General features: G+C 31.0%; 59 protein-coding genes, 3 tRNA genes and 1 pseudogene (2 of these 63 cut by a window edge). 20 read left to right on the forward strand and 43 right to left on the reverse strand.

Translation table 11 applies throughout. From position 1 onward, the window contains the following. From BN1225_RS10230 to BN1225_RS14870, 12 genes are all read left to right on the forward strand, one after another. Positions 1-685, forward strand: partial view of a glycosyltransferase gene (locus tag BN1225_RS10230; protein ID WP_041139746.1) — the 3' portion only. The gene continues 251 nt to the left of window position 1, outside the view; the window shows 685 of its 936 coding nt (coding positions 252-936); its start codon lies beyond the left edge, outside the window; the stop codon is at positions 683-685. A 2-nt stretch (positions 686-687) separates the two neighbouring features. Beyond that, positions 688-1,782: a glycosyltransferase gene (locus BN1225_RS10235; protein ID WP_187117550.1), complete on the forward strand. Its 1,095-nt coding sequence runs from the start codon at positions 688-690 to the stop codon at positions 1,780-1,782. Continuing rightward, positions 1,769-2,830: a glycosyltransferase family 2 protein gene (locus BN1225_RS10240; protein WP_041139748.1), complete on the forward strand. Its 1,062-nt coding sequence runs from the start codon at positions 1,769-1,771 to the stop codon at positions 2,828-2,830. Before BN1225_RS10235 ends, BN1225_RS10240 begins: the two co-directional genes overlap by 14 nt. A gap of 4 nt (positions 2,831-2,834) precedes the next feature. Next, a complete protein-coding gene (locus BN1225_RS10245; protein WP_041139749.1) occupies positions 2,835-3,914 on the forward strand; it encodes a polysaccharide pyruvyl transferase family protein in 1,080 nt (359 codons plus the stop codon). Positions 3,915-3,916: 2 nt separating this feature from the next. Further along, positions 3,917-5,131 (forward strand): O-antigen ligase family protein, encoded by a 1,215-nt coding sequence (locus BN1225_RS10250; RefSeq protein ID WP_041139750.1) that lies wholly within the window; start codon positions 3,917-3,919, stop codon positions 5,129-5,131. Continuing rightward, positions 5,128-6,168, forward strand: coding sequence for an acyltransferase family protein (locus BN1225_RS10255; protein ID WP_041139751.1), 1,041 nt, complete (start codon positions 5,128-5,130; stop codon positions 6,166-6,168). The genes BN1225_RS10250 and BN1225_RS10255 overlap by 4 nt, the downstream gene beginning before the upstream one ends. Before the next feature lie 3 nt (positions 6,169-6,171). Continuing rightward, complete coding sequence (locus tag BN1225_RS10260) at positions 6,172-7,176, forward strand: acyltransferase family protein (protein WP_041139752.1); 1,005 nt, start codon at positions 6,172-6,174, stop codon at positions 7,174-7,176. 336 nt (positions 7,177-7,512) lie between these two features. Then, positions 7,513-8,574, forward strand: a complete 1,062-nt coding sequence (locus tag BN1225_RS10265) for a glycoside hydrolase family 88 protein (protein ID WP_041139753.1) — start codon at positions 7,513-7,515, stop codon at positions 8,572-8,574. Continuing rightward, the gene (locus BN1225_RS10270; RefSeq protein WP_052466557.1) at positions 8,564-10,078 is read left to right on the forward strand and encodes a lipopolysaccharide biosynthesis protein; all 1,515 of its coding nucleotides are present in this window, start codon (positions 8,564-8,566) and stop codon (positions 10,076-10,078) included. The genes BN1225_RS10265 and BN1225_RS10270 overlap by 11 nt, the downstream gene beginning before the upstream one ends. 392 nt (positions 10,079-10,470) lie before the next feature. After that, the gene (locus BN1225_RS14135) at positions 10,471-10,773 is read left to right on the forward strand and encodes a hypothetical protein (RefSeq protein WP_052466559.1); all 303 of its coding nucleotides are present in this window, start codon (positions 10,471-10,473) and stop codon (positions 10,771-10,773) included. A 1-nt stretch (position 10,774) separates the two neighbouring features. Beyond that, complete coding sequence (locus BN1225_RS14140; RefSeq protein ID WP_156133054.1) at positions 10,775-10,942, forward strand: hypothetical protein; 168 nt, start codon at positions 10,775-10,777, stop codon at positions 10,940-10,942. An 18-nt stretch (positions 10,943-10,960) separates the two neighbouring features. After that, positions 10,961-11,170: a transposase gene (locus BN1225_RS14870; RefSeq protein ID WP_187117551.1), complete on the forward strand. Its 210-nt coding sequence runs from the start codon at positions 10,961-10,963 to the stop codon at positions 11,168-11,170. A gap of 489 nt (positions 11,171-11,659) precedes the next feature. Here the strand turns inward: BN1225_RS14870 and BN1225_RS10280 are convergent, their stop codons facing one another. From BN1225_RS10280 to BN1225_RS14150, 7 genes and pseudogenes are all read right to left on the reverse strand, one after another. Next, positions 11,660-12,568: an IS3 family transposase gene (locus tag BN1225_RS10280; RefSeq protein WP_041139754.1), complete on the reverse strand. Its 909-nt coding sequence runs from the start codon at positions 12,566-12,568 to the stop codon at positions 11,660-11,662. A gap of 29 nt (positions 12,569-12,597) precedes the next feature. Continuing rightward, entirely contained in the window at positions 12,598-13,314 is a 717-nt protein-coding gene (locus BN1225_RS15125; protein WP_317621648.1) for a helix-turn-helix domain-containing protein, read from the reverse strand. Between the two features lie 6 nt (positions 13,315-13,320). Further along, a pseudogene (locus BN1225_RS14395) lies at positions 13,321-14,016 on the reverse strand (ATP-binding protein); the annotation flags it as partial. Then, positions 13,994-14,242 (reverse strand): hypothetical protein, encoded by a 249-nt coding sequence (locus BN1225_RS10295; protein WP_041139755.1) that lies wholly within the window; start codon positions 14,240-14,242, stop codon positions 13,994-13,996. The gene BN1225_RS10295 and the pseudogene BN1225_RS14395, both read right to left, overlap by 23 nt. A 246-nt stretch (positions 14,243-14,488) precedes the next feature. After that, entirely contained in the window at positions 14,489-14,947 is a 459-nt protein-coding gene (locus BN1225_RS10300; protein WP_187117552.1) for a hypothetical protein, read from the reverse strand. Then, positions 14,938-15,492, reverse strand: a complete 555-nt coding sequence (locus BN1225_RS10305; RefSeq protein WP_041139757.1) for a helix-turn-helix domain-containing protein — start codon at positions 15,490-15,492, stop codon at positions 14,938-14,940. Before BN1225_RS10305 ends, BN1225_RS10300 begins: the two co-directional genes overlap by 10 nt. Positions 15,493-16,070: 578 nt before the next feature. Beyond that, positions 16,071-17,126 (reverse strand): acyltransferase, encoded by a 1,056-nt coding sequence (locus BN1225_RS14150; RefSeq protein WP_052466562.1) that lies wholly within the window; start codon positions 17,124-17,126, stop codon positions 16,071-16,073. 351 nt (positions 17,127-17,477) lie between these two features. On the opposite strand from BN1225_RS14150, the gene BN1225_RS10315 reads away from it, so the two are divergent. Further along, positions 17,478-17,792 (forward strand): DDE-type integrase/transposase/recombinase, encoded by a 315-nt coding sequence (locus BN1225_RS10315; protein WP_187117553.1) that lies wholly within the window; start codon positions 17,478-17,480, stop codon positions 17,790-17,792. 287 nt (positions 17,793-18,079) lie between these two features. On the opposite strand, the gene BN1225_RS10320 is transcribed toward BN1225_RS10315, so the two are convergent. From BN1225_RS10320 to BN1225_RS10430, 24 genes are all read right to left on the reverse strand, one after another. Continuing rightward, on the reverse strand, positions 18,080-19,213 hold the full coding sequence (locus BN1225_RS10320) for a polysaccharide pyruvyl transferase family protein (protein ID WP_041139759.1): 1,134 nt from the start codon (positions 19,211-19,213) through the stop codon (positions 18,080-18,082). Between the two features lies 1 nt (position 19,214). Further along, the gene (locus tag BN1225_RS10325) at positions 19,215-20,426 is read right to left on the reverse strand and encodes a Coenzyme F420 hydrogenase/dehydrogenase, beta subunit C-terminal domain (protein ID WP_041139760.1); all 1,212 of its coding nucleotides are present in this window, start codon (positions 20,424-20,426) and stop codon (positions 19,215-19,217) included. A gap of 14 nt (positions 20,427-20,440) precedes the next feature. Then, entirely contained in the window at positions 20,441-21,679 is a 1,239-nt protein-coding gene (locus BN1225_RS10330; RefSeq protein WP_052466564.1) for an oligosaccharide flippase family protein, read from the reverse strand. Further along, positions 21,672-23,024 carry a hypothetical protein gene (locus BN1225_RS10335; RefSeq protein ID WP_041139761.1) on the reverse strand — a complete coding sequence of 451 codons (1,353 nt, stop codon included), beginning with the start codon at positions 23,022-23,024 and terminating at the stop codon, positions 21,672-21,674. Before BN1225_RS10335 ends, BN1225_RS10330 begins: the two co-directional genes overlap by 8 nt. A gap of 58 nt (positions 23,025-23,082) precedes the next feature. Beyond that, positions 23,083-24,147 (reverse strand): glycosyltransferase, encoded by a 1,065-nt coding sequence (locus BN1225_RS10340; RefSeq protein WP_041139762.1) that lies wholly within the window; start codon positions 24,145-24,147, stop codon positions 23,083-23,085. A 28-nt stretch (positions 24,148-24,175) separates the two neighbouring features. Continuing rightward, positions 24,176-24,739, reverse strand: a complete 564-nt coding sequence (locus tag BN1225_RS10345) for an acyltransferase (RefSeq protein WP_052466566.1) — start codon at positions 24,737-24,739, stop codon at positions 24,176-24,178. Next, on the reverse strand, positions 24,736-25,524 hold the full coding sequence (locus tag BN1225_RS10350) for a glycosyltransferase family 2 protein (protein ID WP_041139764.1): 789 nt from the start codon (positions 25,522-25,524) through the stop codon (positions 24,736-24,738). The genes BN1225_RS10345 and BN1225_RS10350 overlap by 4 nt, the downstream gene beginning before the upstream one ends. Beyond that, positions 25,517-26,350, reverse strand: a complete 834-nt coding sequence (locus tag BN1225_RS10355; protein WP_041139765.1) for an NAD-dependent epimerase/dehydratase family protein — start codon at positions 26,348-26,350, stop codon at positions 25,517-25,519. The genes BN1225_RS10350 and BN1225_RS10355 overlap by 8 nt, the downstream gene beginning before the upstream one ends. Before the next feature lie 13 nt (positions 26,351-26,363). Next, entirely contained in the window at positions 26,364-27,362 is a 999-nt protein-coding gene (locus tag BN1225_RS10360; RefSeq protein ID WP_041139766.1) for a WaaS/CpsH family glycosyltransferase, read from the reverse strand. A 428-nt stretch (positions 27,363-27,790) separates the two neighbouring features. Then, complete coding sequence (locus BN1225_RS10365) at positions 27,791-28,561, reverse strand: sugar transferase (RefSeq protein WP_082029345.1); 771 nt, start codon at positions 28,559-28,561, stop codon at positions 27,791-27,793. Next, complete coding sequence (locus BN1225_RS14785) at positions 28,551-28,721, reverse strand: hypothetical protein (RefSeq protein ID WP_156133055.1); 171 nt, start codon at positions 28,719-28,721, stop codon at positions 28,551-28,553. The genes BN1225_RS10365 and BN1225_RS14785 overlap by 11 nt, the downstream gene beginning before the upstream one ends. Positions 28,722-28,762: 41 nt before the next feature. After that, positions 28,763-29,275 carry an antiterminator LoaP gene (loaP, locus tag BN1225_RS10370; RefSeq protein ID WP_041139739.1) on the reverse strand — a complete coding sequence of 171 codons (513 nt, stop codon included), beginning with the start codon at positions 29,273-29,275 and terminating at the stop codon, positions 28,763-28,765. 437 nt (positions 29,276-29,712) lie between these two features. Next, entirely contained in the window at positions 29,713-30,141 is a 429-nt protein-coding gene (locus tag BN1225_RS10375) for a gamma-glutamylcyclotransferase family protein (protein WP_041139767.1), read from the reverse strand. After that, a complete protein-coding gene (gene pcp, locus BN1225_RS10380; protein WP_041139768.1) occupies positions 30,141-30,782 on the reverse strand; it encodes a pyroglutamyl-peptidase I in 642 nt (213 codons plus the stop codon). The genes BN1225_RS10375 and pcp overlap by 1 nt, the downstream gene beginning before the upstream one ends. Before the next feature lie 13 nt (positions 30,783-30,795). Continuing rightward, positions 30,796-31,725 (reverse strand): DUF979 domain-containing protein, encoded by a 930-nt coding sequence (locus BN1225_RS10385; protein ID WP_041139769.1) that lies wholly within the window; start codon positions 31,723-31,725, stop codon positions 30,796-30,798. Position 31,726: 1 nt separating this feature from the next. Next, a complete protein-coding gene (locus BN1225_RS10390) occupies positions 31,727-32,410 on the reverse strand; it encodes a DUF969 domain-containing protein (RefSeq protein WP_041139770.1) in 684 nt (227 codons plus the stop codon). A 118-nt stretch (positions 32,411-32,528) separates the two neighbouring features. Then, complete coding sequence (locus BN1225_RS10395) at positions 32,529-33,536, reverse strand: PTS sugar transporter subunit IIC (RefSeq protein WP_052466568.1); 1,008 nt, start codon at positions 33,534-33,536, stop codon at positions 32,529-32,531. A gap of 77 nt (positions 33,537-33,613) precedes the next feature. After that, positions 33,614-34,378: a tryptophan synthase subunit alpha gene (gene trpA / locus BN1225_RS10400; RefSeq protein ID WP_052466570.1), complete on the reverse strand. Its 765-nt coding sequence runs from the start codon at positions 34,376-34,378 to the stop codon at positions 33,614-33,616. After that, positions 34,371-35,555 carry a tryptophan synthase subunit beta gene (gene trpB / locus BN1225_RS10405; protein WP_041139771.1) on the reverse strand — a complete coding sequence of 395 codons (1,185 nt, stop codon included), beginning with the start codon at positions 35,553-35,555 and terminating at the stop codon, positions 34,371-34,373. The genes trpA and trpB overlap by 8 nt, the downstream gene beginning before the upstream one ends. Positions 35,556-36,073: 518 nt before the next feature. Beyond that, positions 36,074-37,441, reverse strand: a complete 1,368-nt coding sequence (locus BN1225_RS10410; RefSeq protein ID WP_041139772.1) for an MATE family efflux transporter — start codon at positions 37,439-37,441, stop codon at positions 36,074-36,076. Positions 37,442-37,502: 61 nt separating this feature from the next. After that, positions 37,503-37,578: transfer RNA gene (locus BN1225_RS10415), tRNA-Ala, on the reverse strand. A 15-nt stretch (positions 37,579-37,593) separates the two neighbouring features. After that, positions 37,594-37,670, reverse strand: a tRNA-Ile gene (locus tag BN1225_RS10420). Positions 37,671-37,712: 42 nt separating this feature from the next. Beyond that, positions 37,713-37,789: transfer RNA gene (locus BN1225_RS10425), tRNA-Ile, on the reverse strand. Between the two features lie 187 nt (positions 37,790-37,976). Further along, a complete protein-coding gene (locus BN1225_RS10430; RefSeq protein WP_052466572.1) occupies positions 37,977-38,687 on the reverse strand; it encodes an N-acetylmuramoyl-L-alanine amidase family protein in 711 nt (236 codons plus the stop codon). Positions 38,688-38,965: 278 nt separating this feature from the next. On the opposite strand from BN1225_RS10430, the gene BN1225_RS10435 reads away from it, so the two are divergent. From BN1225_RS10435 to BN1225_RS10470, 7 genes are all read left to right on the forward strand, one after another. Next, positions 38,966-39,670, forward strand: coding sequence for a LytR/AlgR family response regulator transcription factor (locus BN1225_RS10435; protein WP_041139773.1), 705 nt, complete (start codon positions 38,966-38,968; stop codon positions 39,668-39,670). Between the two features lie 240 nt (positions 39,671-39,910). Further along, a complete protein-coding gene (locus BN1225_RS10440; RefSeq protein WP_041139774.1) occupies positions 39,911-40,303 on the forward strand; it encodes a hypothetical protein in 393 nt (130 codons plus the stop codon). Positions 40,304-40,427: 124 nt separating this feature from the next. Beyond that, entirely contained in the window at positions 40,428-41,258 is an 831-nt protein-coding gene (locus BN1225_RS10445; RefSeq protein ID WP_041139775.1) for a hypothetical protein, read from the forward strand. A gap of 494 nt (positions 41,259-41,752) precedes the next feature. After that, positions 41,753-41,908: a hypothetical protein gene (locus BN1225_RS14790; RefSeq protein ID WP_156133056.1), complete on the forward strand. Its 156-nt coding sequence runs from the start codon at positions 41,753-41,755 to the stop codon at positions 41,906-41,908. Beyond that, positions 41,901-42,551, forward strand: a complete 651-nt coding sequence (locus BN1225_RS10455; RefSeq protein ID WP_041139777.1) for an ABC transporter ATP-binding protein — start codon at positions 41,901-41,903, stop codon at positions 42,549-42,551. Before BN1225_RS14790 ends, BN1225_RS10455 begins: the two co-directional genes overlap by 8 nt. Then, positions 42,529-43,398 carry a hypothetical protein gene (locus BN1225_RS10460; protein WP_041139778.1) on the forward strand — a complete coding sequence of 290 codons (870 nt, stop codon included), beginning with the start codon at positions 42,529-42,531 and terminating at the stop codon, positions 43,396-43,398. The genes BN1225_RS10455 and BN1225_RS10460 overlap by 23 nt, the downstream gene beginning before the upstream one ends. A gap of 653 nt (positions 43,399-44,051) precedes the next feature. Then, the gene (locus BN1225_RS10470; RefSeq protein WP_041139780.1) at positions 44,052-44,486 is read left to right on the forward strand and encodes a hypothetical protein; all 435 of its coding nucleotides are present in this window, start codon (positions 44,052-44,054) and stop codon (positions 44,484-44,486) included. Between the two features lie 141 nt (positions 44,487-44,627). Here BN1225_RS10470 and BN1225_RS10475 read toward each other — a convergent pair whose 3' ends face one another. The 12 genes from BN1225_RS10475 to BN1225_RS10530 form a co-directional block, all read right to left on the reverse strand. Next, entirely contained in the window at positions 44,628-45,425 is a 798-nt protein-coding gene (locus BN1225_RS10475) for an ABC transporter permease subunit (protein WP_041139781.1), read from the reverse strand. Continuing rightward, a complete protein-coding gene (locus BN1225_RS10480; RefSeq protein WP_041139782.1) occupies positions 45,425-46,306 on the reverse strand; it encodes an ABC transporter ATP-binding protein in 882 nt (293 codons plus the stop codon). Before BN1225_RS10480 ends, BN1225_RS10475 begins: the two co-directional genes overlap by 1 nt. Positions 46,307-46,608: 302 nt before the next feature. Next, positions 46,609-47,250 carry a TetR/AcrR family transcriptional regulator gene (locus tag BN1225_RS10485; protein ID WP_041139783.1) on the reverse strand — a complete coding sequence of 214 codons (642 nt, stop codon included), beginning with the start codon at positions 47,248-47,250 and terminating at the stop codon, positions 46,609-46,611. A 202-nt stretch (positions 47,251-47,452) separates the two neighbouring features. Then, on the reverse strand, positions 47,453-48,964 hold the full coding sequence (locus BN1225_RS14530) for a collagen-like protein (protein ID WP_052466574.1): 1,512 nt from the start codon (positions 48,962-48,964) through the stop codon (positions 47,453-47,455). A gap of 371 nt (positions 48,965-49,335) precedes the next feature. After that, positions 49,336-50,286 carry a collagen-like domain-containing protein gene (locus tag BN1225_RS15055; protein ID WP_147585209.1) on the reverse strand — a complete coding sequence of 317 codons (951 nt, stop codon included), beginning with the start codon at positions 50,284-50,286 and terminating at the stop codon, positions 49,336-49,338. A 134-nt stretch (positions 50,287-50,420) separates the two neighbouring features. Beyond that, the gene (locus tag BN1225_RS10500; RefSeq protein WP_041139784.1) at positions 50,421-51,503 is read right to left on the reverse strand and encodes a glycosyltransferase; all 1,083 of its coding nucleotides are present in this window, start codon (positions 51,501-51,503) and stop codon (positions 50,421-50,423) included. 152 nt (positions 51,504-51,655) lie between these two features. Continuing rightward, positions 51,656-52,228 (reverse strand): NUDIX hydrolase, encoded by a 573-nt coding sequence (locus tag BN1225_RS10505; RefSeq protein WP_041139785.1) that lies wholly within the window; start codon positions 52,226-52,228, stop codon positions 51,656-51,658. A gap of 28 nt (positions 52,229-52,256) precedes the next feature. After that, complete coding sequence (locus BN1225_RS10510) at positions 52,257-52,739, reverse strand: prepilin-type N-terminal cleavage/methylation domain-containing protein (protein WP_041139786.1); 483 nt, start codon at positions 52,737-52,739, stop codon at positions 52,257-52,259. Further along, a complete protein-coding gene (locus BN1225_RS10515; RefSeq protein ID WP_041139787.1) occupies positions 52,717-53,766 on the reverse strand; it encodes a type IV pilus twitching motility protein PilT in 1,050 nt (349 codons plus the stop codon). Before BN1225_RS10515 ends, BN1225_RS10510 begins: the two co-directional genes overlap by 23 nt. A gap of 17 nt (positions 53,767-53,783) precedes the next feature. Continuing rightward, positions 53,784-55,457 carry a GspE/PulE family protein gene (locus tag BN1225_RS10520; protein WP_041139788.1) on the reverse strand — a complete coding sequence of 558 codons (1,674 nt, stop codon included), beginning with the start codon at positions 55,455-55,457 and terminating at the stop codon, positions 53,784-53,786. Between the two features lie 18 nt (positions 55,458-55,475). Next, entirely contained in the window at positions 55,476-56,858 is a 1,383-nt protein-coding gene (locus BN1225_RS10525) for a prepilin-type N-terminal cleavage/methylation domain-containing protein (protein ID WP_041139789.1), read from the reverse strand. A gap of 18 nt (positions 56,859-56,876) precedes the next feature. Further along, positions 56,877-57,671, reverse strand: partial view of a prepilin-type N-terminal cleavage/methylation domain-containing protein gene (locus BN1225_RS10530; RefSeq protein WP_041139790.1) — the 3' portion only. 177 nt of this gene lie beyond the right edge of the window; the window shows 795 of its 972 coding nt (coding positions 178-972); its start codon lies off the right edge, out of view; the stop codon is at positions 56,877-56,879.

Below are 57,671 nucleotides of genomic sequence, written 5' to 3' on the forward strand. Positions count from 1 at the left end.
GGATATTATTTTTTTATCAGATCAAGATGATGTTTTCATACAAAATAAATTTCAAATAATGATAAAGTATTTTGAACAATATCCTGAATGTGTGGTATTAAACGCCAATTATTCTATGATAGATAAAGAATCAAAAAAAATTGAAAATTATAGAATTAAATCTCCAAAAAGAAGTAAGAAAATTGAAAAATTAAGCTTTCAATCTTATTTATATAATTCAAACTACCCTGGATTTTCAATAGCTTTTAAAAAAAATATTAAAAAAGAATTAGAATCTCTTAATTTAGATAATGTATATGGGCATGATATATTAATTAATCTAATTGGATTACAACAAAAAGGTTGTTATGCTATTCCTGATATTCTCAGTAAGTATAGAATACATACATCGAATACATCAGGTGTTGGTGAAGTGACCAATGATTTGTTGATTATCTCAAGAATCCAACAAAAAGAAAAAGAACTAAAAGAATACGTACAATTAAGAAGTTTTATAAGTAGTAATGGTCTATCACTAGATAAAAATATTATTTATAAAAGAGAAAAAATCTTAAGAAAAAGAATTCTGTATTTACAAAATAAGAATATTATATTTTTGTTAGGAATTCTTTTATTTTCTAGAACATATCCTAAAAGTACTATTTTAGGAGATATATTTTATATTATGAAAAGGGGGAGGGAATGATATTGAAATTATTATTTATATCTCAAAATGAAGCACCATTTAGAATGAAATGGATGGATGAGTTAGCAAAATACATGGATGTGAAAATTTATCATCTTAATGAATATGAAGAAAATATAAGTAATGAATATATTAGCTATCATACTTATAGAGCTCAAACTGAAGATATATCAACATCTATATTTAAAAAAAAGTTATATGATTATAAGAAAATACTAAAAGAAGATTATGATGTTCTATTACTTGACGGATATGGTTTTTTTGCCCAGCAATTATTAATTATATTTTTAAAAATAATAAAAAAAAAATATGGTTTATCTATAGATGGAGGTTTTATTCCAAAAAAAGAGAACATTCTTAAAAAGAAGATTAAAACTTTTTTTATCAAAGGTGCAACTTTCTATTTAAGTACTTCACAAGATACAGACAGCTATTTAAATTATTATGGTGTCAATAAAAATATAATTTATAGACATTATTTTTCTAATGTTAGCGATAATGATATAGAAAATTCCCCTCTATCTTTAGAAGAAAAATTAAAAATCAGAACGGATCTTGGTATAGAAAATGTTTTTACATTGATATCTGTAGGTCAATTGATTTATAGAAAAGGGTTTGATTGCCTAGTAGAAGCAATCAAAGGTATACATGGTGAATTTCAATTATTTATAATAGGTTCTGGTAATAACTCACATCTAAAAGATATGATGATAAAAAACAAGCATATACATCACATTGAATTTATTTCCAGAGATCAATTAGATCAATATTATAAAGCTAGTGATGTATTTATTTTGCCGACAAGAGAAGATGTATGGGGTCTTGTTGTAGGAGAAGCAATGGCAAAAGGATTGCCAATAATAGCAACAAATAAATGTCTAGCGGCAAAAGCAATGATAGAAAATGGAATGAATGGCTATATAGTTTGCCCAGAAAATATTGATGAAATGATGAATGCAATTATTAAAGTTATGAATGTAGATTTGAATAATATGGGAGCAAAGTCTATAGAAACAATAAAAAAATATAGTTTAGAATATTCTGCTAAATGTGATTATATGCTATTTAAGGAGTTGAAAAATAATGAATTATTATGATTTAACGATTATTGTCCCAATATATAATGCAGCACCATATTTAAACCAGTGTATAGATTCTTTATTAAATCAGCAAACTAATTTAAATTATTGTATTTTTTTAATAAATGATGGTAGTCTTGATCATTCATTAGATATTTGTAATACATATAAAAAGCAACATCAAAATATATATGTATTTAATAAAGAAAATAAAGGAACTTCTACAGCTAAAAATTTAGGTCTAGATAATGCTAATTCTAAATACATAATGTTTGTTGATAGTGATGATTATGTTGATGAAAAATATATTTCAAGTTTACTGAATGATAAAGAATATTATGATTTATATTGTGCTGGATATTCAATTGTTTATGAAAAACAAGGAACAATTATAAATAATTTAATTCCTAATTGTATAAAAAAAAATAAAGACACATCTAAATTATTGGAAATGTTTAAAAGTGAAGGTATTTTAAATGTTGATATATCAAAAATTTATTTATTGGAAATAATAAATAAACATCAAATCCGTTTTCCTACAGATATGTCAACAGGAGAAGATTTAGTCTTTAATTGCAATTATTTTTTACATATACATTCTTTTAAGACCCTTAAAGAATCTCATTATTATTATATTAGACGTGATATTGAATCATTAGTGAATTCATATAAACCAACTTTGTTTAAGATGGTCGAAAAATGCTTAGATTCCATCGATACTTTATATGAAAACAATACAAATAAGAACAATATTCGTTATTTAGCAAATATTCATTTTGATTACCGTTTTACAGAACTAACTAACTTATTTAGACGAAAATGTGATTTGTCAAACCGTGATAAGTTAGAAATTATAAAAGTAATCATAAGTAATGAAAAACTAAATAAGTATTTAGATATTTCAACTAGAAATGATAAATTATCAAATATATTCAAGTGGTCGATTAAACAAAACAACCCATTATTAACACTATTGATTTATAAAATATTATTTTTTTTAAGATATAGATTATCGCATTTATACTATTATTTAAGGAATAAATTAATTTTGATAGAAAAGGATTGATAAAATGAATTGTAAAATAGGAATTGTTACATTAGTAGGAAATTTTAATTATGGAAATAGATTGCAAAATTTTGCATTACAGGAAGCAATTAGTAATTTGGGATATACCGCACAGACATTAGGGGTAAAAAATCAAGAAAAAATATACAAAAAAACAATCAAAAAAATATTATTTTACTCTAGTGGTATTATAACAAAAAATGCAAGAATAAATAATTTTGCCAGATGTATAAAAATTGAGAAGTTTACTAATAAATATATTAATCAAAGTGAATATAGTTTACCAATAGAGAAGAATCGAGATATTGATAAACATTTTGATACTTTTATAGTCGGTAGTGATCAGGTTTGGAATCCTCACTACAATTTAAATAATAATTATTTTTTAAACTTCACCAATAAAAGAAAAATATCCTATGCAGCAAGTCTTGGAATTACAAATCTCCCTAAGAAATTTGAAAATAACTTAATACAAGCATTAGATTCTTTTTATGCTATTTCGGTCAGAGAGCAATCTGCTGTAAATATTTTGCAAAGTAAAATTAATAAAAAAATTAACTTTGTACTTGATCCAACTTTTTTATTAACAAAGAATCAGTGGGAAGAATATATTTCAACTTATCACCTAAAAAATATTGAAGAAAATTATATCTTATTATATTTTTTAGGTGATATTTCTGAAGAAATATGGAGAAAAATTAATGAATTGTCAATATTATATGATGCTAAAATAATAAACCTAATGGATTCACAAAATCAAAAATATTATGTTATTGATCCATTCGAGTTTCTTTTATATATAAAAAATTGCACTTTATTTTTTACTGATTCTTTTCATGGTACTGTCTTCTCTATTATATTAAATAAACAGTTTGTTGTTTGTGAAAGAAGCTTAGGAGCAGATGGAAATATGAATACTAGATTAGAGTCATTATTAGATAATTTCAAATTAAATAATCGAACTTTTACTATGCAAATTTCAATGAATTTATGGACTAATCAGAACTTTGATAAAGTCAATAAAATCTTATCAATATATAGAAGTGAGTCATTAAATTTTCTTAAACAAAGTTTGGAGGACTAAATGTGAGAATAAAATTAAAGGAAACAAATCTTTTATACGCTTTATTAATATTTATTACATTTTCTCCTTTCATCCATAGTACATATATTTTCATCTTTCTAGAATTCTTATGTATTTTTTGTTTTTATTTATTAAATAAAAAAATCTTTTTTTTAAAAACTAAATCTTGTTTGAGATTTTTTTATATTATCCCTCTTTTTATTATATTATTTTCACATTTTAATATATCTGCAATTGGACAAGGAATAAAAATTTTTTTAGCTATTGTAATAATTATGCAATTAAAAGATAAAAAATTATGCTATGAAATCAGCAAAAAATTCTTTTTAAAACTTGCTTTTATATTAATTGTTTCTATTTTGTTTGAAAAATTCTTTACTAATTTCTTTTTTGATATATTTAAACCGATATTTACATTACTAATTGGGGCTGAAGGGAGCGAGATGATTTACCAAAACGCCACCATTGTTGGAGTTTATTATGGTTTATTTCCTGATGCAGCAACTTCTTGTATTTTATTAATCATTCCACTAGCATTTATATTTAATAAAATTAAATTTAATTATAAAGATTGTATAATGGTATTTATGATTTTCATTTGTTTGATGATAACATCAAAAAGAGGACCATTTATTTTTGCTTTTTTTACATCATTATTTTTGTTTTGTCATGATGAAAATAATAAGTTTAATAAAAAAAGGCTATTGATTATATGTATAGGTTTATTATTTTTTATGGGAACTTTAATTTATATATTCCCCTATTTGGATAAGGATGTTGGTTTAGGAAGATTAATGAATACGGTATTAAATATATCTAATTCAGATATGAATATTACGAGTGGACGTTCTAATTTATCAAATTTTGCTTTGAATATTTTTTATGATCACAAATTATTGGGAGTTGGGTGGGGGCAATTCTCAAAACTTTATTTTCTATCTACGTATCGTAATGTTCTAAATGTCCATAATGTTTATATACAACTTTTGTGTGAAACAGGCATATTTGGTACAATATTTATCTTATCACCATTTCTAATATCACTTGTTTTATTAATGAAGGATACTACACTTATTTTATTTAAAAGAGGTGCATTATTTATTTTGATATTTAATTTATTTTATATGTTTAGTGGATGTCTTTTTGATATGCCATTATATTATTTCAGTTTGTTATTGTTTCTGTATTTTCCCATTGCAAGGAGTGAAACAGTATGATTTCAAAAAAATTAAGTAAAACACTATTATCTATAAATATAATCTTCGCTCTTATGATTGTTTATATGCATGCGACTAATATTAAAATATACGATTATAATACAAGTAGGTTTGGATCCTTATTTAATACATTTCAAATAATTATGTCAAAAGATATATTAGCAGTGTGCGTACCGGGTTTTTTTATTATTTCTGCCTACTTATTTTACATAAACTTAGAATTTAATACTATTAAAACAAAAATTTTCAAAAGAATAAAAACAATCTTTGTTCCTTATTTAATTTGGAATACAATAGCATTGTTATATTTTTTTATTATTTCAAACTTATTTAGTAATTTAATGAATATGAATAAAATTGAACTAACATTTCAAACCCTATTTTCTGGGATTTTTTTATTTCAGTATTCTCCAGTTAATTGGTTTATATACCAATTAATCATTTTCATTTTACTATCGCCAATATTATATGTTGTATGTTCAAACAAAAAAAGTTGTATTATATCGATGATAATAATTAGTATACTTGTTTTGTTTAATTATAATAATAGTTTTATAAGTACATCTTCTTTTATGCCTTGTCTAAGAATTGATTCACTACTGTATTATGTTTTTGGTATATATATGGCAAAACACAATAATATACTGGAAAATATTGAACAAAATTTTTCTATGTATAAAGCCTGTGCTATATTTTTGATCTCTCAAATTATTATTTATGTTGATTACTTAAGTCAATATAATCTGTTTTTTATTGGGGTAATATTATATTTTATAGCATTAATTAGATTTTTTTACGGTAAATATTGGAAATTTTTAGATAAATCTTTTACATCTTTTTTTGTTTTTCAAATACATGGGTTTATTTTAGAACCAATTGAAAAAATTATATTTTTAGTGTTTGGAAATAGAATTGTTTTTGGTGTATTAGATTATTTTATTGCGCCAATTATTTGCCTTATTTTCATTTATATTATTACAATAATAATGAAAAAATATACTCCAGGTTTTTATAAATTGCTAGTAGGAGGTCGTTAAGATATGTTAATGAGAAGAAGTGAAAATTATATAGATTTTTTAAAAGGGAATTTAGTTCTTTTTGTTATATTAGGCCATTGTATGCTATTTGGTTTTACAAATACTATTACATCAGAATACACTGTAGAAAGCAATTACTTGTTTAGATTTATATATAGTTTTCATATGCCATTGTTCATGCTTATTAGTGGTTATTTTACATTTAACAGTATAAAAAAGAAGAGTTTTAAAGAAATTATTAAAATAAGATTTAACCAACTAATATTCCCCCTATTGTTGCTATCAATAATAACCTCATTAAATAATCAAGATTTTTTAAATATGGTTATTTATAAATTTTTTACTAATTTTTGGTTTGGATGGGCTATTTTTTATTATACTATATTAGTTTACATAGTTGAAAAAAATAATATAAAGATTCTATATTTAGTTTTTTTTGTTTTACTAATTTTTATTCAAATTCCTAATAGTATGGTGTTCAAGTTTGAATTAATATTTTTTTTGGTAGGATTTTATATAAGAAAAAATAAAATAGACTTTAAAAATTATTTGTATAAACTTGATGAAAAAAAATACTTTATAATACTTATTATTTTAATATTGACTACTTTTTTATATACAGAAAAAATGCCGATTCATATAACTGGAGTATTTGATGCTTTAACATTTGATAACATTCAAATAAATATTACAAGATGGTTACTTGGTTTAATAAATAGTTATTTTGTTGCATTGTTAATAAAATATGTTTATAAGGTTATTCCTCCATTTTTAAAAAAAATATTCTCACTTCTAGGTCAAAATTCTTATGAATTATATATTATTCATTGTTATCTAGTTCAAGGCATTTTAAAGAAATTAGCAATTATTTTAGGATTAAAATTTAACTATTTTATGTTATTTATTGAATTTATAATTATATCTTTATTTAGCATTTTAATTCTTTTTATCCTAAAAAACATAATAAAATGGTTGAAGTTAACATATAAAAAGTGTTACATTAAGTAATTTTAAAATTGATTGATTTCTTTCATGGCAGCAGGACTAAATAGAATATCTTAAGAGCTTAATTATTTAAAGAATTGAATAATTTTGAACTGAGGAGTAAATAAGTTTATATATTTATTTAAAGATAATATTCTATTAAAAAACTTTTTAATTTGATTAATACCATGACTTTTATTAACTTATCTTAATTTAATAATTTTTAAATTTATACAGAATGAGGAGTTATAGTTAACAACGCATAAATACTTGGTTACATTGTAAGACTAGAATTTGACATACTATTTTGTCAATAAGACATAACAGGTAATAAAAAAATATAATGGGAGTTAAACTAAAATGAATAAAAAATACCAAACAGTTATTATTAAAACAAAAGATATATTTCTAGATAAAATAAATAAAAAACAATTATTAAAAATAAAAATAAAACATTTATTAATATTTCTTCTACGTCATAGAAAAAGTTATTATAGTCTTTACGGTTGGCGAATTTCATTGTTGGCTTTGGCACTTTTGGAATCTTACGAAATTAATCATAGAAAAGATTTATTAAATATTGTAGAAAAGTATTGCTTAAATTTTGTGAAAAAGCCTGATTTAAAGGTTATAGATTGTGTTATTGTCGGAGAAGTTTTATTCAAACTAAAAGAAATAAAAAATACTAATTTATACGATAATACTTTACATATTATTTACGACTATATAAGGCTTTTTCCAACTGATAAAGAAGGAAGCAAGTTATATAGAATCACAGATAGCAATAAAATTTTTGCTGATACTATAGGAATGATTTGTCCGTTTCTTATGATGTATTCACATCAATTTAATATTTCTGAGGCTGAAGATATTGCTATCACTCAAATTGACAATTTTATTAACAATGGTCTTGATGATAATTCGGGATTGTTTTATCACGGATATAACAAAAGTGAAAATATTGCCTATGGAGTTATAGGATGGGGTAGAGCTGAAGGATGGGTACTTAGAGGTATTACAACAGCTTTGGAGTATATGCAAAATAAAAATAAAAAAATGGAGTATATACTATTTTTAAATCAACATTATGAAAATATAATGAAATATAAAATTGAGGATAGATTTTTCAGCTGGCAACTACCTTGTACAAAAGGTCATGTTGACACGTCTACTATGAGTATGATTTTAAAATCGATGTTGGTCTTTTCAAAGACATCAAGTTATTCTATAGATTCAAGACTCATAGATGGATTGCTAGCTATGGCGAATGAAAAAGGCGAAGTTTTATCTTGCTCTGCTGAGTGCCATGGTTTATCAGAGTACCCCCAAGTGTTTGGTACTTTTGATTTTGGACAATCATTTTATTTATTATTCTTTAACGAATTAATTATTAGTGAAAGTTGGAATATTAATGGAAAGTAGATTTCATAATACAATAAAAAATAGTTTATTTGGTTTTATAAATCAAGTAGTTATGTTAAGTTTGAATATCTTAAATAGGACATTATTTATTAAAATATTAGGAATAGCGTATTTAGGAGTTAATGGTTTATTTTCAGATATTCTTACAATGCTGACCTTAACAGATTTAGGTCTGAATACTGCGATGGTCTATAGTTATTATAAACCTTTAAGCGAAAACAATGAAGTAAAATTAGCTCAATTGACCTCTTTCTATAAAAGATTATTTCAATTAATATCAATAACAATTATAGCGCTTGGTATTATATTAATTCCATTTTTGAAGTATCTTGTAAATTTAGAAAATGGTATTAAACACATCTATGTATATTACATTTTATTGCTAATTAATACAGCGTGTTCTTATCTTTTTATATATAAAAGTTCAATTCTTTCTGCAACACAAAAAAATTATATTATCTCTAAAACACAAACTATTTTTTATATCATAAAACTTATTTTTCAAATAGCCATATTATTTATCACAAAAAGTTATGCTTTATATTTAATAGTACAAATAATTTGTACTATTACAACCAATATTTCATTGTCTAAAAAAGCAGAAAAGCTATATCCCTATATTAATAAAAAAACCAAAGCCTTGGGTGAAAAAGAAAAAAAAGACATATATTCAAACGTTAAATCTATGTTCTTATATAAATCAGCTCAAGTTATTTTTGGTGGAACAGATAATACATTAATATCCGTGTTAGTTGGAACTATTTGGGTTGGAATTTATTCCAATTATAATATTGTGATCAATGCAGTTAATGGTTTTATTGATATTTTATATCGCTCAGCTATAGCAAGTATTGGTAATGTTATTGCTACTAATTCGGAAGAAAAAAGATACGAAGTATTTAGATTTACACAATTATTCAGTTGTATACTAACTACTATCACAACCTGTTGTTTAATGTTACTATTAAATGATTTTATTAGATTGTGGGTTGGTAAAGAATTTGTTTTAAATAAGTTTATATTTCTATCAATAATTTTCAATTATTACTTTAATGGTGTTATTCATCCCATATGGTCTTTTAGAGAAGCTTGCGGGTTATACATGAAAACAAAATATATTATGATTCTTGCAGCAATTATTAACATAATCCTATCTGTTATCTTAGGTATTTATTTTGGAATTACAGGGATTCTTATAGCATCATTAATAGCTCGATTAAGTACATATTTTTGGTATGAGCCTAAAATATTATTTAATGAATATTTTAACTGCTCTCAAAAGCATTTTTATTATCCCTTATTACAAAATACATTTTATACTGTCATTGTTACGTTCGTATCATATACAATAACATCTATGTTCACTGTTAATAATTGGTTAGATTTTATAATAAAAACTATAAGTGTAGGACTATTATCAACAATAGGTACATTAATATTTTATTATAAAAATGACACTTTTCAATTATTTATAAAAAAATATATAAATAATTATAGAAAATAAACTGTTTAATAAGATTTAAAGCTTTATCAAAGTATGTGCTTGCATATAGCCGAATTCTATTAAAATATTTACACTGCTAACTAGATCTTCAAACTCATTAGAATAACTGTTAGAAACTATATATGTATTTGGAATTGCTGAACAATTTTTTGCTTCTAAGGATAATGGATATTATTGCTTTCATTCTATTGGAATATTAATGTATATTTCATACTAATTTTAATTCTTAAGTTTTTAAAAGAAAGATTGGTTTAAAAAAGCTGATTATTGAATATTTCGGCGATTTAGAACCACTTACAATTAAATAACGGTCCATTCACAGAGACACCTCTTTTGGTATAAGATTGCAATGTAGGCATTGCAATCTTATACCAAAAGAGGTGTTTTTTATTATGCAAGAAATCAAGAAGATTCTTAAAAAACGTTTTAAAGGTGATGGTCAGCGTTCAATCCCTTCAACGTTGCATATATCACGAAATAATGTCAGCAAAGTTTTTAAAGCTGCCGATAAATTCGAGTTTGCATGGGTTCAATTGCAAAATATGGATAAATCACAAATTAGTGAAATTTTGTTTCCTGAAGAAAAGTGTGTACCAATACAAACAATGCTGGATTTTGATTATGTTCATAAGGAATTACTTAACCCAGGAACCTCTATTAAGGACTTATGGCAGGAATATATTGAACAATGTTAAAATGCTTCATTATCACTCTACCATCGGTCAAGGTTTTTTAGAACGCTATCAGGAGCATGTAAAGAAGAGTAATTTAACTATGCATATCCATCATAAACCAGGCGATAAAGATATGGTTGACTGGAATGGTATAACGATGAATGTGTTTGATTCGTTCACTGGTGAATAAGTAAAAGTATACCTATTTTTGGCAACATTACCATTTAGTATGTACTGTTATGTCCTGACATGTCCCAGCATGAATCAGGAAGAGTGGATTCATTGCCATATTAATATGTATAAATATTTCGATGGAGTAACCAGATTACTTAATCCCGATAATCTTAAAACCGGGATTATTCATAACAGAAAATTTCAAATGAATATTTCGACGTTGCGAAGCTATGTTGTCCATTGATTTAGAGCCAGCCAATTCCACTTAAGAGAGCCACCTTGACCGAGAATGAGATCCAGTTCATAAGAACAGGCTCATAATCGTTCTTTGATTTTTGAATAATCTTCTCTCATTAATGATCCCTGCAAAAGTATGCTATAAGAACTGTTAAAGTTCTATCTAAAATTGCATCTGCTCCCAATCTTTCACCCAATCGCTGATACCATCCTTCAGGTGATCACTGAGTACATAGAATTGTTGAGTGTTTATTATATCTAGATTCCATGAATTCAAGAATATTGTTTCTTTCACTTTCATTTACTGAAGTTAATAAAAATTCATCCAGTATTAATAAATCAAATCTACTTTACTGTTCTATAAACTTGCGATATGTTCCTTGGATTCTTGCAACATCAAAATCTGATAATAATTGAACCGCCCCTGTCAAGTAGACAGGTGAAATAATTAAAATTATTGTTGTTGAAGTTGTCGAGCTGACAACTTCATTTTTCTTTATGTAGCTAATGTTGTGCTGCTTATGTAATGTTCTAATTTATATTTTTTTATTCTTTTATTTTCAGGTATGGGATATTGATTTGGTGTTTGTAAAGATAACGCTTCACTTCTGACTTCATAGGGGGTCTTAACTCCAAATCTTCTCTGATATCTTTCATACATGTAATAGTCTATCCACTCATCTATAGCTTTAATAAGCTCATCTTTTGTATTGTAATGTTTTCCGTAATGATACATCTCACATTTCATGATTCCCCAGAACCCTTCCATTGGTCCGTTATCTATGCAAAAGTGTACTCTTGACATGCTTTGTGTCATTCCATATGCCTTCATCATCTTTATAAAAACTGGTCTTGTATATTGAAAACCGCCATCACTGTGGAATAAAGGATGGGCATTGGGATTGTCTTTAACTGCCTTATCAAATGTATTAAAGACAAGTGGGTTATTATTGTGCTCACCCACTTCATAACTGACAACTGTTCTGTCATAAAGATCAAGAAAGATACTTAGATAGAGCTTATATTCATTATGTGGACCATATTTGAATTCAGTGACATCCGTCACCCATTTTTCATTTGGTCTAGAGGCATTGAAATCTCGGTTGAGATTATTCTTGGCTGTGTTGTTGTGTTTTCTGACTGTGCAGCTTCTTTGTTTAGGGCGAATAATACTATGAATCCCTACTATTCTCATCATCTTATAGATACGTTTATCACTGTAATTCTTATTATAATCTCTATTGATTCTGTCAGCCATCATACGATAACCTAGTAATCCGTTATATTTTTTATGATATTCTCTGATCCATTTAGCTATTTCTTCATTTTCTTTATCTACTGCACTTTTTTCATGTTGTCGCCATTTATAGTAGTTTGCACGTTTTACACCTAGTATTCTGCACATGAGTGATATAGTGGCTGTCCTTTCTTTATCTATCCTTTCTTCACTAATTTCTTTGATGGTTTCATATTCTGCTTCATATTTACTTGTTCGATAGACCTCCTCCTTTCGATCTCGTCTAACTTTTTTAGAAGTCTAAGCTCCAGTTGTGCCATTTCAAGTTCATGCTCCTTCTGCTTCAGCTGACGCTTTAATAATGTCACTTCATCCACTTCTTCATCCGGTTTATGTCGTCCACGTTTGTCACCTAAACCTTCTTCTCCTTTTTCCTTGTACTTCTTAACCCAGTTAAAGACATTCGCGTAAGTGGTTTCGAATACCTTAGCCGTTGTCTTATAATCCATATCATGTTCAAGACAGTACTTTACGATTTCAATACGTTCTTCCTTATTGACTTTTCTGCTTTTAGCCATATAGATATTTTCTCCTCCAGGAATATAATCTTTTAGTTCTCTATGACTATTATACAATTTCACCCAATTTTTTATAGGACTAGCTGATGAAATATGATATTTTATTGCCAAGTCCTCATAGGATTCTCCACCATTGAGATAATCCAATACAACCTGTTCTTTAAAACCCTTTGTATAGGCTGCATTTGTAATAGATGGATTCGATGCACTTTCACCGAATGCCAGATATTTTTTAATCCAATTACTCACAACAGTCTTTTTTGTATTTATTTCTTTGGCTAAAGAAATAGTAGATCCCTCACCCCCTAAATATCTTTTCACAATGCTTAATTTCATAAGATAAGAATTAGCTATGACTCGATCCAGTATAGCATCTGCAACAGCTCCTCCTCCAAGATTAGTGTGCCATCCTTCCGGTAGAAACTGTGATGCGAATATTGTTGCTTTACAGTCGTATCGCAATTCTAGCAGTTCAAGTATATCAGACTGCTGTTGAGCAGTAGTTGGATTTAATAACCATTCGTCTATTATTAACAAATCTGCTCTAACATAGTATTTTAGTTTCTTTTTGTAAGATTCCTTATTTCTAGCCTAATTCAAATCATAAAGCAGGTCCGGCAATCTAACATATTTAACATTTTTCGCTTTCTTACATGCTGAATTTCCTAAAGCAGATATGTAATATGTTTTGCCAGTTCCTGTCGCACCTACTACGATCACATTAAGATGCTCATCAATATAATCGCATTCTGCAAGTTTTAATGTCAGTACTTTATCAATTTCTCTATCTGGATAAAATCTGATTTCGCTTACGGAACCTTCTGGCATCCTTATCTTTGATCTTTTTTGAATTCCATAAATAAGCTTATTATATTTATCATCAGCTTCTCCATCAATAAGAAGTGCAAATCTTTCGTCAAAGGAAAGCTCCAGATATACTTTATTTGTAGATTGATTTTTATAAAGCTCGGCCATCTTAGTTAGATTCATTTTCATTAGTTTTTCGTAGTTCTGATTAATCATTTCTATATTCTCCATAATATGAAGCCCCTCTTACGAGTGTATAATCATTTGTTTCATTTTCTTTTTCTTCGACTTTTTGAATGTTTTCGATTACTGCCTTAAAATTTCTATGTATAGGTGCGATATTCTTCTCGATAATGATTTCTGAGGCACGTTCCAAGAGTTGTGAGGAATACTTATCTTTTAATTTAAGAATCGTAATACACTGGTTATATACCTGCTGTTCAACTCTGGCATTCATGAAAATGCCTAGTATCACCTTATACGTATCAGGGCCTATCGTTTTTGACCAGTTGAGAATTCTCTCCTGATTCCATTCACCATAGGCTCTATGATTATCAGGCTTATGTTCTTTATTCGTAACATACTTATTTACACCACTCAATATCCTTGGATATGTTGCGATGCGAACATTCTTATCATAGATTTCAATAACCCTGGATGTAATCCTTATCTGTACTTCTTTTTTTAGATACTGATATGGTAGTTAAAAGATACAGTAGCTTTTTCCAGATAGCATATTCATATGGCAATTCAGGAAGTGCAGACAGATATTCTTTTTCTTCATTTTCAAATACATAATTTCTTGAATAGTCTCTTTTTGGAATGGCTTATCATTTAACTTATTTACTTCTTCCATGATGCGAGTATTAAGTTCTGTCAATGTACTAAATCTTACATCTCTTAAACGTGCAATGATTTGACGTGTCATATAACCAACAGATCCTTTTTTATCTTTAGGATGTCTTACTCTAGCTGGAACGATGGCAGTTTCATAATATTCAGCCATTTCATAGTAAGCAGGATTTAATATGATTTCCTCATATTTCTTATGAGAAATCACAGCAGTTTTACAGTTGTCACAGATACACATCAAAGGTACGCCTCCAAAGAAGTTATACATATCGATATGATGATTGATCCATGATTCTTCTTTCATATCCATGGTAGCTTGAGCAAACATATATTGACTGAACGGCAATACACCAATAAATAAATAAATAAATATACTTTTCCTATCACATTAGTAAGTGTCCTATCATAAATTGGGATTGTAGTACCGGCCCAATCCACCTCGCACCTTTCACTTGGTTTGCGGTCAATATGCATGGTCAGTTTATTTGTATCAACATAGGATTTATAGACATTACCGAACTGCGTGTATTTAAGATAGGATTCACCTAAAGCTATACACTCTTCAACATACTCTTCCCATAGAAGCATTAACGTAACACCTTTGCGTTTCAAATCCTCATGAATATGTTTACAATCAGGTCTTCTTTTTAAAATCACCTCCTCTGGTTTTTTAGTAAACAGTTCATCAAATGAAAAATCATCCATATCTTTTACATCATTGTAGGTAAGGTTCAGTTCTTTCAACTTTTTTAGTGTATTTCGTACACGTCGATCTGAAACTTTAAGTGTCTTACAAATATTTCTTTGAGACATTCCTTGATGATTAAGACGAACGATGTTCTTGTCTTTAGACATAAAAAGTCCTCCTTTCCTTAGAATTTGTAGATATCTGTCTACATTTATATTCTAATTCCAGGAGGACATTGTGGAGCATATAATTATATTTTAAGGTGTCAACACTGTCGTCGTTAGAAACACGTTGTCGTCATAGCATTAATATGGTGTCGTTCTTTGACCGTAATATTCAGACTATGCTATAACAAATAGAAAAAGATAATCTATCTTACGACAAGTCATCAATTATTAATTTTAATTTATTTATCTGTCTACTTGACAGTGGACAGATCAAATTCACTAATTTTCTATCTTTTTTGATACCTAATCCCCCACAATATTAAAGGTAATCCGATTCACACCCCAGTAAAAATTAAATTATCAAAACAGCACCCTGTGATTTTGTCTATCTGTTACCGCAGAAATCCCGGCTTACAGTTGGCGCGGTTCAAACATATCTGCTTTGCAAATGAGTAAAGCAAGAACACCCCGCTTTTTACGATTAGTTGCCTTTGGTTTATGCTTTTTCAAGTTAAGTGATGCAAAAAGACTCCCTACTGTTGGTAAACGTTCTGGATCAATTCTTTTGTCTGGTATTTCTACATTCTTACGAGTTTTTTAAAATATGGAATCTTGGATAAAGCAAATGTTGCAAATAATGAGATTACAAAGGTTATCATCCAGCAGACCAACATATAAAGCGGTGCTACCAATGTTTTCGGAAGTAGGTGTTTAATCACATCAAGCAAAACAGCGTGTACAACATATATTCCAAAACTGGACTTTGATGGTATGGAAACAATATCATCAAAACCTTGTTTGTATTTCACACTGTTTAATGCAAGGAAAACACCAACTGAGTAAACGAAAACAAGAATACCGTCTGCATATGCGTTCGCGTAATCTTTAGTAAAATTAACGTATACAATCATCATTAACAACGCCAAAATCGAAGAAACATATAACGCAATCTTGATCTTCTTCGATACGCCAACATGAACAATATACCAACCAGCTAAAAAGTATGAAACAAATACATTGAAAAAACCAAGTTGTAATTTTCTAATAAGCGTAATTAGATGAGCAACAAAACCAAACTGCAAGGACAGTGCTTGAATTACTGGTATTGTAAATTGAGTCAGCAGGGATATTGCTAAATAAAGCAATACAAGGTTTTTGTTTTTCTTGCAGACAATAGCTCTTAAAAATGGCAACGCCAAATATAAACCTATCTGCATATATAGATACCACAAATGATAATGACCTGAAGCGAATCCGGCAATAAAAGACTTGATACTTATGCTTTCTCCCTTGACCAAAGGTATTACAAGCTTGTAACCTACAGCATATATTGCTGACCATACAATCAACAAAAAAATAATCTGTGGCAATCGCTTTGAAAACAAATCTTTAATTGAAAATGGTCTTTCTTCATCAAGCATTAACGCTCCAGAAATCATAACAAACAAAGGAACACCAATTCGTGATATGCTATCAAAAATATTTCCCCATATAAACTCCAGACTACCCAATTCGTTGGACATCACAAATGCAGCACTTACGTGTATCATAACAACAGCCATTATTGCAACAACTCTTGCTATATCCAACGATGTATTCCTTTGGCGAGGTATTGTCTCGACAACATTTCCCATTTTATTTCAACCACCTTTCCACTTAAATAATAATGTGTACTTTCCTGTAAATCGTCCTCTTTATAAGTTCGGCACATATTTCACCATATACATCTCTGCTTTTCAATCCTTAAATTATAACTTTTTTTATACCTCTAGTGTAACTCAATTGAAAAACTAAAAGTGGAATTTAAGTATTTCGACAGCTCGAAGCCACTCTGGCAATCCGATTTTGATGTTGCCATTGAACTTTATAAAACCAAGCACAATGGTAATATGCCTAAACCTATTAAACGCAGAACTCGAATAACTTTCCCTGAATCTAGCAAATGTCCTCACTACGGTCTCTCTCTTAGAAAAACTGCTTTAATCATGCGTGAAGTTCATGATATAAAAATATCTCATCAGACAGTCGCTAACTACACAGAAGCTGTCAGTAATCTCATTGAACCTTGGCTTGATCATTATCAGTATGATCATATGTCAAAGGATCATTGTGGCGATGAAACGTACGTTAAAGTCAAAGGTAAGCATGTCTATGTCTTTTTCATGTGCGACAGCGTAAGCATAATCATTACTTCATTCAACATTTTCATGAAGCGTGATACATTCAGTGCCATTCAAACCTTCTATTCCGTTATCAGAAAGTTTAAAGCCGTTCCTGACATAGTAAGAATTGATTTGTGATTGTGCCTTTATTTATCACGATTTAAGGCACTTATTTACGTCTGGTTTTTATACTTTTGTTTGTTTGGAAATCCTAAAAACTATTTAACTTCATAATATGATTCCTTCCATACAATCAAAAGACTTTTTATACAACTTTCCTAATCCTTATCTTTATTGAGAATAAGCTATAGTCAACCAAAATCGGTGCAAAATATTAAGAATTGATTTTTAACTAATTAGATAGTTAATCATGTCAGTTTCTCCACAAAATAGATGCACTTTCTAGGAGCTTCATTCTGGTAGCATTATAATTCGTCTAAAGTGTTAAATAGATATTTATTGGATACACCTCTTTGCTTATCTAAAATCAGGTCAACCTTTGAAAAATCAATATGTTTAATTTTATCAACTAGTTTGTTTTCATTTTTAGTTAAATATTGACTTTCTAGATTTAATAGATTTAATAAAGATAGTAGTCTTGTTTTTTGTTCGGCTACAGTGATATAATTTCTTTCAAATACAATGAAATCTTTTTTAAATACAATAGAAAATTCTGTTCCATGTAAAGAGTCAGTTAATACATACTTAGCATTAGCAATCAGAGTCATAAATTGAATTGGATCTGGAGAAATAGTTTCTCTTTTGAGATTTTGCTTTTTCCCAGAATTAATTAAGATAATTCTACAATTTAATTTAGTTTCTATTATCTTTATTGTATCAATATAATTAGAAATATCTCCAATAAAGTATCCAATTATATAATCATGATCAATAATGTTATCTTCATGAATCATAGAATTCCAAAAATCTTGTTCCATTAATAAAACAGGATCTAATACTTGAAGAACTTTCTCTCCTAAAATCTTTTCTATTATTTTAACACCAGTATCTTCCCGCACCGATAAAGCTTTAAATTCAGATAAATATTTTTTTAGTCTTTTTTTATTATACCATGGGATAGTTTCACTACCAAAACTGGGAGCGTAAGCGATTCTTTTATTTTTATCAGTAAATCTTAAATAATATAATTCATGTAGCCCTGGAGCAGAGAGCTGCCATACTTGATCACTACCACATATAAATCCATCAAAATAATTTTTATCTAACAAAATATCTGTTTTTGATAACTTTAAGTAATCTTCACTAAATTTATCAAACTTTTTCTTTAAATCGCTATCTATATTAGAGACAAATTTCTCCCCCTTAATTTTTGTCATTATTGTTTGATATAATAAAAAGGGGCTTTTTAAGCTAGTTAAAAGTCTATTTTTATATGTTAATGCCTTTATTCTTTTGTAACATTCCTGCTCATTGTCCAAATAATCAATAATCTCAGCAGTATATCCAAATGAATTAATTTTCTCTGATAAAGCATAAGCTTGAAGTATTGAGCCAAAATTATAGATTTTATAATATGTAACAATTCCGATTTTCTTCATTTTACTTCCCTCTTATCTTAGTATAAATTATATAAACTTTAAGTTGAATTAATAATTTTTTAAAGTAATATCTGAGCCAGCCTTTTAAATTCAAAGAACCATATTTTTTTAGTACATAAGTGATACCAAATTTTTCATAGGATTTCCAAAATGAATCATAATCTGTCGGCTGATTATGACCATGTTGCATATTATCTTGTTCATTAATGATATCAGGTATGGAGACTTCAATTAGAGTACCAAAATTGCTTAGTAATGATGAAATTTCTAAGCCTTTCTCACTATTTATTGTGATCATAGAAATACCATTTTTAGTGTTAAGATTATTTTTTATTTTTTCAATCCCCCAAAAATCTCCTAAAGTAATATCCGATATTCTTTTAGAAGAAGAAAATTGACAATTAAAACAAGATTTTCTCATTAATAAACCTTTTAGATATAATACTGGATAATTTCTTAAAAGAAATGTGTTTTTAAGTTCTTTACCATTCTGAAATTTCACATAACAAGGATACCCTTTCCAACCTAGTTTTTTTTCACGAAATTTAAATATAATGACTTTTGACTTATATTTTTTTTCTAACATATTAATAAAATTATCAAAAAATCCTTTGCTTGAAGTTCCATGACAAACTAGATCTATATACATAATTTTTTTGCTATCAACATTTTTAACAGATAAATAATTTTTGATTGCTTTAATTTGACAAGGGAGTCCCGAAAAAATAATAAATTTATTATCATATATATCTTCAATTATATTACTTAATATATTTTTAATATCACTATAAATATATTTAGAGCCTGAAAATTTTCTTGCCTCTTCAATTGTTGTTGCTCTAGTATGTCTAACATGAACATTGGGCTCATAGAACATTTCTGCTCCGTAAACCGATACGTTATTTTCTTTTTTAAATATCGCTTTAACGATACTTATAAATGCTCCTCCCGAAGAAGAAATTAGCAATTCATCTTTGGAATTATTTATAAAAGCATATCCTTTTAGTAATTCACTATTTTGACTTTCATTTGTATTAATGTGACAAATTTTATCACATCTTGAACATTCAATACATTTTTCGTTATCTATTTTCGGATAGATAAAACCATTTAAATCTGATTTATAGGTTATAGCCTTTGTTGGACAAACAATAGAACATAGGGTGCATCCACTGCATAAACTGCTATCCTTTTTGAATTCATTTAAACTCATATCTACTCCTTTATTTATGTAACTTTAAAATCCTGTTTATATTTCACCACATAGTTAATTCTTACTATTAATAAACATCCCTCAGTTATACAGCGCATGATTGCTATAGAAAAAATGTTGAAATTATTAGTTCCTATTAAAATTGCTAACCCCAATACATGTACGATAGAAGCAATAATCGTTGTTTTAGTAACTTCATAATCTTTATCTATCGCCCCTAGTGTCGGCCAGCCTAAAATAATTGCTGGAAAACTAAATAGTAATAGTAGTAATAAACCTCTAAACACTTTAATTGATGGTATATATTGTGGACCATTTATTATATTGATAATTGATGGAGCTGCAAAATAACAGAATATAATTCCTAAAATAATAATAGGCATGAAAATAAATAATACCCGTTTTATAGTTTTAAACGATTTTGTTTTTACCATTGTAGGATAAATACCATTAGATATTGGATTATACATACTTTGCACAGCCGATATCAATGTATAAGCAACTCCCCAATATGCTACATCACTCTCTGATAATAAAATGCCAATTAAAAAGGTATTAATTAATGTAAACGCAGTACTTGCAATATCAGACAAAAAAAACACAAAGGATTTCTTAATCTCATCAATCACATCTACAAAATTAATACGAATTAGCTTTATTTTTTCTTTTTTCAAGTAAATTATTGTTGAAATTACTGCACCTATTGTTGTTAGTATTTCAAATACAGGTATATATATCAGTTGATTATCATTTTTAATAAACATCAAAGTTAAAATTACGCTTATTAATTTTGCGATTGTAAATCTAATTGCAACAATATGCATTTTTTCAATTCCACGGAAATAATAATCAAAAAGAAAAATACTTAGAAAAATTGGTACGAGTGAAAGAATAGAAAATAATATATCTCGTTTTAATATTGGAATAAAAAAGATCATAATTAAATAAATAATGAAACAAATTATAGAAAGAAATATTTTGGCGTAAGTTACTTTAGAACAGATTTTTGATATTTCTGAGTTATTAGTTAAACGTGCAATATCTTTTGTTGCAGATAATAAAAAACCAAAATCCACAATTAATTGCATATAATTAGTACAGCTTTTTACATAGGTCATTTGTCCATAGCTGGACACACTTAAAATTCTTGTTAGAAAAGGAAATGTGATTAATGGTAATATCAATTTAGCAAAGGTAAGTAAATAAAGCATTGCTGTATTGCTAATCATTTTTTTATTTTGTTCTTTAATCATTTTGTTCCCCTTTTTTGTAATTCGCATAATAAACTAAAAATAACAAATAAATAAATTGAGGGAAAACAAAAGTATTAATGCTACCATGTATTAGTAATGATATTAATAGCGGAAAAACTATATATATAATCTTTTTAATAGCTATTTTCCCAATAAAATATTTCCAAATATAAAAATAAAATAAGACTCCACACAAACCAAAATTAGCCAAAAAAGTTAGAAGAGAAGAGTATCCATAAGCGGTACCAAGCCCAGAGCCTATTAACGGACTTCTAATGAAAACTTGAATCATTTCTATAGCACTATAGATTCTTACAGATTCTGAATTTAAATTATGTTTCCCAGAAAATATAATATCTATTATATTGTATACTCTGTTCAAGTAGTAAGATCCTAGTTGAGTGAATGAAAAAATAATAAAAAAGTTAATAATTGCAAGTAATATACAAAAAAATAGGATTTTATGAGACCTAATTATTAAAATAATATTATTAGATATATTTAACAAGAAGCTTGTGACTAGTAATAAAAATAATAGATAAAATAACATACTACCAGTAAGAATACCAATAAAACATAAAACCAATAATTTTAATAGGATAATTTTTTTGCATTTTTCTACTGAAATTATCCCTAAACCTATATAAAATAATGATAACGCTAAAGAGGATGGCTCCGTACACAATCCATAAATCGTTATAAGTGATCCCCTTTTAAGTAAAGAAGATGTATCATCGCCAATACCAAAGATACTATCTCTCAATATATAAAAAGTAGAGTCACCAAAAATTAATTTAATTATAATTTCTGTAATAACAATAATTATTAAAACTTTAAAAGCAATATTTAGAGTCTTTTTAAAAAGCTTTATGATATCTTGTTTTTTATAAAAATTAAAAATGCTACATACATTTATATAAAACATAATAAAGTAAATATCATAAATAATAACAAACTTACTAAACATCGGAACTCCAGAAATCCCATTTGTAAAATAGTCGTACCACAAATTTGGAAAACAAACAGTTTTATAATTTAATGGATGTATTATTAGTAAAGCATTATTTACAAATATTAATATTAGTAAGATAATAAACAATTTAATTTGTTTTTTTGAAGGTCGTCTTTTCTTTACTAAAATAAAAAAAGAAAAGATCGTTAAAATATAAAAAACTATTTCATATGGTCTTAATGATATAAATGGAAGGTCTATCCCAATTCCAATATCACATAGTAGTTTTAATAAAATACTTTCTATAATTAATAATTCATAGTTTTTTTTAAAATCTAATTTTATAAATTGATAAATCAATAATACACACAATGATATGGAAAATATGCTCATACAATCTCCTTTATATAATTAAATAAATTTTAAAGAGGTTTTCTCTAGTTGAAATCTGTTAATTAAATATGTCTCTCATTTGTCTTTTTATTTTTCCATTATCCCATTTATTCATTGAATTCAATGCATTTTCATTTAATCTATTTCTTAATTGATCATTTTTGATTAATGACAAAAGCTTTTTTTCATATTCACTTTCGTTAAAGCAAGGAATTAAAAAACCATTATAGTTATTCTTTATAATATCTTTAGGACTACTTGGGCAATCAAATGAAATACAACAATTACCATAGGCCATTGCTTCAATTAAAACCATTCCAAATCCTTCCATTTTAGAACTAAATGCAAAAATAGAGGCTTTCAAATAATAATCCTTTATATTCTTTGTAGCCTCAATAATAGAAACTGTATTCTCTAGTTTATGTATCCGAACATAATCTTCAATTTCACTTTTTAATTCTCCTGAGCCTATAATATATAATTTCCAATCATTAAGATTATTTTTCAAATTTAAGTCATTCCACATTTTTAATAATAGTAATTGCTGTTTATCATTAGTTAACCTGCCAACATTAAGAATTATCTTTTCTTTTTTCTCAATTTTTGATATTGGGGAAAATGTTATAAGATGTGGAATATAAGTAACATTAAAATTAAGTTGTTTATAAATTTCAGTATCCATTTTATTGGGACAAATTACTTTATATATATGTGGATAAATTAGCTTACGAAGCATGATATAACACTTATTATAAGCAAAAAAAGAGCCATGCTCAGAAGCAATAACTCGTTTCAAATATTTTTTTGAAGTTAAATAAATTTCAAAAGTCTCAATAATGGTAGCAGTATAAATAAAATCAAAATCATTGTGCTTTAAAAACTTTTTTAACGCATGGCGCGATTTTATAATATTTATTAATGAGTTGTTTTTACTGTCTTCCCTCATTACTGAAAGAGTTTTGATCGTTATTTTATCATTAAAATATAATTTTATTTCAACACTATCTTTAGTAAGAATGGTTATCTTATAATCAGTCGCTAACTCATTAGCCCAATTGGAAATTACTCTTTCAATTCCACCCAATCTATTTAAGCTTTTATAATAAATAAGAATTTTCTTCATTTTTAACCCCCTTAAATGAATTTGCTATTTATAATTTAACACTAATCCATTTATTTTGTTTAAAATCGTACCTCTTAATTATTTTTGCTGGAACTCCAACAATCACACTATAATCTGGGAACTCTCCTCTAACTACAGCATTTGTTCCTACTATGCATTGTTTCCCAAGCTTAGTTCCTGCTTGAATAGAGACTCCATATCCAATAAAACAATTATCACCAATTACTGTACTTGTTATTTTATTTTTTTGTTCTAAAATAGGAACATTTATTTCTTGATATTCATGATCAATATTTGTAATAAAAACATTCCCCGAAATAACAACATCTTTACCTATTTCCAATTTTCCACCTGATGTAATGTGAAAATTTTGGCCAATTGAAACATTTTCACCTATTAAAATACTAGAGTCTTTATTTAATAATTCCATACGCAATCCTGGCTGTATTCTTAACTTATCTTTGGTTATCACTTTTCCTCTATTAATATCAATAAATAGTGGTTTTGCAATATATGAATACTTACCAAATTTTTTAAATTTTAATTTATATTTATAACTTAATATATGCCAATAAATCTTCCTTACTCTCATAATTTTTTTATCAATACTTTCCTTCTTAAATATTTTACTTTTTCATATAATAATAATAATTTGTATTCAATATAATTTAAGTATTTTAATTTATATGCTTCATAAATGTTTAAAAGACAACCTTCATGCATCTTTTTTATATTTGCAGATAAACCACTATATCCAAAAGTAGGTTTTCCCCCGCCAGCAATTTCAAGGGAATCATACAAATAATAAATTCCATAATGAAATGCGATTTTCATCCATAATTGACCATCTTCAGCATGAGTTCGTTTTTCATCAAATAATCCTACTTGATTAAATACTTCTTTGTTTATTAATGCCGTAGAAGTGTGTGGCCAACTTTTCATTAATACATTTTTTGTATTTAAATAAAATATCTTATCATCTAATCTTTTACCGATTTTAACGTATTCTTTATTTCTATTAGTACCTAAAAACTTAATTTGTGGATATTTTTTTAGGATATTAATTTGAACTTCTAATTTATTTGGTAACCATATATCATCAGAATCTAATAACGCAATCCAGTTTTGAGTAGAAAGTTTAATTGCTGTATTTCGAGCAGAAGATACGCCACCATTTTCTTTACTTATAACAGTGATTGGTAAATCGCTATGTAAGTCTATGTATTTATTCAATATTTCTAATGTATCATCGGTAGAACCATCATTTACAACAATAATTTCCTTGATTTGTTGAATAGCTGTTTGATTTCTAACAGATTCTAAACAAGGTATAATAGTATCCATACTATTATATATAGGAATCACTACACTAATCATGAGATTCTCCCAAAATTTTTGTTATTTTTGTATTGTCACCCCAGATAGCAGGTGAATCATATTCTCGATCAGGAAAAGCTCCATATTTTAATACTAAATTGAGGTTATACTCTTTAATATACCATTCCACTTGATCCGCTAAACTAACTGGTTTTCCAGAACAACAATTAATAATACCATTAATTTTATCTTGTTTAACTACTGCTACAATCTGTTTAGCTAAGTCATCTATGGAAATAAAATCATATTTATTTTTTCCAGTTGTAAATGGAAAAGTCGTTTTACCATCTTTATTTGCTTGCTGTAATTTCGCAAATATTGAATTTCCAAAAGTGTCATCTCCATAGATATAGAAACCTCTAATCCATTGGAATATAACTCCTTTTTCTTTACAGTAAATTTCTAAGGATTGACGTAAAGCATTTTTGGCTACTGCATATTGGGACATTGGGTGTGTTGGGGTACTTTCATCAATTACACCCTCATAATAACCTATTTCATGCATGCTTCCCATTACACAAATATGTTTAATCCCTTTTTCGATCATGTTTGTAATAAACGTATAATGAAAAGAAAGTTCTTTCATATGATTAATATCATTATGAACAAAGCCATTCCTCCAAGCCAAATGCAATAGTACTTCAGGATTCCCCGCATTTTCATATATATTTTCTTCATTAAATAAATTACATTGAAAAGATTGGATTCCTTTGAGATGCCAAGTGTCATAATCTGTAGCTATAAAATTTAAATGTTGCTTATACATTTCTTTTACCACATGAGCTCCAATATATCCATTTGCACCTGTAACTAATATTTTAGACATAATATCCCCTTTCTTATTTATTTAAACCAAATATTTTGATAATCCATTGATTAATGGAATAAGAATCATAAATTTCCTTTGAAATTGGTTTATATTCACGTATCAATACCTCGCCGTTAAAATGAGGATGATTTCTTTCTATGACCATGATATTGTTTGGATCATAAAAATCATATTGCCTAATATAATTATTTGTTGTCATAAACTTTTTCTTCATACCCACTAACTCAATTGTTCGCATCGTAAGACCACTTTGACGAGGATGTTGAATATCTAAAATACAACGACTTTCATTCATTACTTGACTTACTTTTGAAACCTCAATTTTATTTAATGTAATGCACTTGTTTTTATACAAATCTCTGAAATGTGAATTTGTTAATATTTTTGCATATAAAATAGTTTTACTTGGAATATAAAGTTGAAAATAATAGCTTTTATTTTGTTGTTCTAATTCTTTTCGTAATAAATTAATAATTTTGGGGCGATCGGAATGACCTGTTCCAATAAAAGATAAATCATAGCGATAAGATACATTTGTTGTTATATTTTGTTTATAGGCATCCAAATAAAATAATGGTAAAAATTTCATTCTTTCAATCCGTTTAACATCTTCTAAATCAAACGAAAAAATAGTATCAAAATATTTTTCTTTAATATCAAAATATTTAATGTTTGAAATAGAATCAAAAAGATATAATACGAAAGTTGCTTCTGAAAAAGTTTTTTTTAACAATTTTAAATCTCCTGCGAGAGCAGCTTCACATTTAATAAAAAAAACATAATCATATTTTTTATCTTGATTACTTTTAACAATGTTAGAAAAATACTTATGTATTTTATTTTTTGCTAAATGTGGGTTTATTCTTATCAAAGTTTTATAAAGGGTTGAATTTGATGGACGGTCATCATAAAAGTCAACAATCGCTCCCATATTTTCTAATTTTTTTTTAATTTCTAAATCATAGCCAAAAAAATTAGGCGCAAAAAATAATATTCTTTTATTATTCATAAAGCTTCCTCTCCTTTATGTAGATCTCCTGTTTCCCTTTCAACAATTCTATCCAACTTCATTACGAAGATGAGCATTTTAAAGAAAGACTTGTGCTTTCCCATCCACGTTTATATAACATTTTTAAATGAGAGATACGTGAGTGCAAAATGCAACTTTTAACGTATATGGCAAATAATATTTTTTATAAAATCTCTGTTTCCATATACTGAATTATACATATTTGTGAATAGTGGTTTAAAATTTAACCATTCTTAAAATATTAATATTAATGTATTATAAAATATCTGGTTCTCTAATAAATTTGAGAGAAATGAACTGCACCAATTTGATAAATAAAGATAACTTAGTGTTTCGTTTAGTAATAGAATTCTAATTTAATTTCCTTCAGTTTATTGGGTTAATGATGAGTGCTTATAATTAATTTATCATCTTGCACCCTCACCACAAAATACGGTTTTTATTGTAAGGAAAAATATATTTATATATAAAACAAAACTTCTATTTTCAATATATTGGCAATCTTTCTGCCATTTTTCTTTAGGTGGGGTATCATATTTACCATATACTTGTGCCATTCCCGATAGCCCAGGAGTTACCATTAGTCTAGTTACAAACCCGGGATTTTCCTCATTAAATCGGTATGTTAATGAAGGAACCTCAGGTCTAGGACCAATTAAGGACATTTTTCCTGTTAGTACATCAAAAAGTTGGGGTAATTCATCTATTCTATATTTTCTTATTATTCTCCCAATTTTTGTGATTCGAGGATCATTCAATTCCGCCCATTTTTGGCCTTCTTTCTCTGCATCTACTTTCATACTTCTAAGTTTATGAATTTTAATAAGCTTTCCATTCTTGCCCACTCTTATTTGTGAAAAAATAGGATTACCTTCAGACTCATAAACTATAAGAATACAAAAAAAACCTATTATTAATAACGCAGGTATACAAGTAATCAAACAAAACAAAATATCCATTGTTCTTTTGAAGCACTCATAAAAAGGCTTAGGCTCATATGAGATATTAGACTTATGCTTCGATATTTCGTTCTTAAAATACTCTTCATATTCATGATCAGAGCATAATAAATACTTACTTTTATTTTTTTCTTTCACCTGTGCTTCTGGATGAGTCAAAATCTTTTTATATTGATTGGTAAGGTTTTTATCATATTTCTCTCTTTCCTTAATAGTCATTTAAAGAACTCTTTTCGCTTAATAACTTAATATAACAATCAATACATACTTGCCCCGCACCTTCAATATAAAATTCTCTTTCTGAAATAGGTGTCTCTTTTTTTATATCTAATTCTTTATGGCATACGACACACACTTCATATTCATTTTCTGCACTCACAATAACGCACTCTCCTTTTAACTAAAAACAAAAGCAAGAAGCTAGTTCTTGCTGATGATTTCTAAACCGACTTTTGCCGTCGTCTCTTCATTAAATAAGTTCACTTGTATATAGGCCATTCGCTTATGTCGATCTATCTTCTGAATCATTCCTTCTTTGCCTTTTAACGGCCCCTTTGTGACATAGATTCTCTCGCCTTCAATATATCCCATCGACATCTCCACAATATGATCTTCCTTTGAAAAACTCACCAGAAAATCCACTTCCTCTTCTTTTAAAGGATAGATCTCTTCTTTCTTCTTTCCAATCACCTTAGTAAAGTCAGGAATCTTCTTTAATTCATTGAACAGTTCTTCGATATGATCACTGATCAAAAACACATATCCTTTAAACAAGATCTGCTTCACTTGATGCCATTGACCATGATACTTCTTTTGCACATAATACTCAGGAATAAAACATTCCTGCAAGATGTCTTGACCAATCAAGCTGCGACACTTATCGGCAATTTCTTTTTCATGACCGCTTCTGACCTGAATAACATACCAATTCATGGGGTTCCTCCTAAAAAAGAGTAGGCTTCGCCTATCGAACCTAAAGCTTAAGTTCAATCCATGACACTATGACCCTGTCTATGACAAGACGTGACAATGCAACGATCTCCTCTTTCAACATTCCTATATACCAGATAACTGTCAATTATCCTTTATTAAAATAATTCTTGAAACAACTATTTTAATCAATGACATAATACTACAAATACTGCATAAATGCAACCTTTCTATTTAATCCCTTTGATTATTTTATTATATTGAATTAAGAATGTTTTTTTACCAATACATCACGATTACATCACAAAAAACATAGCTTTTTATCATTTCATGGTTAATAGTCTCTATAGTTATACATCAATTAATACTCATTGTGAGTGATATTTTATTGTGTTTATCTACATTTTTCCAATTAAAAAGGCAGACTATATAAGCATAGTCTACCACTTATAAACCGAAGCTCGATAACGGACATAATCCCCATCTTCGATTTCTTGATCCAACCGTTCTCTTTGTTCCTGTCTTTTTAAATTATAAACATATACAGGCAGATGTTCAATAACCGTCTTCTGATCTATATCATATATCGGCTTAATCAAACGATCATATTCATTATTAATATTATCCTTTTCATAATAGCGTTCTAAAACATCCAGAAGTTTCATATCAACTGTCTCATCTAACTCTAAGATTTCACCTAATACAAATTTATTCCCTTCGTCCAACAGTGCCGGATACTCCACTCGCAATAAAGAATACAATGTCCCTTTGATATACGCTCGTTGTATGACTTTGCAATGTCCCGCTAAATATTTCTGATAATTATACATTCCATATCGTAAACTTCCATATACAAAGATACGTCTCATTAATGTGTCGCCCCACCTGTCACTTTGATATCCTCAGAATATTGGATAATTGCTTCAATCGCAGCCACCAAGGCTTTTACGATCATCTCTAGTGACATACTCGGCTTTTCTTTTTTATCTACTACTTGCTCCGGTAAATAAGGAATATGAATAAAGCCACTGCGTTTCCCTTGATATTTGGTTTCGATCAAATGTCGAACACCATAAGTGACATGATTACAAACAAATGTACCCGCAGTATTCGATATAGAAGCCGGAATCCTTACTTCTTGAATTTGACGTACCATCGCCTTGATAGGCAGATTGACAAAATAAGCTGCCGGTCCCTCCGGATAGATGGGCTCATCAATAATCTGATTCCCCTCATTATCCGGAATACGACAATCATCGATATTAATCCCAACTCTTTCTACTGTAATATCACTTCTTCCACCCGCCTGTCCCACCGATAAAATCACATCAGGATCATACGTCATGATAGCCTCATCCAGCACTTTCAACGATTTATGACACACAGTTGGTATCTCTAACTTAATAATCTCCGCATTCAATATATGATCCGGTAATGTTTTTACCGATTCAATCGCCGGATTTATTTTTTCTCCGCCAAAAGGATCAAATCCTGTAACTAATATTTTCATCTTATCTTCCTTTCTAAAATGCCAATGTCAACATTAATACCACATGAATAATAATCAACACAATCGCCATTGGAATCTGTGCTTTGATGACTGTCCACTTGTCTTTCGTTTCTAATACAGCACAAGGCACAATATTAAAATTCGCAGCCATCGGCGTTAACAAAGTTCCACAAAATCCGCTGGTCATTCCCAAAGTCGCTACCACCACCGGATCACCACCTTGCATGATCACAAACGGAACACCGATTCCTACTGTGATAACCGAAAAAGCTGCAAAGCCATTTCCCATGATCATCGTGAAGATCACCATTCCTAAACAATATAATAATACCCCAATCACAATATTTCCGGTAGGAAATATACTCGAAATAATCGAAGCAATAACCTCACCAACCCCGGCTTTCGTAAAAACAGCCCCTAAAGCACCTAATAATTGAGGAAGCAGACATGCTGCCCCTACCTGCATCAATAAGCGTGCTGTGTCCTCTCTTGTTTCTTTGACTTTAGGCTTGCAAATAATAAATGCCGAGCTAAGTGAAACCAAACAAGCAACCCCAATCATTGTTGCTCCATCCAATGGTTTTCCATCAATTCGAACAAAAGACATGACCAATGCCATAATTCCAATCAAAGCTGCCGGAATAAAGATTTTATTCTTCACACGTTCACTCGCTTCTTTTTTCTTCGTTTCATCGATTTCTGCAAATTCTCCCATTTTAACTTGATGGGTTACTGTTAAAAGTCCCATAAAAATAAGCAGTACCCCTGTCATCATATAAGGAATGATCTTACCAAATATAAAGATAATCCCTAAGATTAGCCAAAATAAGAAAGTACCGAATTTTGCCTTTGTATTCTTTAATGCACGAACAGCTGCATTAATACTTACCAATCCACACAAACTATAAAATATCTCCGGTGTCCATTGCAACAGCTCTGCCATATTATCTTTTCTCCTTTACAATGCTTTTCTTTAATCTTTTATCATAAATCCAAACCTGTATAAATGTTAACAGCACTGTGATCACAGCAATTGGAATAGCAGCCGTGGCAATCGATTGTAAAGTCACATCATAACCAAGTTCTGCCATTGTCCCCTGAATGAGCACCACCCCACTGGCGGCAGGAAAACAGTTTTGGGCAAAGAAATTTCCATAATTTTCTACCGCTGCCGATATCCCTTTTAAATGATCTGTCTGATTTTCGGTTAATTTTTCACATTTAGAGTTTTCTGCCGCTGCTTCCGACATTGGCAAAATTAAAGGACGAATAAATTGAACATGTCCGCCAATACGAATATTTAGCGCAGAGGCGATGGAGCGTATGACCATATATAAGGATAAGATTTTACCGGCAGAAGCATTTTTTATACGTCCAATCAATTGTCCGGCACGTTCTTTTAATCCATATCTTTCAATAATCGCAATGACTGGAAAAATAATTAAAAAGATTGACATTAAACGATTATTAACAAAAGACTGTCCTAATATAGTTAAGATGTCATAGAAATTTATTCCGGCAACAAACCCGGTGACAATACCCGCAGTTAAAACGACAGCCAAAACATCAAATTTTAAAGTAAAGCCTACAACAATGATAGCAATTCCAATTAATTTCCAGTATTCCATATTTGACTCCTCTCATAATAAATAGGATGTTTTCAAATTAGCTTGTTTCTTAAAAGAAAAAACATACTCATTTACTAAAAAAACCTTATCAAATCTTTTGATTTAACAAGGTCAATGACTATTTTAAAATTTTTAAATCACCATTTCGTAAATAGTGTGCTTTTCTAAATAATTGATACACCGCAAAATTAATAACAATCGGTAAAATAATGTAGGCCACTACCGGAAGAATCCAATAACTGCTTCCCATTTGTTCCACCGTTTCAATGACTCCCATAAACAAAGTTCCGCCTATTGCCACCGAATGAATAGACGTTGTGATTTGAAATAATGCCGCCGATACACACCCACAAACAATACTTGATACGATGGGTGGAATAAGAATGATCGGATGTTTTATCATATTCGTAAACTGAAGCATACTGGTACCAACCAAGACAGCCAAACTATCTCCAATATCATTATCCTGCAAAGACATTAACCCCAGTCCTAACATAAACGACATAACTCCAGCTAAAGCTGCACCACAGGCAAGCGGTGATAATTGCAGGATTGACGTAATCGCAACGATGGTAATAGGACTGGTAAATAATAAACCTGCCACAACAGCGATCACCATTCCCATCAGTAATGGGTTCATATTTGTCATATTATTAATAAATTGAACAATGTAAGTTAAAAAGATCGATAAGTACGGTGTGAATAATGCATGAATAATTCCTGCAATAAATACACTGACTAACGGTAAAAGAAATAAATCAAATGGGGTTTTCCCTTCTAAAAAGTTATTTACCCAAACTGTTACTAAAACACAGATGTATGCCATAAACGGAGCAGCAACTTGCAAATCAGTTCCACTCATACTGCCTAATCCAACACATCCTGCCATCATTGCACAAATTAATCCTAAATGGCTCGTTCCGCTTTTATAAGCGATACTGATTCCGATGGCCGGACCTAATAATCCCGGCATTAACGCCCCCCACTGACTTAATAGATGAAGATGCGTCCACATTCCTATTTGAGTTAATATATTCCCTAATATATATGTCATAAAAAACGCTATTGAAAAAGCTGTTAAAGTTGTAAAAACATAGGGTTCTTTAGAAAACATTTTTTTTGCCATAACGAAACCTCCTATTGGCATTTTACAACAAAAAAAGAAAGTAGCCTATCCCTTTTCGACACTTTCTTTCATTTTTTTCACTGATGAAGGAGATGACTCATTTTCTTTATAGCTTGACCCAATTCCTCTAGTGTAGCGGAGGTTTCCAATAAACGCGGTACTTCTTTGAGAATCATATCCTCTATCTTGATACCATTTACAAAAAGATTTTCTGATTTAAAATTTACTATATCCTCTTGATTCAACGAAATTACTTTAGGTAATGTCGTCTCTTTATCCAACAGCTCAATAAATTGCGGAAGTTCTTCTGTTCTAGCCGCACAGTACAAAAAGCCCTGTGCTTTGCCCACAATTTCTTTTATTCTCTTTAGTGAACCAGAAGTAACTGATAAAAGAACATAAATATTATATTTCTTAGTAATTTCTTTTACAACGTGTTGATGCTCGATAGGAAGATCAACAATAAAAATCCCGTCAATACCACTATCGCTTGCTTCTTTAATAAATTCTTCGATGCCATAACGAAAGACTTGATTATAGTAGACATTTAAAATCAAAGGAATCTTTGTGCCATCACGTATTTCTTTAATGCATGCCATCGCTGCTAGCGTTGTCATATGATTTTTCAGCGCCCGTGCGTTCGCTTTTTGAAGATCTTCACTTAACGCAATCGGATCTGAAAAGGGCAAGCTCAATTCAATCATATCACATCCATTTTCGATCATTTGACGGATCATTGCCAAACTCGTGTTTCGACTGGGATCACCAATAACACTATACCCTATCATGGCTGTTGTTTGTGTTTTATTTAAAGCCTGTAATGTTTTATCAATTCTATTCATTGATTTCCACCCCCATAATATCCGCTATGCTTTTCACATCTTTATCCCCTCGTCCACTCAATGTCACAATTATGATCTTATCTTTTGTTAGTTGTGGTGAAAGTTTCATTGCATAAGCAACAGCATGACTCGATTCAATAGCGGGTATAATTCCCTCCATTCTACTTAAATAATGGAATGCTTCCACTGCTTCATCATCACGAATGGCAACGTACTTTGCACGCTCACATTCTTTTAAATAAGCATGTTCGGGACCAATACCAGGATAATCCAATCCGGCAGAAATTGAATATACCGGCATAATCTGTCCTTCATCATCCTGCAAAAACAAAGATTTCATTCCATGAAGTACCCCAATTGATCCTTTTGTCAAGGTGGCAGCATGCATTGATGTCTCTATGCCTTTTCCTGCCGCTTCACAACCAATCAGTTTCACTTTTGAATAGGGTAAATATTCATAGAAAGACCCGATTGCATTTGAACCCCCTCCGACACAGGCAATGACATAATCAGGTAATCTTCCCTCTTTTTGTTGGCATTGTACAAACGATTCTTTAGAAATAATATGCTGAAAATCACGTACGATCATCGGGTAGGGATGCGGTCCGGTAGCCGATCCTAATACATAAAAAGTATCCTGATAACACTTTGCCCATGCTGCCATCGCTTCATTGCAGGCATCTTTCAAGGTTCCGGTACCGCTTGTCACTGCGGTTACCTTAGCACCTAACAATTCCATTTTAAATACATTAAGGGATTGTCTTTGGGTATCTTCCATTCCCATAAAGATTTCACATTCCATATTAAACAATGCTGCTGCGGTGGCAGTTGCAACCCCATGCTGTCCTGCTCCTGTTTCCGCAATCACTTTCTTTTTCCCCATATGTTTGGCTAATAAGATTTGCCCTAACACATTATTGATCTTATGTGCTCCGGTATGATTCAAATCTTCTCTTTTCAAATAAATCTTTGCCCCACCTAAATCCTCACTCATCTTTTTTGCATAATAAAGTAAAGATGGTCGCCCTGCATATTCCTTCAAATAGAAATCCAGTTCCTCTTGAAACACTCTATCTTCCTTTAATTTAAGGTAGTACTCTTCTAATTCGTTTAACGCATTCATTAATATTTCAGGCGCATATTGTCCGCCATAAGTTCCATAAAAGCCTCTGTTCATCATTATTCCTCTTTTCTTTTATTTATCTTTATACACATGCAGAAGATTGTATTATTTCCCAGAAAATAATCTATTTTCAGCAAAATATACACTTAAATGGATTCGTTGTTACACCACCGCTTTGTTTCCTTAATGTATAATTTTAAATAAAAATATGGGGTCATATTTAAAATCATTTTTATCCCTCCTCATTTTGTATAAGCCAGAAATAAAAAATCTCCGCCCAATAATAGGACGAAGATTGATTCGTTATGCCACCCATATATATAGAAAAACAGCTTATACAAACACCAACATGTTTGCTTCTTTTTAACGCTAGAACTGCGGCTTGGCTACTTTGTATTCACCTTGCTTCTAATAGGTCCATTCATGATCTGCTTCACATCAGTTTTCACCCACCACTGATTCTCTACGCTTCTGCTACAATCACTACTTACTCCTAAATCATCGAATTTATTACTTGTCTAAAAGTATAAGCTTTTTTTAGCATCTGTCAACAAAAAAAATAAAAAGAGGCATTAAGCCTCTACTTCAAGCGTCATATTTCGTACCCAATGTCCCTTGCGATAGAAATAACTTGCGACAAACAGTTTGAATATATCCAGTGATTCGATAATCGCATACAAAGGAATCAATGGAATGGGGGTAAAAATAGACAACAAGGTTGAAAATAGTACAGATGCCCCCCATAAGAAACCACTATCCATAATTAATGTAGAAGCTGCATCTCCGCCCGCTCTTAAAACAAAGAAGATACACACATTGATCACATAAAAAGGAATCATGAGTGATTTGATACACAACATGGTCGTGATGGCTTGATTAATTTCCGGTTCTAAATTGTAAATCTTTGGTATTATCCCTGAAAAAGAGATTAAGATACCACTGATTACTACTGCAACCATCGCGCCAAAAACAATCAGTTTTAACGAGTTTTGTCGTGCTTCCTCTAATTCATTGGCTCCTAGTTTATTCCCTATCATAATTGCCACAGCACTAGAAAGACCCCCAAAAATAATAAAGGCAATATTCATGACGGTATCTACTACCGAAATAGCCGCAACTAAGAATTCATCGGTACGGATATAGGATTTAAAGATCATGGCATTTCCTAATGAAAACATGATTTCATTGATTGTCAGCGGTAATGCTTTGATCATTAATCGTGAGATTAAATCCTTATTTAGATGAAACATTCCGTTAATATCCAAACGAAAATAATGTTTCTTCTTCATCAACAGCACTAAATAAATCACCATTTCCACCAAACGGGCAATCAAGGTTGCAATCGCTGCTCCTTCAACCCCCATTGGTTTAAAGCCAAAATGACCAAAGATTAATATATAATTTAAGCAAGTATTCGTCGCTACTGTCAATATCCCGATCTTTAATTGGATCTTATTGATTCCTACCGAACGCAATGCCATCATACACGTCATCGAAATTGCATAAGGTAAATAACTATATTTAATAAAATTCAAATAAGATAATCCTGAGTCTACAATCGCAGGTGTTTTTGAAAACAGCTGCAGAATCTGAACCGGTATAAAGATGACCATTAATGTGAACAACAATCCTGAAAGTAATGAGAATAACATATTTGCATCAAATACTTCCTGACATTTGCGATGATCTTTTGCGCCGAAATATTGAGCTATAAAAATCCCCGATGCCCCACATAACCCGAATAAGGTAGAGTTGAAGATCAAATAAAATTTGTTTGCTACAGTAACGCTGGTCAAGGCTACTGAGCCAACGCTTCCAATCATGACATTATCAATTAAATTGACAAAGGATGTAACGAATTGCTGTGCCATAATCGGCAGTGCAATCAAGATAACTGACTTATAGAACGCTTTCGTTCCAAAAAACTTTTTAAAACGCATGTAACCCCTCCCAACACAAACGTATAAAAAAAATACTGTCACCAGTATCTGCTATTTAAAATGGTGGAGCCTAGGAGGATCGAACTCCTGACCTCCTGCGTGCAAAGCAGGCGCTCTCCCAGCTGAGCTAAGGCCCCAAAAATATTTTAATATGGTGGGCCTGAATGGACTCGAACCATCGACCTCACGCTTATCAGGCGTGTGCTCTAACCAGCTGAGCTACAGGCCCAATATATGGGCAACACCATATTTGTATTGAACAATCTATTAATGGTGGGCCTGAATGGACTCGAACCATCGACCTCACGCTTATCAGGCGTGTGCTCTAACCAGCTGAGCTACAGGCCCATCAATTGACTGCCTTTATATATTATCACTTGAATCCTCGTTCGTCAACACTTTATAGAAATTTTTTCAAATTATTTTTATCTATTTATTTTGACAAGAAAATTCATATTAAAACAATAAAAAATAGAGAAAGAATTTCTTTCTCCAATTTCAAATCTATATTAACATATCTGTTTATTATCCTTTTTTATGATAGAGGTTCTTCCGGCTCTGTTGGTATTGGCGGTACTTTTGACAAGTTCGTCTCAATTCCATCAGAAATCGCGACTGCTAGCTTCTTATGATATTTACTGGATGCTAATTGTCCCTTTTCATTTCCGTTTGTTAGGAATCCACATTCTACTAATACCCCTTTTGTTTTCGTACAACGTAATACATAAAAATTAGCGCTTTCTATTTTTTTACGGGTACCTGTTACCGGCTTCATGGCATTGTGGATATCGGTAGCTAATTCCTTAGCGGTATCACTTTTCCCATAATAAAAAACTTGTGACCCCCAAATCGAAGAGACCGTCGAAGCGTTTAAATGAATACTTATAAATAGATCTGCATTATAGCTATCGATTTTGCGTACACGTAAATACATGTCATCCTGCTTGGAATAGTTATAATCGCGATGTGTTAAATCGTTGTCATCATCTCGTGTAAGATATACCGTTGCTCCGCGTGATTCTAGTTCTTCTTTAAGCGCTAAACTTATTTTGAGATTTAATTGATCCTCTCTTACTTTCCCAACATTTGCCCCATTATCCAAACCACCATGTCCGGGATCAATAACAATAATACGGTTTGTTAAAGTTTGTTCTGCGTTTACTTCTTCCGTTTTTTTGTTTGGTTTAAATATAAACAAGCATATTGCCACTGCAATCATCGCTATAATCATTATTTTCTTATACATTTTATCACCTAGGTTATTTTATGTTTTAGGCTTATAAGATATGTTAATTTATTCAAAACATAATAAAACCTCTTTAATTCATTTTCAAAAATAATTATCCACTTTTTCATTATAAGATTTTTCGCGATTTTGTTGCGTACATTGGCTAATTATTGATTCATCTCATCATAAATGATAGTATCGTATTATAGGATAGTTGAATTTAATAAATGAAACTTATAATTATAATATAACTTCAACAAAATATATAATTTCTTATGAGGGGGAGATGAGAAATATTGAACATTTTAATTATTGAAGATAAAAAGCCCGATATAAAGCAACTAGAAGAAATATTATTTCAAATTGAAAAGAATCAAAAAATTTTTTTTAATATTACTTCTACTGATTTTTTAAACTACAATGATTTATTAAGTCTATATAAATATGATTTAATTTTTCTTGGAATTGAATTAAAGAATGGAAACGGTATAGATATTGGTAAAAAAATAAGATATGTTAATAATAAAGTAAAATTAGTTATTGTGACACATCATCAACGATATATGCTAGAAGGATATAAAATAAAAGCAGATCGATATTTTCTAAAGCCATTAAACAAAGACTTTTTTGAAAAAGAAATGATAGAAATCTTTAATGACTTAACTAATGATTTAGCAGGAATATATGATCCATCTATATATGAAAAAAAGATTTATTTCAAAGATATAATTTTCATTGAATACTATTTAAGACATAGCAAGGTTTATTTATATAATGGAAAGATTTTAGAAACAAAAAAGTCATTAAAAGACTGGGCCGAGATAGTAACCACATATGATTTCGCCTACTCACATAAATCATTCATTGTAAATTTCTTACATATTAAAAAAATTACCAATAAAGACATAATAATGAAAAGCAAAGATGTATTGCCCCTGTCTCGACACTATAAAGAGGAATTTAAAAATGCATACATTTTATATTTAAATCAAAAAGACTAATTTGATAGTGTACTAAAATTATACAATTAATTATTAAAGGTGCATTTTATTCTATTATGGTGCATGTTGTCCCAATCTATTGATCTTGTTGTTCTTATATGATAATTATTAATTATAGAGGATATCATTACTTTACTATTCAAATTGACAAGATGGAGGGGATAAAAAAGAGGAAATAAAAAACGAATTTATTTTGCTAAATCTTTATAACATTAAAATAAGAACAAGGAGGATAAGAAAATGAAAAGATTTACAAAAATATTAGCAGCTTGTTTTGTGTGCGTAATGATGCTTTCAATGGTAGGCAATGTTAATGCAGCTGTATCTGACGGGTTCTCACATTGGTTTCCATGGGGTTCAGGTGGTCAAACTATGGCTTATGGAACGAATCGTGATAGCAGTAATTTTTTACAAGTAACCACTGGTAGTAGTAGTGCTTCATGCAAAACTACTTATTGGCTTTATGAAAATGAAGATTCTATTAGGCTTTTAGCAGGTACTGTGGAAACTAATGGATCTAATTTTACAAGTGGAAAAGATTATTATACTGGTTATAATGGCCAAGACGTATATCTTAAAGGAAATGTAGACACAATGAATGCAGTAACTGTAAACGGAACGTATTGGCACTAATAGGGATTAATTTCCCTATTTTCATATATTATAATAATAACCTATTTTAATTATATATTGAAATAATATAATAAGGATACTATTCTAAACTAATTTCTTAAAATTTTCGAAAGATGGTGATATAATGAAACTAATAATAAACCATTTTAAATTAATGATAATGAATAAACGCTTTACTTATAGCATAGTTATTATCATGTTGTTTGCTTTTATATTCAATGCAGCTCAATATATTAAATATGAGGGAAATATTTCTGAAGCTGGTGGGATATTTGAAACTTCATTAGTTTTGGCTCATTCTTTATACGGAAATCAATTCTTAATAATTACTACTATCCCATTATTAATTACATTCTTTATAATTGATCCTATTTACAATGAAAAAGAACTCAATACAATTTTATATACAAAAATGGGAAAACATCAATTTTTAATTTCACGTCTTGTAAGCACATTTCTATTATCTTTCTTACTGTATTTTTCTTTTTATGCTGTATTAGTATTAACGAACAATATCATATTTGGTACTCAATATTTAGGAACAGATACTTTTGCCAGTTATCACTTATCTATGTATAATCAATTTCATACTAAATGGGGAGCAACTACCTTAATTTTGCCTTACTCCATGATGACCCATCCAAGTTTTGTAAGTCTAGTTTACGGAGTACTAACCAGTCTTTATGCCGCAGCAATAGGCGTTTTTACCTACGGGCTTTCATTAAATGTAAAACGATACTTACTCATATATATAATTCCCTTTGTTCTTGCTTATGTATACAGACTAATCTTTAGTGCATCATTTTTATTTGACTTCGCTATTGAGAATATCCTAATAGCTTGGTACAACTGTCTTTATCCTTATTGTTGGATAGGATTTGCTACATGGTTTTTTTTACTAATAATATTAGGAATCTTATTTACCTATATATACACTAAAAGAAATGAGGGATAGACATGAAAATTAGATATCATTTAATATTTAATGAAAGAAATTTACAATTATTATTACTTATTCCCATATTATTGTTTTGTGGGAAAGTATTAATGCGTTTAGATGGATACGGATATTATTCAATGGTATATCTAAGATTTTTCTACAGTCTACTTTTAATCCCAATTTTATATTTTCACCACCTAAATGAAGAAATCTATTCTAATACATTTGTCAGTTCCAGAGAGAATAGTCGCTTAAAACATTATATTCTTACTGATTTAATAGTGGTTAGCTTTTATAGTATCTACGTTACCGCAATTATATATATAATATCAGTTTTCGGATATCCATGGGAAAGTTGGAATCTCTTTTATTTATTTGCAATAAGCGTTGTCAGCGTATTTTTATATTTAGGTAATTATTATTTATTTAGATGTTTTCTTAAAAGAGAAATATGTTTCACAATCACTATTGGGTTGGGAGGATTATTAAGTTTCTTTCAAAATATAACTATGTTTATTCCAGCACCCAATGCTTTATTCAATATCCAGTTTATCGATACGGTTTGGTGTAAAAACTGGTTGTTGATATTTTTAGCGTTATTATCAGTATGTATTATAGGAACCTTCATCATTTATAAAATGAAAGGAAAAATTGTTTATGAATAAATTAGAAGCAAGAAATGTCAGTAAGCATTTTAAAAACAGAACTATTTTTGAAAATATTAATTTAGAATTTGAATCCGGTAAAATATACGGAATCGTTGGCCCAAACGGTTGTGGGAAATCAGTATTGTTCAAGATCTTATCCGGATTAATGCAGCCTAATAACGGTCAAATTCTTTATAATGGAAAACAATTATATAAAGAAATCCATATCCTACCATCTGTTGGATTAGTTATTAACGATCCGCAATTTTATAATTATTTATCTGGTTATGAAAATCTTTATATATTAGCTTCAATAAAAAATCTTGTTAGTGAACAAGATATAATAGATATTTTAAATAAAGTCGGATTACAGAATGATAAAAGTAAAGTAAAAACTTATTCAACAGGGATGAAGCAACGTTTGGCTCTAGCACAAGCCATTATGGAAAATCCTGATGTACTCATATTGGATGAGATTACAAATGGTATAGATAAAACTGGATTAAATATGGTTTATGATTTATTAAAGCAAGAAAAAGAGAATGGAAAAATAATTATTATCACCTCTCACAGAATTCAAGATATAAAAGTCTTGTGTGATGAAGTGTATGAAATAGATAATTATGGAGTTGACCAAATTGAAAAAGATGATCTTGTTTAGAATAGGATTAGTCTGTCTAACCTTAGTTATTACTATTTCCGGTTCTCTTATTTTAAAAGCCAATCGAACGATTGAAACAGTTGATAGTATTTTAAATCAGGATTCTACACTTGTTGATTTTCAAGACTTTTATAGTAAAAGTATTACATCTTATGGGCTATTAAACATTTATAACTTTAATGTTAGTTCTTTTAAAGAGTTAGAAAAGGAAAGTGATTTGATTGTAGAGGTGAAGATGACTCATCATGCACAGCCCGATTCTGTATTCATTGCCGAGGTTCAAGTAGAAAATATTTACAAAGGAACTTGCAGCTCTGAATCATTATATGTATTTGAACCTGTATCAATCAGGGATCCTCAGGGAATTGGTTTCAATGATAAATATATAAATAAATATGCTGAAAATCCTTTTTACCAACTTAGGATACCCGTCAGTTGGTACACTCCTATGAAGAAAGATGAACATTATATTCTATTTTTACAACAAGCTGAAGGCTACGAAGGGAAAAACATATATAATTATGTTACTTTACCTTATAGTAAGGTTCCTATTAAAGATGAAATTAATCAATATACCGTAGAGATAAATGATTTTGCATTAATCATGCACTATAATACTTTCAAATCAGCTGACATTATTTTTCCTAAAAATTGCATAACAAACGAAGATTACTACAATCCGGAGCTAGAAATTATTGAAAAACAAATAAACGACTATACTTATGTAAAAGATACCTATTTAAAAATCATTGAAGAAACCTATCAAAAATACTTAGAGAAGGATGCAAAATATAATGAAACGATTATCGATGATCAATACAACTTATATCAAGAGTTGTATAAATAAAATTGATTTATTATTTATTTTACTCTATCTAGGTATGGTCTTTCTTTATCCAAAAGCGCTTATCTATATTAAAAACATAGAATTTATTCGAGGATTTTACAGTATTGACAAAATGAATAATATGCTCTATGTATCTTTAATTATATGGATTATGTATAACCTTATTCCGATATTTTATCTATCATTTACTTTTTGTAAACACTTTGAAGCAAGCTATTACTATTTTGTACGTATCGAAAATAGAAGCAAGTGGTTACTTACCTATTTCTTAAAAGCATGCTTTATTCTTGCTTTATGTCAATTATTAAGAACATTGTATTTAACCTTCTATTTTAAACAACCAATAGTTATAGATCCATTAATTTTTATAAGAGACACCATGTACCTCATCTCTTTATTCTCAATTTACTTAGTTGGATTTGTTTATGTTAAAAGAAATCTATCTTTTGTTTTAGTCACCATAGGATATATCCTACTATGTTTTGGTGATATAAGTATGTACGGATGGTTCTTACTTTCCAGTTTTCATTTTATAGAGCTTATCTTTTATATCTTTATTATCATTATTTGTTTTTTTAATGTTGTTTACTGTTTAAATCGCAGGTTAGATAAAATCGATTTAAGTTAAAGTGATGAAAAAGGAGAGAAAGATTATGGCCAAAAAATTAGTATTCATGTTCATAATTCTATTTATTCTAGTTGGATGCAGTTCCCATACAGAAATTATCAGCAGTCCATTAGAAACAACTATTTCAGCAATCAACAATTCAGATGAGGCTTATGTTGAAATAGATAAAACAAAGCAAATGGTTAAGTTACCAATAGAATTAGACGTTACTTTAGACACCATAAAAGATAATATTGATTTAACCAATCCAAAAAGTGTTATTTATTCTTCTCATAATGGGGGAGTCTATGTGATAGGGTTATACGAAGAAAATAATAATTATTATTTAATTTCTTATGCCTATTCACTATCTTCAACTCTAGATAAAGTAGTTATACCAAAAGACACTACTAACGTTAATATTTACAAAGCCAATGACCAAGTAATTCAACAAATCAATAACATCAAAACTAAACAATAAATCACAAAATGAATACTCAATCAAAGAAGAGCAGCTATCATCCACTCTTCTTTTTTAGTATTTGCTACCATAAATAGCATTTTAATCTTTATATAATATAAAAAACCAAAACAGGTCAACCACCTATTTTGGCTTTAATCCTTATAATGGTAAATCTCTTTTCTTAAAACAAACTTGAGCAAAGATAATCGCAGCTATGGACACAAGAAATAATACGACCATCCCGATTACTGCCGACTGTTCAAACGATTGCAGACCTTTAGCATCAAATAATGTTAAGGGCGTCATATATTTTAAAAACTCCATTTTATCACTTACTTGTGAAAGCATTTGGATAAGAATAGACGCAACTCCAATTCCAGCCCCAATCCCAATCGAAAATTTTATTTCATTAAAACAACAGGCACATAAGTAACAAATACAAGCAAAAAACATCTGGATGCTGAGCAATCCGACATTCGTCATCAAGAACTTACCCAATTCAATAGTTTCATCAAACAACATCGTGCTGCAGCCAATAATTAATAGTACTGCATACACAATCAACATGATCAGCCCACTTAATAAAACACCTAGCTGTGTCATCATTACTTTTGTACGTGTATGAGGGGTGGCAAGTAAGTAAGCCATCGATCCTTTATCAATATAGCGGCTCATCAAACGATGACACATAATGATAATATAAATGAACGGTATCACTATAAAAATAAATCCATAAAGATAATTGGTAAGAAAGTCCAGCATTGTCAACCCCGGGTCCGTCATCCCAAAAGCAGCAAAAATCTGTGGCATTGATTCTTTCATTGCATTCAAGCTTTCTCCTAATTTAGGATCAAACATTGCCACAATAACGGATGTATATAAAGTTAAAACCGCAATAAATATAAGAAATATTTTATAGTTTGCTTTCCACTCTTTTTTAAATAAAACCGTCAACATTACTGTCCACCTCCATAATAATGTAAAAATAATTCTTCCAAAGACTGTGGTCTTGCATTAAAATCCTTAATATCATACTGACTCAAATCTTTCAACAATTCATTAGTGCGCCCTTTCAATGTTAAAATGACTTGATTTCGATCTCTTTGACAGTGTACATAATGTTCTGCAAACTTGATTGCATCTTCTTCTTTATTAAAATGAATTTCATAGTGTTTCTGTCTGTTCTTTTTTAGGTTTTCCATCGTTTCTGTAGCGACTATGCTTCCTTCTTTGATCATCACTACTCGATCACAAGTATGCTCTACTTCCTCAAAAATATGAGAAGACATCAAAATCGTTTTTCCTTCTTTTTTAGATCGCTGAATTAATTCAATAAACTTATTTTGCATCAATGGATCCAAGCCACTTGTTGGCTCATCTAATATCAAGATGGGGGAATCCTGCATGAAAGCAATAACTAAACCTATTTTTTGCTTCATTCCCTTAGACATTCGCTTCATCTTTCCACGTGCATCTAATTCTAAAAATGTCATCAATTCCTCTGCTTTGCTCATATCTTTGATATTTTTCATTTGAGCAATAAATTTAATAAACTCAAATCCTGTCATTTCTTCCATAAAAGCAATTTCACCTGGCAAATAACCTAATTCCTTTTGAACAAGATTTGCTTTTTCAAAACAATCTAAACCTAATATCTTCACTTCCCCTTGATCGGGTTTAATAAATCCCATTAATTGCCGAATCGTTGTTGTTTTGCCACTTCCGTTTGGTCCTAAAAAGCCAAGAACCTCCCCTTTTTCGACAGTAAAGCTTACATCAAAAATACCACGTTTATTCCCATAATCCTTCGTAATATGATTTATTTCAATAACACCCATCTTGATGTTCCTCCTTATAAGTAAATTTTAGTTAACACAAGACTGTTTTTATATTCTTTTAGTATCCCTTCTAAATAAACGAATCCATTCCTTCTTCATATAGCCATGTGCAAAATATCTGCCATCATTTTATCAATAAAATTTTACCTTATCGCTATTTCAAACCAAACATTTAAAAGTAAATGAATCCCTCTTTTTTCATCTCAAATTAAAATTCATTAATGTTCACTTCTATTTTTAGAATACTGTTTTGACTATTTTTTACAACCTATCTGTATCATTCTACAATACTTTTATTTTGACTATGTAGAGTTAGTAGAATCATCTTGATATTCTTTTTTATAGACTAATTTTTTCATCATATCCATCCAACTATTAAATTCTTCCAGCATCGTCTCAATATCAAATGTTTTCCCTGACATTTGGATATCATGGATATACCCATCTCCCATCCACCTCAACATTTTAAATATTTTAAAGGGTTCTATTCCCGATTGGAACTTTTCAGTATCAATATTTCCAAAATACATTTGATACATAATCTCTTCTTGCTCCGTATTCATTGTTTTTAAAGCATCAGAAACTGCTTCTTGCTCGGAATAAAAGGCCCTCATGGCAAATTCCATAATATACGGATTCTTCTCAAGTATTTTTACCTTCCCTGTTCCGGCATATTTCAACAGTTCAAAGAAATCTGTTATTTCTAAAAAATGATGGTCTGCAACCTGTGCTTTCATTATTTCCATCAAGTAATTATAAACATAAAGATATAACTCTTTTTTATTATGAAAGTAGTAAAATAGAAGCCCTTTTGATATTCCTGCTTTTACGGCAATTAAATCTGTAGATGCCTTTTTATATTCATTTTTCCCAAATACTTCCATCGCCGCATTGATAATTCTTAATTGCTTTTCCTCTGGAAGTGTATAGAATTTATCATTCATTCTGCTTTCCTCCCTCCTGCCTTTTTACTTCATCGTTCCTTTATCAAAATTGACTTTACCGGTCAATCCTTATTATTAGAATAACGTATTGACTATTTTTTACAACCCCTTATCCTCTATTTTTGTTCGTTTTACAAAATCTCTTCAACAAAAAAGAAGTTACGATATCTTTAGATATTGTAACCTCTTTGCAGCTAATTTATTAAGCATTCGGAATACTTGGATTATCCAGTTTCTTTACACTTAACGTGACTGTTACTCCTGTACTTAAAGTCAATGTTAAAGCGAGTAATGATGTTACAGCCATATCAATAACATCACCGGCATCTAAAGTTGTAATTACACTTCCAGAATAGATTGATTCTATACCAATAGCCAATAAATGTCTTTCTTCTGTACTTGGAATATCCGTTCCATTTCTTCGTACCGATAATGTTACTGCAGCTCCTAATGAGGCAGAAGCATTAAACATATAGTTGATTTCATATACACCACTTTGCTCAATCGTTATATTGTCTGCTCCTAGTGTCACATTGTTAGCAGGCATAACAGCTGGTAAAGGTAAAGTAGTCGTAGCACCGACAGCTAAATTTATCGTTTGTGAAGCATCGTTATATTTGCCACCATATGCAATTAATCCACCGCCACCGCTTGGACCTGTATCACCTCTTGGTACAATGAAATTTAATTCTATACCATCCGGTGTTTCTGTTGTTATGACATCTGCTTCTGTTCCAGGATCTCCTGTAGTGGTTGGCCCAATCGTAACAACAGGAGTTGCCCCTGTTGGTCCTGTAGCTCCGTCCGCTCCAGTCGGTCCAGTGGCACCAGTTGGGCCTGTGACTCCATCTGCACCGGTTGGTCCGGTTACACCCGTTGGTCCGGTCGGCCCTGTAGCTCCATCTGCTCCCGTATTTCCTGTAGTTCCTGTTGGTCCTGTGGCTCCATCTGCACCAGTAGGTCCAGTTGCACCCGTTGGGCCAGTAGCACCAGTGGCTCCATCTGCTCCGGTATTTCCTGTTGCACCTGTTGGTCCTTGGAGACCGTCTGCTCCTGTGGGTCCGGTTGCTCCTGTATTTCCACTTGCACCAGTAGGTCCAGTGGCACCTCTAGCACCCGTTGGGCCAGTTATACCGTTTGCACCAGTAGCTCCTCTGGCTCCTGTTGGTCCTGTAATTCCATTAGCACCGGTAGGTCCAGTGGCACCAATTGGTCCTGTATTCCCTGTAACACCATTAGCTCCTGTGGCTCCTATTGGTCCCGTTGGTCCAGTCGGTCCGGTTACACCATTCGATCCTGGTAATCCAGTAGGTCCAGTCGCTCCAGTTGGACCAGTATTTCCTTGCAACCCAATTGGACCTGTTGGTCCAGTAACTCCAGTGGCTCCAGTTGGACCGGTAGCCCCTGTATTTCCCTGAAACCCAATCGGTCCGGTTGGTCCAGTAACCCCTGTTGCACCGGTTGGACCTGGATATCCCATTGGTCCTGTTGGTCCTGTTGGACCAGTGTTACCAGGATACCCTATTGATCCCGTTGAGCCCGTAGGCCCAGTTGGACCTATTGGTCCGGGATTCCCTGGATAACCTCTTGGCCCTGTTGGTCCTGTTGGTCCGATTGGTCCTGTCACACCAGTCTGACAATTCACAATAACAGGTGGACAACAACGAGATCCAGGACAACACATATTTCCATTAAACATATTTCCGTTGATCATTTCCTTCACCTCTCTTTCCGATCTAATTTAATATATGCATTATTTCATAATGCGTCTGTGGAGATAACCCTGTATCAATTTTCTCTTTTCAAAAATTCACTCTTCAAAATAAAAATTAAGAATAATTAAAAAAATCTATACTATATGGAACAAATGACAAGATTCAACTCGCCTTATTCTTAAACATGATTATTTAAAACTATTTCAAATTGACTTATATCATTTACAATACAACTTATGCCTTCTATTGCACTAACAACAATGACAGAGAAAATAATACTTAATACTCTTTCTTATATAATTTATAGTTGATCAAATTATAGATATCATAAATATTTCAAAATTGTAAACATTAGATATTAAAAAGTATATTAGGTGGTCCGTCTTAATTTAAAAATTACCATTGTCAGTGTCCCTTCTGTCACTGTTACTGGGCTATTAAACGTGAGGTTAAATACACTTTCAGTTGGTACTTCAATAATAAACGACACTGCTCCAAATGCGCTTGCTCTACCTGTACCATTTGTCATAAAATAAATCCCATATTCAATATGTGGACTAGCATTATAATATGGAGTAATCTGAATAAAGCCAGATTCCGACAATAAGCCGGAAACTTCATAAAAAATAGAATAAATTCCTGGTTGAAGAGTAATACGGGTTGGATCTGTTAATACAATATTACCTGTTGTATCAGCCACCCCGATTCCCATTGGCATTAAAGCTGCATTTGTAAATGATGCACCAAAGTTTATAAAAGATGCAAATATATCATCTTCCGTAGGTCCTGTTGCCCCGGTTGGACCTGTGTTCCCAGTAGGACCGGTAATTCCTATCGGACCCTGCTCTCCTGTTGGTCCAGTGGCACCTGTCAAACCAGTAGCTCCTGTAGCTCCTGTTGGTCCTGTACTTCCAGTAGGACCTGTGTTTCCGGTAGGACCGGTAATTCCTATCGGACCCTGTTCGCCTGTTGGTCCAGTAGCTCCTGTAGCTCCCGTAGGACCTGTACTTCCAGTAGGACCGATAATTCCTATTGGACCCTGTTCTCCTGTTGGACCAGTGGCACCTGTCAAACCAGTAGCTCCTGTGGCTCCGGTTGGTCCTGTACTTCCAGTGGGACCTGTGTTTCCGGTGGGACCGGTAATTCCTATTGGACCCTGTTCTCCTGTTGGTCCAGTAGCACCTGTCAAACCAGTAGCTCCTGTAGCTCCCGTTGGTCCTGTACTTCCAGTGGGACCAGTAATACTCTCAGGGCAGTTAATAATAATTGGAGAACAACAATTAGGCATACAACTCCAGCAGTGCTCATATCTGTTATCCATTATTTCACCTCCTTTAATTGGTCTAATATAAGATACGCATTTAAAATAAAGAGGCATGTGTTATCTTCATAAATAAGATTATCTTTAATACAAAAAAACTCCAATCATTTGTCGAAACAAATAATTGGAATCCGCTATTCTTTGTTTTTTAATCTTCGCTCAAAGTATCGCTTATTCTGTAAATATGCTGGATTATCAGGTTTTGCTTGCCCAGCCAATTCATTATAGAAATTAGCAGTTTCATAATCTCCCAACGTATCATAACACAAGCATATTTGAATACTAGGAATATAATCGTAACAATCTGGCAGTACAAAAGCACCTGAAGTATCATCACGTTTACAAGACATCGCCACAGCATACCAATAAATAGCTTGTTCATAAGAACGCATCTCAAAGAAATATTTTCCTAAGTCACAGCAAACTTCCGCTCTTGGCAGATCATAACGCATACTATTCAACAACCATGTAATAGCTTCTTGCATATTACCTAGCTGATAATAACAATATCCAAGGAACTGACAGGCAGAAATATTGTTTTCAATCCATCCTTTTTTAGTATTTAAGAAATGTTTAAATTCTGTAATTGCTTCATCGTATTGTCGATGATAGTACAATTCTCTAGCATAATAAAAAATTTCTCTGGGAGTAAAAACAGCGCCTTCCTTTAACTTACTTCTAAATATTTGAAGATTACGTTTAGGATTCGATTGTTTTATTTTCTTATGACTAATAGCTACATCACTATAGATTATTTTCCCTCTAGGTGAAATAGCTTCATGTACAAAACCACCCCAACGGAAATTATCACACCTTCTTAAAAGCCGTTCACGATAATACGTAAATGTAGGTTTACCCTCTTTATCAAAACCAGTGTTATACCTCATCATAACGACAGAAACATCTTCCGATAAGTTTTTTTTCAGTTCCAGCAATCCTTCTCTGTCTTTATCCAAAATTACATCATCTGCATCAAGCCACATACAGTAATCTTTTGTAGCCTTAGAAAAAGAATAATTTCTAGCTTTAGAAAAATCATTGCACCATACAAAATCATAAATCTGATCTGTATATTTTTTCGCAATTTGTTTAGTATGATCCGTTGATCCCGTATCAACAACGATAATCTCATCCGCAATTTCTTGAATTGAACTTAAAGCACGATCCAATACATCTTCTTCATTCTTCACAATCATGCATACACTTATTGTTGTCATTTTATTCACCTATATAACATATGCAGCAATCAGCAAAAGTGAAACTATTCCTCACTTAATTATTATTTGAATCCCATCATTTAGAAACTATTCGTTATTCCATGATCCCAATACAAAAAGGTCTTGAAACCCAAGACCCCATACTATATAGATTATTGATTATTGTTTATATTTTTAGCAAATTGAATCAGTTTATTATACAAATATACATCATGGTTATCAAAGTATTCATTTGTAAACTTATCAATAGACAGCCATTCCACACCCGTGTTTTCCCCCGGACATATTGATAAAGGCTCACCTTCATCACAGATTAGTATATAGGCAACAGATAAATGCAGATGTGCATTGACATATTGACCACGTCTAGTGTGACTAAATACCGGTAAAATATCCACAGAAGCAATTTTATCGGTAAGAGGCGTGATATGCTGTACTCCCGTTTCCTCTCTTGCTTCTTTAATCGCCACACCAAGTAAATCAGCATCCCCATCAGCATGACCGCCTGTCCATGCCCAAGCATTTCTGATATTGTGATGAATCAACAATACTTTATCCAATGTTGGATTCATAATAAAGCCTGAACTCGTAATATGAGCGATTTCATTATCACGCAAAAGAACATTGTCTCGATAAGTCTCAATGTAGTTTTGTATAATACGATAATCTGTTTCCTCTTGCTCATTGCTAGGTTTGAAATTACTTATTAAATCCATATAATTCATTTTATTTACTCCTTAAATAGTGAAAAGTCTAAAACAGATTCGTACCCTTATATACTAAAAATTGATATGCAGACAAAAGATTTCCGCTATTTCCAGATTGAGATGTCTTATTGACATATACTTCCCCATCATTATAGCAAACATATTGTCCCTCTAAAACAAATTCAAAATAATATAATTGTCGATTCTTAACCTCGATGAAAAAAGTTTCCGGATCAACTTGCCCGATTAATTCGGCATCTTTTAAGATTTCATCTTTCTTCAAGTTAACCAAATCTTGCAGTGACTGCCCCGTATCTGTCGCTGTTTTTCGCAAATCAGCAATCTTTGTTTCTGTACTGATCAAGACTACCTTGCCTTGTGCAATCAATTCCTCCTCTTTAGCATCTTTAACAAACCAACTTAAATTAGGTGCAACAGCAGCAGCTAAGATAACAATAATAGCGATTACAACAATTAATTCAATCAAAGAAAACCCATCTTTATTTTTATAAAAATTGATTAAACTCATTAAGGTCTTTTACAACTTTCTGAGCATCTTGAAGCAATATTTTTCTTTCTCTCACTAATTGTGCCAAAGAGAAATTTAAAGATTGCATCCCGACACTTTTACCTGTTTGTATAACGGAATCAATTTGATGGATTTCTTTTTTACGAATAAGATTCTTGATTGCATCTGTTCCGATCATGATTTCAAATCCGGCAATACGACCTGTACCATCTGCTTTTGGTAATAATGTCTGTGTGATTACTGCATTAATTACTCCGGATAACTGCATACGAATCTGCTCCTGTTTTTCTGATGGAAACACATCAATAATACGATCAATTGTTTTCGCTGCTCCAATTGTATGCAGTGTTGAAAACACCAAATGTCCGGTTTCAGCCAATGTAATCGCAGCACTCATGGTTTCATAATCGCGCATTTCTCCTACCAGTATTACATCCGGATCTTCACGCATAGCCGAACGAAGTGCTTCGTCAAAACCGCTGACATCGGCTCCGATTTCTCTTTGATGAATGAGTGCCTGCTTTTGCTTATATACATATTCCACAGGATCTTCAACCGTCAGAATATGACAGTTGCGACGTTCATTAATATAATCAATAATTGCCGCTAAAGATGTAGATTTTCCACTTCCGGTTGGACCCGTAATCAATACCAGCCCATTAGGTGCCATGGCTAATTCTTTCAAGATAGGCGGAAGATTTAATTGCTCAATAGATAGAATCTCTTCATTAATCACACGAATAGCTGCACACACTTTGTATTGCTGACGAAATATATTTACACGATAACGCATGTTTTGATCGTCAACATAGACAAAATCTAAGTCTCTTCGATGATCAAAAGCTTCGATTAAATATTCCGGTATGATGGATTCTATCATTGAATGTGATAACGAGGCATCCATCGGTTCAAAATAATCAAACAAATTTCCATCTTTTCTAAGCTTAATATTTTCACCCTCACTAATATGAACATCCGAACATTTCTGTTGTCGCGCATAAGCTAAAATTTCATTTATTTTACTCATTATACTTCTTCCTCCTATTATAGGTAGACGACAACTTTCTGTAATTCCTCCACTGTCGTTTGCCCAGCTTTCACTAACTCCAATGCTCCATCTCCTAATGAAACAAGATGTTGACTATCTTTTATATAAGCATAGATATCATCAATATCCGCATGAGCTGAAACCATTTTACGTACTTGACTGTCTATAATTATGATTTCATGTATCGCCATACGTCCTTTATATCCTGTATTATTGCAGTTTGGACATCCCTTTCCATGATAGACATAGTCAATGTCCTCTCCTACCGCCACTTTATCAGCAGCACTGGCTGGAACTTTTTCTTTGCAATGCGGACAAATCGTACGAACTAAACGTTGTGCAACAACACCCACTAAAGAGTTTGCCACCATATAAGGTTCTACTCCCATATCTTCCAAACGTACAATGGCGCTGACCGCATCATTGGTATGCAGGGTCGAAAAGACTAAATGTCCTGTAATAGAAGCTCTGACTGAAATAGCGGCTGTTTCTGCATCACGTGTTTCCCCAACCATGATGACATCAGGGTCCTGTCTTAATAAAGCTCTCAATCCACTTTCAAAAGTCAAACCAGCCATATTGTTTACCTGCATTTGGTTAACACGATCAATGCGTTTTTCAACTGGATCTTCAATGGTAGAGATATTGATTTGACGCTTTGACAATTCCTCTAAAATCATATAAAGCGTTGTTGTTTTCCCACTTCCTGTAGGTCCTGTTACATAAATAATCCCATGAGGCATATTAATCATTTTACACATCTTTTTGTAATTTTCAGGTGTCATTCCAAACGTATTCTGCTGTACAATTTTTGCGTTCATATTTAAAAATCGCAGTACTACCTTTTCTCCGAAAATTGTAGGAATAATTGAAACACGAGCATTAATTTCTATGCCATCAATCACCCCCACAAAATGTCCATCCTGCGGTATGCGTTTTTCTGCAATATCCAAATTGGATAAAATTTTAATACGAACCACTAATGAATCAAGTAAACTTTTATTTAACTTTAAAAAATCAACAATCATCCCGTCAATACGCATACGAACTAGGATTTCATCCTCAAACGGTTCTATATGAATATCACTGGCATTATTCGTATATCCACGACTAACCAATGAGTTAAACAATTTAACTACCGGTGTATCATCTTCATTCGCATCAAACAAATCTAAAATATCATCATTTACCTTTTGCACATTACTATTCACCTGACTGGCTACTTTGCGTGTTTCAAGTTCTTGGTAATAATAGTGGATGGCGTTATTTACTTCACTTTTGGTTGCAAGTGCAACTTTAATATTCAACCCTGTTACTAAACGCACATCTTCTATTCCATAGAAATTCAACGGGTCATTAGTAACTACCATTAAATTTCCTGTTTCATCTAGTCCGTAGGCAAAGATATTGTATTTCTTAGCAACCGGTTCAGGTATCTTTTCCACAGCTTCCATACTAACATCAATTGTTCCTAAAGAAATAATCGGTTCAGCCAGTTTATCGGATAAAGCCTGTAAGGTTTGTTCTTCAGTAATGAACCCCAAACGAACAAGATGCTCCCCTAAACGCATTGAACGGTCTTCTTTTTGTGCATTTAAAGCAATATTTAATTGTTCATCATCTATATAGCCATATTCTTTTAATACTTCACCGATAGGTATATTTTTCATAACCGATTCTCCTTTATTTTAGTTTCCTACACTCTTCCAATATTGCTGTGCATTATAAATATCATTTTTTGGATCTGTTTTATCTTTAATTTTTTGCTGTGCCTTAATATAGAAAGCACCACCACTATAATAATAAACAACGTCCTCTTTTTCATAACCACTTAAATCATCAAATCGAATCTGCAGATGTTTCCATTCATATTTATCGCTGTTTTGCGGATCTTCTTTTGTACTTCCTGAAATACAGATATAGTAATCTGCCAAATCATCGTCCCCATCATACCCATTTGCGTAGATCTTAACGATCTCCTCTTTTTGGTAACTTTGTCCTTTTTGATACTCTTTTATATTCGTTGCACCATCTAATTCATTACGAACCGTCTGAACTTTGATCTGATAAGAATTTGTATAGACCGTTCCTTTGAGGATTTCTTCTATCGTCTTATCCGCCGTGTCCTTTAATAGTTCCCAATGACCACTGTTCGGATCTGTTGGAATCGGATTATATCCGGTTTGAATTATATCTACTTTACAGCGATAATAGTTTTCTTCAAAAATGATAATATCCCCTCTTTGATAACCACTTTTCGTATCAAAATAAGCATCTATTTTCTTCCAAGTACTATTCTGCTGATCAGGTGGCTGAGTCGTAGATGAGTATTCCACCATGCAATACCACCAATACCCATTATAGAACACCATATCTCCGCGACGATATAGGAAATTTTCTATCCATAACTGAGTATTATTATAATTATTCAAGAATGCAATCTGATCCGCCACTGTTCCTGTTGCTTTCAATGGTTTTTCATCGACCACGGTTTGTACCGCTTTTCTTATATAATAAATACGAACATTTTGACTGGAAAGGGCATAAGACACATTTAATCCGTCGAATGGTAAATAATCACTTTCTTTTTCCGATCTTAATGTCAAATTGGAAAACCTTAAGGTATTTTGCACTTTATATTCTTCTTTTTCATTCTTTATAAAAGAATACTGGATGTCAAACTGATCGCTATTCACAAAATCTGATAGCCTCATCTCCAACTGATTGCCATAATAAAATGCACTTGAAAAAACTTTATACTCCTTCATCACATTTCCCGCATCATCGTTTTGCACTAAAGTGCCATCAACGATATCCAGATAACACCAATTATCGCCCTCGGGTTTAGTAGGCGCAATCCGTATATCACTGGCATATTCCAGTTCACCATTAACATAGCGACTAATCTCATCTAACGCTCGCTTACTGACATCTTCTTGCGCAGAGTCTCCAAATAAATCAAAAGAAGAGAGAATGATAGATCCAGCTAATGCCATAACGATTGAAACAATCAATAACACAACTACGATTTCAACTAAAGTAAAACCTTTATGACCTAATTTTCGTTTCATTCATTCTCCCTCCTTTAATTATTTAATTTTAGCCCATTTGGTTGGGTTTAAGAATTCTAAATATAATTCACTGGCATCTGTCTTTAGATAATTTGATACTGCAATATAAGAATCCTTATCCATATTACCAGAAGGAAATCTCTTATAATACCATGCTTTTTCGGCTTGATTATAGACAAGCGAGGTTCGCCATTGATAAGTATTCGCATTGGTAGAAGATGTCGCGGCATAATAAATCACATATTCAGCGATTTCTTGAGATGTAATTTCTCCATTCTTAGCCCTAATTTTTGCACATAATTCATCTGGATTCGCAATATAGGCATGTATATAATACTGCTTATCTCCTAAGCGCATATTTGCTTCATGCGAAGTGGCAATAGGGGGTTTATGATCATTATCAAAAATAGTGTTACATCGGTCTATCACTTCTTTTTCTAAAGTAGGATAAAATCCATTATCCTGATATCTCAGAAAATATACAATATTCAATAAATCGTTACTATAAGACCCATAATAATTATTTGTGACTGGTTCAACACCTTTCTGGGCTAACAGTTGATTATAATAATTTATACGATCGTTTTGTGTAGCCAACATCGCTTGCTGAATCAATAGCTCTGTCCAGTCTTTGATAACAGAATCAATATTACTTTTTTCTTCCACCTCGCCATAGCCGATCTTTTTTAAATTTAATGTTCCCACCGTATCCACTTCACTTGAAGCCGTTACCAGTGTTCCCTCTATTTCAATCTCTTTTCCATTCGCTTTAATCATAATAGTCGTATCATTTTGTGTTAACTGCGAACCGTT

This window comes from Beduini massiliensis (genome assembly GCF_000829905.1).
Lineage (GTDB): Bacteria > Bacillota_I > Bacilli_A > Erysipelotrichales > Coprobacillaceae > Beduini > Beduini massiliensis.

Bases quoted from the DNA above. Each gene is read 5' to 3' on its own strand.
- BN1225_RS10295 (WP_041139755.1), bottom strand. From the start codon at position 14,242: ATGAATGCCAGAGTTGAACAGCAGGTATATAACCAGTGTATTACGATT.
- BN1225_RS10510 (WP_041139786.1), bottom strand. From the start codon at position 52,739: ATGAGTTTAATCAATTTTTATAAAAATAAAGATGGGTTTTCTTTGATT.
- BN1225_RS10475 (WP_041139781.1), bottom strand. From the start codon at position 45,425: ATGTTGACGGTTTTATTTAAAAAAGAGTGGAAAGCAAACTATAAAATA.
- BN1225_RS10355 (WP_041139765.1), bottom strand. From the start codon at position 26,350: ATGTCTAAAATATTAGTTACAGGTGCAAATGGATATATTGGAGCTCAT.
- BN1225_RS10335 (WP_041139761.1), bottom strand. From the start codon at position 23,024: ATGAGCATATTTTCCATATCATTGTGTGTATTATTGATTTATCAATTT.
- BN1225_RS10300 (WP_187117552.1), bottom strand. From the start codon at position 14,947: ATGGATATGAAAGAAGAATCATGGATCAATCATCATATCGATATGTAT.
- BN1225_RS10480 (WP_041139782.1), bottom strand. From the start codon at position 46,306: ATGGGTGTTATTGAAATAAATCATATTACGAAGGATTATGGGAATAAA.
- BN1225_RS10350 (WP_041139764.1), bottom strand. From the start codon at position 25,524: ATGATTAGTGTAGTGATTCCTATATATAATAGTATGGATACTATTATA.
- BN1225_RS10260 (WP_041139752.1), top strand. From the start codon at position 6,172: ATGTTAATGAGAAGAAGTGAAAATTATATAGATTTTTTAAAAGGGAAT.
- BN1225_RS10445 (WP_041139775.1), top strand. From the start codon at position 40,428: ATGAAACTAATAATAAACCATTTTAAATTAATGATAATGAATAAACGC.
- BN1225_RS14150 (WP_052466562.1), bottom strand. From the start codon at position 17,126: ATGGGAAATGTTGTCGAGACAATACCTCGCCAAAGGAATACATCGTTG.
- BN1225_RS10270 (WP_052466557.1), top strand. From the start codon at position 8,564: ATGGAAAGTAGATTTCATAATACAATAAAAAATAGTTTATTTGGTTTT.
- BN1225_RS10280 (WP_041139754.1), bottom strand. From the start codon at position 12,568: ATGTGCAGAATACTAGGTGTAAAACGTGCAAACTACTATAAATGGCGA.
- BN1225_RS10440 (WP_041139774.1), top strand. From the start codon at position 39,911: ATGAAAAGATTTACAAAAATATTAGCAGCTTGTTTTGTGTGCGTAATG.
- BN1225_RS10410 (WP_041139772.1), bottom strand. From the start codon at position 37,441: ATGCGTTTTAAAAAGTTTTTTGGAACGAAAGCGTTCTATAAGTCAGTT.
- BN1225_RS10485 (WP_041139783.1), bottom strand. From the start codon at position 47,250: ATGAATGATAAATTCTATACACTTCCAGAGGAAAAGCAATTAAGAATT.
- BN1225_RS14135 (WP_052466559.1), top strand. From the start codon at position 10,471: ATGCAAGAAATCAAGAAGATTCTTAAAAAACGTTTTAAAGGTGATGGT.
- BN1225_RS10315 (WP_187117553.1), top strand. From the start codon at position 17,478: ATGCGTGAAGTTCATGATATAAAAATATCTCATCAGACAGTCGCTAAC.
- BN1225_RS10345 (WP_052466566.1), bottom strand. From the start codon at position 24,739: ATGAGAGTAAGGAAGATTTATTGGCATATATTAAGTTATAAATATAAA.
- BN1225_RS10470 (WP_041139780.1), top strand. From the start codon at position 44,052: ATGGCCAAAAAATTAGTATTCATGTTCATAATTCTATTTATTCTAGTT.
- trpA (WP_052466570.1), bottom strand. From the start codon at position 34,378: ATGAATAGAATTGATAAAACATTACAGGCTTTAAATAAAACACAAACA.
- BN1225_RS10305 (WP_041139757.1), bottom strand. From the start codon at position 15,492: ATGTCTAAAGACAAGAACATCGTTCGTCTTAATCATCAAGGAATGTCT.
- BN1225_RS10390 (WP_041139770.1), bottom strand. From the start codon at position 32,410: ATGGAATACTGGAAATTAATTGGAATTGCTATCATTGTTGTAGGCTTT.
- trpB (WP_041139771.1), bottom strand. From the start codon at position 35,555: ATGAACAGAGGCTTTTATGGAACTTATGGCGGACAATATGCGCCTGAA.
- BN1225_RS10245 (WP_041139749.1), top strand. From the start codon at position 2,835: ATGAATTGTAAAATAGGAATTGTTACATTAGTAGGAAATTTTAATTAT.
- BN1225_RS10240 (WP_041139748.1), top strand. From the start codon at position 1,769: ATGAATTATTATGATTTAACGATTATTGTCCCAATATATAATGCAGCA.
- BN1225_RS10320 (WP_041139759.1), bottom strand. From the start codon at position 19,213: ATGAAGAAAATCGGAATTGTTACATATTATAAAATCTATAATTTTGGC.
- BN1225_RS10365 (WP_082029345.1), bottom strand. From the start codon at position 28,561: ATGACTATTAAGGAAAGAGAGAAATATGATAAAAACCTTACCAATCAA.
- pcp (WP_041139768.1), bottom strand. From the start codon at position 30,782: ATGAAAATATTAGTTACAGGATTTGATCCTTTTGGCGGAGAAAAAATA.
- BN1225_RS10375 (WP_041139767.1), bottom strand. From the start codon at position 30,141: ATGAGACGTATCTTTGTATATGGAAGTTTACGATATGGAATGTATAAT.
- BN1225_RS10395 (WP_052466568.1), bottom strand. From the start codon at position 33,536: ATGGCAAAAAAAATGTTTTCTAAAGAACCCTATGTTTTTACAACTTTA.
- BN1225_RS10430 (WP_052466572.1), bottom strand. From the start codon at position 38,687: ATGTATAAGAAAATAATGATTATAGCGATGATTGCAGTGGCAATATGC.
- BN1225_RS14140 (WP_156133054.1), top strand. From the start codon at position 10,775: ATGCTTCATTATCACTCTACCATCGGTCAAGGTTTTTTAGAACGCTAT.
- BN1225_RS10265 (WP_041139753.1), top strand. From the start codon at position 7,513: ATGAATAAAAAATACCAAACAGTTATTATTAAAACAAAAGATATATTT.
- BN1225_RS10385 (WP_041139769.1), bottom strand. From the start codon at position 31,725: ATGGCAGAGCTGTTGCAATGGACACCGGAGATATTTTATAGTTTGTGT.
- BN1225_RS14790 (WP_156133056.1), top strand. From the start codon at position 41,753: ATGTTTATTCCAGCACCCAATGCTTTATTCAATATCCAGTTTATCGAT.
- BN1225_RS10525 (WP_041139789.1), bottom strand. From the start codon at position 56,858: ATGAAACGAAAATTAGGTCATAAAGGTTTTACTTTAGTTGAAATCGTA.
- BN1225_RS10500 (WP_041139784.1), bottom strand. From the start codon at position 51,503: ATGACAACAATAAGTGTATGCATGATTGTGAAGAATGAAGAAGATGTA.
- BN1225_RS10455 (WP_041139777.1), top strand. From the start codon at position 41,901: ATGAATAAATTAGAAGCAAGAAATGTCAGTAAGCATTTTAAAAACAGA.
- BN1225_RS10360 (WP_041139766.1), bottom strand. From the start codon at position 27,362: ATGAATAATAAAAGAATATTATTTTTTGCGCCTAATTTTTTTGGCTAT.
- BN1225_RS10325 (WP_041139760.1), bottom strand. From the start codon at position 20,426: ATGAGTTTAAATGAATTCAAAAAGGATAGCAGTTTATGCAGTGGATGC.
- BN1225_RS10330 (WP_052466564.1), bottom strand. From the start codon at position 21,679: ATGATTAAAGAACAAAATAAAAAAATGATTAGCAATACAGCAATGCTT.
- loaP (WP_041139739.1), bottom strand. From the start codon at position 29,275: ATGAATTGGTATGTTATTCAGGTCAGAAGCGGTCATGAAAAAGAAATT.
- BN1225_RS15055 (WP_147585209.1), bottom strand. From the start codon at position 50,286: ATGGATAACAGATATGAGCACTGCTGGAGTTGTATGCCTAATTGTTGT.
- BN1225_RS10505 (WP_041139785.1), bottom strand. From the start codon at position 52,228: ATGAATTATATGGATTTAATAAGTAATTTCAAACCTAGCAATGAGCAA.
- BN1225_RS14530 (WP_052466574.1), bottom strand. From the start codon at position 48,964: ATGATCAACGGAAATATGTTTAATGGAAATATGTGTTGTCCTGGATCT.
- BN1225_RS15125 (WP_317621648.1), bottom strand. From the start codon at position 13,314: ATGAAATTAAGCATTGTGAAAAGATATTTAGGGGGTGAGGGATCTACT.
- BN1225_RS10255 (WP_041139751.1), top strand. From the start codon at position 5,128: ATGATTTCAAAAAAATTAAGTAAAACACTATTATCTATAAATATAATC.
- BN1225_RS10515 (WP_041139787.1), bottom strand. From the start codon at position 53,766: ATGAGTAAAATAAATGAAATTTTAGCTTATGCGCGACAACAGAAATGT.
- BN1225_RS10340 (WP_041139762.1), bottom strand. From the start codon at position 24,147: ATGAAGAAAATTCTTATTTATTATAAAAGCTTAAATAGATTGGGTGGA.
- BN1225_RS10520 (WP_041139788.1), bottom strand. From the start codon at position 55,457: ATGAAAAATATACCTATCGGTGAAGTATTAAAAGAATATGGCTATATA.